This window comes from Sphingomonas sp. (assembly GCF_965200135.1).
Classification (GTDB): domain Bacteria; phylum Pseudomonadota; class Alphaproteobacteria; order Sphingomonadales; family Sphingomonadaceae; genus Sphingomonas.
Genome location: NZ_CBDATK010000001.1, coordinates 1 through 54,489 on the forward strand (window position 1 = coordinate 1; position 54,489 = coordinate 54,489).

General features: G+C 68.7%; 63 protein-coding genes and 1 pseudogene (1 of these 64 only partly in view). 23 read left to right on the plus strand and 41 right to left on the minus strand.

The features are described 5' to 3' along the window. On the plus strand, positions 1-1,827 hold a 1,827-nt coding region (locus ACOFKS_RS00005), incomplete at its 5' end, for a phosphate acyltransferase (RefSeq protein WP_419807196.1). 29 nt (positions 1,828-1,856) lie between these two features. After that, on the plus strand, positions 1,857-2,774 hold the full coding sequence (locus tag ACOFKS_RS00010) for a DUF808 domain-containing protein (protein ID WP_419807197.1): 918 nt from the start codon (positions 1,857-1,859) through the stop codon (positions 2,772-2,774). Positions 2,775-2,793: 19 nt separating this feature from the next. Here ACOFKS_RS00010 and ACOFKS_RS00015 read toward each other — a convergent pair whose 3' ends face one another. After that, positions 2,794-3,582, minus strand: coding sequence for an SDR family oxidoreductase (locus ACOFKS_RS00015; protein WP_419807198.1), 789 nt, complete (start codon positions 3,580-3,582; stop codon positions 2,794-2,796). A gap of 8 nt (positions 3,583-3,590) precedes the next feature. Beyond that, positions 3,591-4,736: an acyl-CoA dehydrogenase family protein gene (locus tag ACOFKS_RS00020; protein WP_419807199.1), complete on the minus strand. Its 1,146-nt coding sequence runs from the start codon at positions 4,734-4,736 to the stop codon at positions 3,591-3,593. Between the two features lie 116 nt (positions 4,737-4,852). Here ACOFKS_RS00020 and ACOFKS_RS00025 point away from each other — a divergent pair, with 116 nt between their 5' ends. From ACOFKS_RS00025 to ACOFKS_RS00035, 3 genes are all read left to right on the plus strand, one after another. Beyond that, positions 4,853-5,680, plus strand: coding sequence for an SDR family NAD(P)-dependent oxidoreductase (locus tag ACOFKS_RS00025; RefSeq protein WP_419807200.1), 828 nt, complete (start codon positions 4,853-4,855; stop codon positions 5,678-5,680). Next, complete coding sequence (locus tag ACOFKS_RS00030; protein WP_419807201.1) at positions 5,677-7,122, plus strand: MFS transporter; 1,446 nt, start codon at positions 5,677-5,679, stop codon at positions 7,120-7,122. The genes ACOFKS_RS00025 and ACOFKS_RS00030 overlap by 4 nt, the downstream gene beginning before the upstream one ends. A 244-nt stretch (positions 7,123-7,366) precedes the next feature. Next, positions 7,367-7,813, plus strand: coding sequence for a CHAP domain-containing protein (locus ACOFKS_RS00035; protein WP_419807202.1), 447 nt, complete (start codon positions 7,367-7,369; stop codon positions 7,811-7,813). Positions 7,814-8,064: 251 nt separating this feature from the next. Here ACOFKS_RS00035 and msrB read toward each other — a convergent pair whose 3' ends face one another. The 4 genes from msrB to ACOFKS_RS00055 all read right to left on the minus strand — a co-directional run bounded on the left by msrB (position 8,065) and on the right by ACOFKS_RS00055 (position 12,070). Further along, positions 8,065-8,556 (minus strand): peptide-methionine (R)-S-oxide reductase MsrB, encoded by a 492-nt coding sequence (msrB, locus tag ACOFKS_RS00040; protein WP_419807203.1) that lies wholly within the window; start codon positions 8,554-8,556, stop codon positions 8,065-8,067. A gap of 77 nt (positions 8,557-8,633) precedes the next feature. Further along, on the minus strand, positions 8,634-9,875 hold the full coding sequence (locus ACOFKS_RS00045) for a cytochrome P450 (protein ID WP_419807204.1): 1,242 nt from the start codon (positions 9,873-9,875) through the stop codon (positions 8,634-8,636). Positions 9,876-9,908: 33 nt separating this feature from the next. Next, positions 9,909-11,168, minus strand: coding sequence for an ABC transporter permease (locus ACOFKS_RS00050; RefSeq protein ID WP_419807205.1), 1,260 nt, complete (start codon positions 11,166-11,168; stop codon positions 9,909-9,911). Beyond that, on the minus strand, positions 11,165-12,070 hold the full coding sequence (locus ACOFKS_RS00055) for an ABC transporter ATP-binding protein (RefSeq protein ID WP_419807206.1): 906 nt from the start codon (positions 12,068-12,070) through the stop codon (positions 11,165-11,167). Before ACOFKS_RS00055 ends, ACOFKS_RS00050 begins: the two co-directional genes overlap by 4 nt. A 46-nt stretch (positions 12,071-12,116) precedes the next feature. Here ACOFKS_RS00055 and queG point away from each other — a divergent pair, with 46 nt between their 5' ends. Beyond that, complete coding sequence (gene queG / locus ACOFKS_RS00060) at positions 12,117-13,268, plus strand: tRNA epoxyqueuosine(34) reductase QueG (protein ID WP_419807207.1); 1,152 nt, start codon at positions 12,117-12,119, stop codon at positions 13,266-13,268. A gap of 12 nt (positions 13,269-13,280) precedes the next feature. Next, positions 13,281-13,427, plus strand: coding sequence for a lmo0937 family membrane protein (locus ACOFKS_RS00065; protein ID WP_419807208.1), 147 nt, complete (start codon positions 13,281-13,283; stop codon positions 13,425-13,427). A 4-nt stretch (positions 13,428-13,431) separates the two neighbouring features. Here the strand turns inward: ACOFKS_RS00065 and ACOFKS_RS00070 are convergent, their stop codons facing one another. After that, positions 13,432-13,800 (minus strand): hypothetical protein, encoded by a 369-nt coding sequence (locus tag ACOFKS_RS00070; RefSeq protein ID WP_419807209.1) that lies wholly within the window; start codon positions 13,798-13,800, stop codon positions 13,432-13,434. Positions 13,801-13,882: 82 nt separating this feature from the next. Between ACOFKS_RS00070 and ACOFKS_RS00075 the strand changes: the two genes are divergently transcribed. Beyond that, positions 13,883-14,872 (plus strand): adenosine kinase, encoded by a 990-nt coding sequence (locus ACOFKS_RS00075; protein ID WP_419807287.1) that lies wholly within the window; start codon positions 13,883-13,885, stop codon positions 14,870-14,872. Between the two features lie 73 nt (positions 14,873-14,945). Next, the gene (locus tag ACOFKS_RS00080; RefSeq protein ID WP_419807210.1) at positions 14,946-15,362 is read left to right on the plus strand and encodes a hypothetical protein; all 417 of its coding nucleotides are present in this window, start codon (positions 14,946-14,948) and stop codon (positions 15,360-15,362) included. Between the two features lie 48 nt (positions 15,363-15,410). On the opposite strand, the gene ACOFKS_RS00085 is transcribed toward ACOFKS_RS00080, so the two are convergent. The 10 genes from ACOFKS_RS00085 to hisB form a co-directional block, all read right to left on the minus strand. After that, positions 15,411-16,961, minus strand: coding sequence for an amino acid permease (locus tag ACOFKS_RS00085; RefSeq protein WP_419807211.1), 1,551 nt, complete (start codon positions 16,959-16,961; stop codon positions 15,411-15,413). An 84-nt stretch (positions 16,962-17,045) separates the two neighbouring features. Further along, entirely contained in the window at positions 17,046-17,423 is a 378-nt protein-coding gene (locus ACOFKS_RS00090; RefSeq protein ID WP_419807212.1) for a histidine triad nucleotide-binding protein, read from the minus strand. Positions 17,424-17,538: 115 nt separating this feature from the next. Next, on the minus strand, positions 17,539-18,333 hold the full coding sequence (locus tag ACOFKS_RS00095) for a hypothetical protein (RefSeq protein WP_419807213.1): 795 nt from the start codon (positions 18,331-18,333) through the stop codon (positions 17,539-17,541). 104 nt (positions 18,334-18,437) lie between these two features. Further along, the gene (locus tag ACOFKS_RS00100; protein WP_419807214.1) at positions 18,438-19,442 is read right to left on the minus strand and encodes an alpha/beta hydrolase; all 1,005 of its coding nucleotides are present in this window, start codon (positions 19,440-19,442) and stop codon (positions 18,438-18,440) included. Next, positions 19,439-19,753, minus strand: a complete 315-nt coding sequence (locus ACOFKS_RS00105) for a phosphoribosyl-ATP diphosphatase (RefSeq protein ID WP_419807215.1) — start codon at positions 19,751-19,753, stop codon at positions 19,439-19,441. The genes ACOFKS_RS00100 and ACOFKS_RS00105 overlap by 4 nt, the downstream gene beginning before the upstream one ends. 31 nt (positions 19,754-19,784) lie before the next feature. After that, positions 19,785-19,949: a hypothetical protein gene (locus ACOFKS_RS00110; protein WP_419807216.1), complete on the minus strand. Its 165-nt coding sequence runs from the start codon at positions 19,947-19,949 to the stop codon at positions 19,785-19,787. Positions 19,950-20,068: 119 nt separating this feature from the next. After that, on the minus strand, positions 20,069-20,836 hold the full coding sequence (gene hisF, locus ACOFKS_RS00115) for an imidazole glycerol phosphate synthase subunit HisF (RefSeq protein WP_419807217.1): 768 nt from the start codon (positions 20,834-20,836) through the stop codon (positions 20,069-20,071). A gap of 154 nt (positions 20,837-20,990) precedes the next feature. Beyond that, positions 20,991-21,722 (minus strand): 1-(5-phosphoribosyl)-5-[(5-phosphoribosylamino)methylideneamino]imidazole-4-carboxamide isomerase, encoded by a 732-nt coding sequence (gene hisA / locus ACOFKS_RS00120; RefSeq protein WP_419807218.1) that lies wholly within the window; start codon positions 21,720-21,722, stop codon positions 20,991-20,993. A 4-nt stretch (positions 21,723-21,726) separates the two neighbouring features. After that, on the minus strand, positions 21,727-22,326 hold the full coding sequence (hisH, locus tag ACOFKS_RS00125; RefSeq protein WP_419807219.1) for an imidazole glycerol phosphate synthase subunit HisH: 600 nt from the start codon (positions 22,324-22,326) through the stop codon (positions 21,727-21,729). Then, positions 22,323-22,910, minus strand: a complete 588-nt coding sequence (hisB, locus tag ACOFKS_RS00130; RefSeq protein ID WP_419807220.1) for an imidazoleglycerol-phosphate dehydratase HisB — start codon at positions 22,908-22,910, stop codon at positions 22,323-22,325. Before hisB ends, hisH begins: the two co-directional genes overlap by 4 nt. A 73-nt stretch (positions 22,911-22,983) precedes the next feature. On the opposite strand from hisB, the gene ACOFKS_RS00135 reads away from it, so the two are divergent. From ACOFKS_RS00135 to gmk, 5 genes are all read left to right on the plus strand, one after another. Then, a complete protein-coding gene (locus ACOFKS_RS00135) occupies positions 22,984-23,469 on the plus strand; it encodes an SspB family protein (RefSeq protein ID WP_419807221.1) in 486 nt (161 codons plus the stop codon). A 173-nt stretch (positions 23,470-23,642) separates the two neighbouring features. Next, the gene (gene fumC / locus ACOFKS_RS00140) at positions 23,643-25,031 is read left to right on the plus strand and encodes a class II fumarate hydratase (protein ID WP_419807288.1); all 1,389 of its coding nucleotides are present in this window, start codon (positions 23,643-23,645) and stop codon (positions 25,029-25,031) included. A 155-nt stretch (positions 25,032-25,186) separates the two neighbouring features. After that, positions 25,187-25,393, plus strand: coding sequence for a hypothetical protein (locus ACOFKS_RS00145; RefSeq protein ID WP_419807222.1), 207 nt, complete (start codon positions 25,187-25,189; stop codon positions 25,391-25,393). Next, complete coding sequence (locus ACOFKS_RS00150; RefSeq protein ID WP_419807223.1) at positions 25,390-25,584, plus strand: hypothetical protein; 195 nt, start codon at positions 25,390-25,392, stop codon at positions 25,582-25,584. Before ACOFKS_RS00145 ends, ACOFKS_RS00150 begins: the two co-directional genes overlap by 4 nt. A 95-nt stretch (positions 25,585-25,679) precedes the next feature. Next, a complete protein-coding gene (gmk, locus tag ACOFKS_RS00155) occupies positions 25,680-26,330 on the plus strand; it encodes a guanylate kinase (RefSeq protein ID WP_419807224.1) in 651 nt (216 codons plus the stop codon). On the opposite strand, the gene ACOFKS_RS00160 is transcribed toward gmk, so the two are convergent. The 7 genes from ACOFKS_RS00160 to ACOFKS_RS00190 form a co-directional block, all read right to left on the minus strand. Further along, positions 26,308-26,928, minus strand: coding sequence for a hypothetical protein (locus ACOFKS_RS00160; RefSeq protein WP_419807225.1), 621 nt, complete (start codon positions 26,926-26,928; stop codon positions 26,308-26,310). The genes gmk and ACOFKS_RS00160 overlap by 23 nt on opposite strands. Positions 26,929-27,019: 91 nt before the next feature. Next, positions 27,020-27,724 (minus strand): ATP12 family chaperone protein, encoded by a 705-nt coding sequence (locus ACOFKS_RS00165; protein ID WP_419807226.1) that lies wholly within the window; start codon positions 27,722-27,724, stop codon positions 27,020-27,022. Further along, positions 27,721-27,942: a hypothetical protein gene (locus ACOFKS_RS00170; RefSeq protein WP_419807227.1), complete on the minus strand. Its 222-nt coding sequence runs from the start codon at positions 27,940-27,942 to the stop codon at positions 27,721-27,723. The genes ACOFKS_RS00165 and ACOFKS_RS00170 overlap by 4 nt, the downstream gene beginning before the upstream one ends. After that, entirely contained in the window at positions 27,939-28,523 is a 585-nt protein-coding gene (locus tag ACOFKS_RS00175; protein ID WP_419807228.1) for an FMN-binding negative transcriptional regulator, read from the minus strand. The genes ACOFKS_RS00170 and ACOFKS_RS00175 overlap by 4 nt, the downstream gene beginning before the upstream one ends. 3 nt (positions 28,524-28,526) lie before the next feature. Then, entirely contained in the window at positions 28,527-29,630 is a 1,104-nt protein-coding gene (locus ACOFKS_RS00180) for an RluA family pseudouridine synthase (RefSeq protein ID WP_419807229.1), read from the minus strand. After that, complete coding sequence (gene crcB / locus ACOFKS_RS00185) at positions 29,627-29,998, minus strand: fluoride efflux transporter CrcB (RefSeq protein ID WP_419807230.1); 372 nt, start codon at positions 29,996-29,998, stop codon at positions 29,627-29,629. The genes ACOFKS_RS00180 and crcB overlap by 4 nt, the downstream gene beginning before the upstream one ends. A 45-nt stretch (positions 29,999-30,043) precedes the next feature. Beyond that, a complete protein-coding gene (locus ACOFKS_RS00190) occupies positions 30,044-30,745 on the minus strand; it encodes a hypothetical protein (RefSeq protein ID WP_419807231.1) in 702 nt (233 codons plus the stop codon). Positions 30,746-30,826: 81 nt separating this feature from the next. Between ACOFKS_RS00190 and ACOFKS_RS00195 the strand changes: the two genes are divergently transcribed. Continuing rightward, on the plus strand, positions 30,827-31,048 hold the full coding sequence (locus ACOFKS_RS00195) for a hypothetical protein (protein WP_419807232.1): 222 nt from the start codon (positions 30,827-30,829) through the stop codon (positions 31,046-31,048). A gap of 57 nt (positions 31,049-31,105) precedes the next feature. On the opposite strand, the gene ACOFKS_RS00200 is transcribed toward ACOFKS_RS00195, so the two are convergent. From ACOFKS_RS00200 to ACOFKS_RS00220, 5 genes and pseudogenes are all read right to left on the minus strand, one after another. Beyond that, the gene (locus tag ACOFKS_RS00200) at positions 31,106-31,417 is read right to left on the minus strand and encodes a glycine zipper 2TM domain-containing protein (protein ID WP_419807233.1); all 312 of its coding nucleotides are present in this window, start codon (positions 31,415-31,417) and stop codon (positions 31,106-31,108) included. Positions 31,418-31,516: 99 nt separating this feature from the next. Further along, positions 31,517-33,556 carry an RNA polymerase sigma factor RpoD gene (gene rpoD, locus ACOFKS_RS00205; RefSeq protein ID WP_419807234.1) on the minus strand — a complete coding sequence of 680 codons (2,040 nt, stop codon included), beginning with the start codon at positions 33,554-33,556 and terminating at the stop codon, positions 31,517-31,519. 147 nt (positions 33,557-33,703) lie between these two features. Then, positions 33,704-35,527, minus strand: coding sequence for a DNA primase (gene dnaG, locus ACOFKS_RS00210; RefSeq protein WP_419807235.1), 1,824 nt, complete (start codon positions 35,525-35,527; stop codon positions 33,704-33,706). 214 nt (positions 35,528-35,741) lie between these two features. Further along, positions 35,742-35,858, minus strand: a pseudogene (locus ACOFKS_RS00215) (PEPxxWA-CTERM sorting domain-containing protein); the annotation flags it as partial. A 459-nt stretch (positions 35,859-36,317) separates the two neighbouring features. Beyond that, positions 36,318-36,785, minus strand: a complete 468-nt coding sequence (locus ACOFKS_RS00220; RefSeq protein WP_419807236.1) for a GatB/YqeY domain-containing protein — start codon at positions 36,783-36,785, stop codon at positions 36,318-36,320. 88 nt (positions 36,786-36,873) lie between these two features. Between ACOFKS_RS00220 and carA the strand changes: the two genes are divergently transcribed. Further along, on the plus strand, positions 36,874-38,163 hold the full coding sequence (gene carA, locus ACOFKS_RS00225) for a glutamine-hydrolyzing carbamoyl-phosphate synthase small subunit (protein WP_419807237.1): 1,290 nt from the start codon (positions 36,874-36,876) through the stop codon (positions 38,161-38,163). After that, positions 38,160-38,738 (plus strand): hypothetical protein, encoded by a 579-nt coding sequence (locus ACOFKS_RS00230; protein WP_419807238.1) that lies wholly within the window; start codon positions 38,160-38,162, stop codon positions 38,736-38,738. Before carA ends, ACOFKS_RS00230 begins: the two co-directional genes overlap by 4 nt. Positions 38,739-38,837: 99 nt before the next feature. On the opposite strand, the gene ACOFKS_RS00235 is transcribed toward ACOFKS_RS00230, so the two are convergent. Both ACOFKS_RS00235 and ACOFKS_RS00240 read right to left on the minus strand, forming a co-directional pair. Then, a complete protein-coding gene (locus tag ACOFKS_RS00235) occupies positions 38,838-39,251 on the minus strand; it encodes a type II toxin-antitoxin system VapC family toxin (RefSeq protein WP_419807239.1) in 414 nt (137 codons plus the stop codon). Further along, positions 39,248-39,493, minus strand: coding sequence for a FitA-like ribbon-helix-helix domain-containing protein (locus tag ACOFKS_RS00240; protein ID WP_419807240.1), 246 nt, complete (start codon positions 39,491-39,493; stop codon positions 39,248-39,250). The genes ACOFKS_RS00235 and ACOFKS_RS00240 overlap by 4 nt, the downstream gene beginning before the upstream one ends. Before the next feature lie 57 nt (positions 39,494-39,550). Between ACOFKS_RS00240 and carB the strand changes: the two genes are divergently transcribed. The 3 genes from carB (at position 39,551) to ACOFKS_RS00255 (ending at position 44,109) form a co-directional block, all read left to right on the plus strand. Beyond that, complete coding sequence (carB, locus tag ACOFKS_RS00245; protein WP_419807241.1) at positions 39,551-42,892, plus strand: carbamoyl-phosphate synthase large subunit; 3,342 nt, start codon at positions 39,551-39,553, stop codon at positions 42,890-42,892. Positions 42,893-42,968: 76 nt separating this feature from the next. Beyond that, entirely contained in the window at positions 42,969-43,445 is a 477-nt protein-coding gene (gene greA / locus ACOFKS_RS00250) for a transcription elongation factor GreA (protein WP_419807242.1), read from the plus strand. A 28-nt stretch (positions 43,446-43,473) separates the two neighbouring features. Beyond that, on the plus strand, positions 43,474-44,109 hold the full coding sequence (locus tag ACOFKS_RS00255; protein ID WP_419807243.1) for a rhomboid family intramembrane serine protease: 636 nt from the start codon (positions 43,474-43,476) through the stop codon (positions 44,107-44,109). Position 44,110: 1 nt separating this feature from the next. Here the strand turns inward: ACOFKS_RS00255 and ACOFKS_RS00260 are convergent, their stop codons facing one another. The 9 genes from ACOFKS_RS00260 to ACOFKS_RS00300 form a co-directional block, all read right to left on the minus strand. Then, complete coding sequence (locus ACOFKS_RS00260; RefSeq protein ID WP_419807244.1) at positions 44,111-44,659, minus strand: (2Fe-2S)-binding protein; 549 nt, start codon at positions 44,657-44,659, stop codon at positions 44,111-44,113. A 158-nt stretch (positions 44,660-44,817) separates the two neighbouring features. After that, positions 44,818-45,579, minus strand: coding sequence for a class II aldolase/adducin family protein (locus ACOFKS_RS00265; protein WP_419807245.1), 762 nt, complete (start codon positions 45,577-45,579; stop codon positions 44,818-44,820). Between the two features lie 46 nt (positions 45,580-45,625). Next, positions 45,626-46,744, minus strand: a complete 1,119-nt coding sequence (locus ACOFKS_RS00270) for a CaiB/BaiF CoA transferase family protein (protein ID WP_419807246.1) — start codon at positions 46,742-46,744, stop codon at positions 45,626-45,628. Positions 46,745-46,747: 3 nt separating this feature from the next. Next, the gene (locus ACOFKS_RS00275) at positions 46,748-47,872 is read right to left on the minus strand and encodes a CaiB/BaiF CoA transferase family protein (protein ID WP_419807247.1); all 1,125 of its coding nucleotides are present in this window, start codon (positions 47,870-47,872) and stop codon (positions 46,748-46,750) included. Continuing rightward, positions 47,869-48,381 carry a GNAT family N-acetyltransferase gene (locus tag ACOFKS_RS00280; protein WP_419807248.1) on the minus strand — a complete coding sequence of 171 codons (513 nt, stop codon included), beginning with the start codon at positions 48,379-48,381 and terminating at the stop codon, positions 47,869-47,871. Before ACOFKS_RS00280 ends, ACOFKS_RS00275 begins: the two co-directional genes overlap by 4 nt. A 1-nt stretch (position 48,382) precedes the next feature. Beyond that, the gene (locus tag ACOFKS_RS00285) at positions 48,383-49,561 is read right to left on the minus strand and encodes an acyl-CoA dehydrogenase (protein WP_419807249.1); all 1,179 of its coding nucleotides are present in this window, start codon (positions 49,559-49,561) and stop codon (positions 48,383-48,385) included. Positions 49,562-49,609: 48 nt separating this feature from the next. Beyond that, complete coding sequence (locus ACOFKS_RS00290) at positions 49,610-51,724, minus strand: TonB-dependent receptor (RefSeq protein ID WP_419807250.1); 2,115 nt, start codon at positions 51,722-51,724, stop codon at positions 49,610-49,612. Between the two features lie 173 nt (positions 51,725-51,897). Then, positions 51,898-52,182, minus strand: coding sequence for a hypothetical protein (locus tag ACOFKS_RS00295; RefSeq protein WP_419807251.1), 285 nt, complete (start codon positions 52,180-52,182; stop codon positions 51,898-51,900). Continuing rightward, complete coding sequence (locus ACOFKS_RS00300; RefSeq protein ID WP_419807252.1) at positions 52,179-52,358, minus strand: hypothetical protein; 180 nt, start codon at positions 52,356-52,358, stop codon at positions 52,179-52,181. The genes ACOFKS_RS00295 and ACOFKS_RS00300 overlap by 4 nt, the downstream gene beginning before the upstream one ends. Before the next feature lie 84 nt (positions 52,359-52,442). Here ACOFKS_RS00300 and ACOFKS_RS00305 point away from each other — a divergent pair, with 84 nt between their 5' ends. Next, on the plus strand, positions 52,443-53,063 hold the full coding sequence (locus ACOFKS_RS00305; protein ID WP_419807253.1) for a S24 family peptidase: 621 nt from the start codon (positions 52,443-52,445) through the stop codon (positions 53,061-53,063). A 49-nt stretch (positions 53,064-53,112) separates the two neighbouring features. On the opposite strand, the gene ACOFKS_RS00310 is transcribed toward ACOFKS_RS00305, so the two are convergent. Further along, positions 53,113-53,277, minus strand: coding sequence for a hypothetical protein (locus ACOFKS_RS00310; RefSeq protein ID WP_419807254.1), 165 nt, complete (start codon positions 53,275-53,277; stop codon positions 53,113-53,115). Between the two features lie 115 nt (positions 53,278-53,392). Between ACOFKS_RS00310 and ACOFKS_RS00315 the strand changes: the two genes are divergently transcribed. Then, positions 53,393-53,608 (plus strand): hypothetical protein, encoded by a 216-nt coding sequence (locus ACOFKS_RS00315; protein WP_419807255.1) that lies wholly within the window; start codon positions 53,393-53,395, stop codon positions 53,606-53,608. Positions 53,609-53,649: 41 nt separating this feature from the next. Next, positions 53,650-54,489, plus strand: partial view of an autotransporter assembly complex protein TamA gene (locus ACOFKS_RS00320; protein ID WP_419807256.1) — the 5' portion only. 1,122 nt of this gene lie beyond the right edge of the window; the window shows 840 of its 1,962 coding nt (coding positions 1-840); the start codon lies at positions 53,650-53,652; the stop codon falls past the right edge of the window.

The window sequence follows — 54,489 nt, forward strand, 5'->3', positions numbered from 1 at the left end:
AAGGCGCCTGAATGCTTCATCATCGAGCAGACCTTGCGCGAGCGGATGAACATCCCCGTCTTCCACGACGACCAGCACGGCACCGCCATCATCACCGCCGCCGGCCTCATCAACGCCTGCCTGCTGACCGGGCGGCGGCTGGACGAGATCAGGGTGGTGGTGAACGGCGCGGGGGCAGCGGCGATCGCCTGCACCGAACTCATCAAGGCGATGGGCGTGCGCGGCGATCACGTCATCCTGTGTGACCGCAAGGGCGTGATCTATCGCGGCCGCGAGGACGTGAACCAGTGGCAGTCGGCGCACGCCGCCGCCACCGACGCGCGCGATCTGACGCAGGCGCTGGTCGGGGCGGACGTGTTCCTGGGCCTGTCGGCGGCGGGCGCGCTGCAGCCCGAAATGGTCAAGGACATGGCCAAGGCGCCGATCATCTTCGCGATGGCGAACCCGGAGCCGGAGATCCGGCCCGAACTCGCCAAGGCGGCGCGGCCCGACGCGATCGTCGCCACCGGCCGGTCGGATTATCCGAACCAGGTCAACAACGTGTTGGGCTTCCCCTTCATCTTTCGCGGCGCGCTGGACGTGCGGGCGACCGGCATCAACGACCAGATGAAAATCGCCGCCGCGACCGCGATCGCCGAGCTGGCGCGCGAGCGGGTGCCGGAGGAAGTGGCGGTCGCCTATGGCGTGCGTCATGTCTTCGGCCCGGAATACATCATCCCCGCGCCGTTCGACCCCCGGCTGATGGAGGTGGTGCCCGCCGCCGTCGCCAAGGCGGCGATGGACTCCGGCGTCGCGACCAAGCCGATCCTCGACCTCGCCGCCTATCGCCAGTCGCTGCGCGCGCGGCTCAACCCGACCACCTCGGTGCTCAGCCTCGCCTATGAGGGCGCGCGCGCGCACCCCAAGCGCGTGCTGTTCGCGGAGGGCGAGGAGGAAGTGGTGCTGCGCGCCGCGATCGCGTTTCAGGAGGGCGGCTACGGCACGCCGGTGCTGGTCGGGCGCGAGGAGGTCTATGACAACCTCCGCGCGCTGGGCGTCGATCCCGCCGACTACGAGCTGCACAACAGCCGCACCTCGGCGCTGGTGCCGCGCATGGTCGACTTCCTGTACGAGCGGCTCCAGCGGCGCGGCTATCTGCGGCGCGACGCCGAGCGGATGATCAATCAGGACCGCAACATCTTCGGCGCCGTGCTGCTCCAGCTGGGCGAAGCGGACGCGATGATTACCGGCGTCACGCGCACCTGGGCGCAGTCGATGCGCGAGATCAAGCGTGTGATCGACGCGGAGCCGGGGCGGACCCCGTTCGGCATCCACATCCTGGTCGGGCAGAGCCATACCGTCTTCATCGCCGACACCACCGTCAACGAGCGACCGACGGCGGAGGAACTCGCCGACATCGCCGAACAGACCGCCGCCGTCGCGCGCCGGATGGGGCATGAACCGCGCGTCGCGTTTCTGAGCTATTCCACCTTCGGCAACCCGGCGGGTAATTGGCTGGAGGGCGTCCGCGCCGCCGTCGGCGTGCTCGACGGGCGGCAGGTCGGCTTCGAATATGAGGGCGAGATGGCGCCCGACGTGGCGCTCAACCCCAAGCAGCTCGCGAATTACCCCTTCGCGCGGCTGTCGGGGCCGGCCAACATCCTGGTGATGCCGGGGCTGCAATCGGCGAATATCTCCGCCAAACTGCTCCGCGAACTGGGCGGCGACGACATGATCGGCCCGATGCTGATCGGCCTGGAGAAGCCGGTGCAGATCGCGCCGATGACCGCCACGGCGAGCGAGCTGGTAACGCTGGCCGTGCTCGCGGCCGGCGGGATCGCGCGATGACCGCGCTCGGGCGCCCAGGGAAAAGCTGAGTGCCGGGTGGTCTGCTCGCCTTGCTGGACGACGTGGCGGCGCTGGCGCGGCTGGCGGCGGCGTCCGTCGACGACGTCGCCGCCGCGGCGGGTCGCGCCGGTGCCAAGACCGCCGGCGTCGTCATCGACGATGCGGCGGTGACGCCGGGCTATGTCGTCGGCTTGCCGCCGGAGCGCGAACTGCCGATCATCTTCCGGATCGCGGTGGGGTCGCTGCGGAACAAGCTGATCTTCATCCTGCCGGTCGCGCTGCTGCTGAGCGCGTTCGCACCGTGGGCGCTGACGCCGCTGCTGATGATCGGTGGCGTCTATCTGAGTTTCGAGGGCGCCGAGAAGATCCTGGCCGCCTTTCACCGTAGTGAGGAGGCCGCGCCGGTCGCGGCGATCGGTTCGCCGCAGGAGCTGGAGGAACGCCAGGTCGGCGGCGCGATCCGCACCGACTTCATCCTGTCCGCCGAGATCATGGTCATCACGCTGAACGAGCTCGGGCGCGAGTCGATCGGCGTGCAGGCGATGGTGCTGGCGCTGGTCGGCTTCCTCGTGACCGTTGCGGTCTACGGCGTCGTCGGCGTGCTCGTGAAGATCGACGACATCGGCCTGAACCTGTCCCTTCGGGGCGGTGGAGCGGCCCGCCTGGGGCGTGGCCTCGTGCGGGCGATGCCGGTGCTCCTGAAAACACTGGCGTTGGTCGGCACCGCGGCGATGCTGTGGGTCGGTGGCGGCATCCTGATCCACGGCGCCGCCGCCTTCGGCTGGACGGCACCCGAGCACCTCGTTCACGGCCTGTCGCACGGGGTCGCGGGCGACAACGGCGCGGTCGTCTGGGCGATCACCGCGATCTGCTCGGCGATCGTGGGTTTGGTCGTCGGCGCGATCGTCGCGGGCCTCCTGCATCTGCGCCCGGCAAAGCCGCATTGAGACCGGGCGCCGTCCCGGCTCACCCCTCGATGCTGGTCCCCACCGCCGCGTTGACCAGACCGCCGTCGACCACGATCGTGTCGCCGACCACATAGTCGCCCGCGCGGCTGGCGAGGAAGATCGCCGCGCCGGCCATGTCCTCGTCGACGCCGATCCGCTTCGCCGGGATGCCCTGTGCGACCGAGTCGCCGTGATCGCGTGCGGCACGGTTCATCTCGCTGGCGAAGGCGCCGGGCGCGATCGAGGTGACGTTGATCGAGTCCTGGATCAGCCGCGCGGCCATCCGCTTGGTGAGATAGATCAGCGCCGATTTGGAGGCGTGATAGCTGTAGGTCTCCCACGGATTGAGGCGCAGGCCGTCGATCGAGGTGATGTTGATGACCTTGCCCGGCCGCTCGTGCGACGCACCGGCCTTCAGCGCCTCGTGAAGTGCCTGGGTGAGGAAGAAGGGCGACTTGACGTTCAGGTCCATGACCTTGTCCCACCCTTTTTCAGGGAATTCCTCGAACGGTACGCCCCACGCCGCGCCGGCGTTGTTGACGAGAATGTCGAGCTTCGATTCATGCTCGGCGAACTGCGCGGCGAGCGCCTTGCAGCCGGCGACGGTCGACACGTCCTGCGGCAGTGCGATGCAGTTCGGGCCGAGTTCGGCCACCGTCTCCTCGCAGGCGGCGGCCTTGCGCGACGAGATGTAGACCTTGGCGCCCTGCGCGATGAAGCCGGCGGCGATCATCTTGCCGATCCCGCGCGACCCGCCGGTGATGAGCGCGACGCGACCGTCGAGGCGGAACAGGTTGGTGGTGTCCATGGTCTCTCCTATCCGCCGCGCTTCAACGTCTCGCGGGCGATGATGATCTGCTGGATCTGGCTGGTGCCTTCGTAGATGCGGAACAGCCGGACGTCGCGATAGAGCCGTTCGATGCCGTAATCGGCGATGTAGCCCGCGCCGCCATAGATCTGCACCGCGCGATCGGCGACGCGGCCGACCATCTCGCTGGCGAAGTATTTCGCGGCGGCGCTTTCCAGCACCACGTCCTCGCCGCGATCCTTTTTGTCGGCGGTTTCCAGCACCAGCGCGCGGGCGGCGAGCGCTTCGGTCTTGGCGTCGGCGAGCATGCCCTGGATCAGCTGATGCTCGGCGATCGGCTTGCCGAATTGCTTGCGGTCGGAAGCATAGGCGACGCAGTCGGCGATCAGCCGCTCGGCGACGCCGACGCACACCGCCGAGATGTGCAGTCGCCCGCGGTCGAGCACGCGCATCGCGATCTTGAAGCCCTCGCCGGGCTGGCCGAGCATATTCGCGGCGGGCACGGGCACATCGTCGAAATTGACGTCCGCGACCTTGGCGCCCTTTTGCCCCATCTTCTTCTCGGGCTCGCCGATCGTGATGCCGGGCAGGTCGCGCGGCACCAGGAAGGCGGAGACGCCGCGCCCGCCCGGCTCTTCGCCGGTGCGCGCCATGACGGTGAACAGGTCCGCCTTGTCGGCGTTGGTGATGTAGCGCTTCGTCCCCGACAGTCGATAAACGTCACCGTCATGCACGGCGCGCGTCTTCACGCTGCCGGAGTCGGAGCCGACGTCGGGCTCGGTCAGCGCGAAGCTGGTCACCACTTCGCCGGATGCGATGCGGGGTAGCCACTGCGTCTTTTGCTCGGGCGTCCCGGCCATCACCAGACCCTGGCTGCCGATCCCGACATTGGTGCCGAAGGTCGAGCGGAAGGCCGGGGTGGTGCGGCCCATCTCGATCGCGACGCGGCATTCCTCCGTCATGGTCAGGCCGAGGCCGCCATGCTCCTCCGCGATCGACAGGCCGAACAGGCCCATCTCCTTCATCTCCGCGACGACGGCGTCGGGGATGGCATCGTTCGCCTCGACATCGGCCTCCAGCGGGCGGAGCCGCTCGGCGACGAAGCGCCGGACGGTGTCGATCAGCTGGGCGAAGGTTTCCGGGTCGAGCGCCATGGCGCGTTGGTAAGCGGCCGTCCCGCCGCCCGCAAGCGAGCAAACCCGTTTTTCCAACCGCGCGCCGGTTGACCGGGTGCGGCACCATACTATGCTTTCGGACAAAGGAGAGAGCGATGCGGTTCGAGGGCAAGCGCGCGGTGGTTACCGGCGCGGCGTCGGGGATCGGCCGCGCGACCGCGCTGCGGCTCGCCGACGAGGGCGCGACCGTGCTGGTCGGCGACATCGACGAGGTGGGCGGGCAGGCGCTGGCCGACATTTCCGGCGGACGGATCGCCTTTCGGCACACCGACGTGACCGACGCGGCGCAGATCGAGGCGCTGATCGCGGCGGCGGGCGAGGGCGGCGGGCTGGACCTGCTCGTCAACAATGCCGGCGCGGGCGGCGCGCGCGCGACGATCGACGAGATCGCGGCCGAGGACTGGGACCGCACGTACGCGTTGCTGCTCCGCTCCGTCGCCATGGGCATGCGGTACGCCGCGCCGCTGATGGCGGCGCGCGGCGGCGGCGCGATCGTCAACATCTCGTCGATCTCGGCGCTGGGCTCCGGCTATGCGCCGATCGCCTATTCGACCGCCAAGGCGGGTGTGATGCACCTGTCGCGCGTCGGGGCGGCGGAACTGGCGCAGCATGGCATCCGCGTCAACGCGGTGCTGCCGGGCTTCATCGTCACCAACATCTTCACCAGCGCGGTCGGCGTCGCCGACGAGCATCGCGAGACGGTCAAGGGCATGATCGCCGGCAACGCCGCGGTCGCGCAGCCGGTCAAGCGTGCCGGCCGGCCGGAGGACATCGCAGCCGCCGTCGCGTTCCTGCTCAGCGAGGATGCGAGCTTCGTTACCGGCACGCACCTGTTGGTCGACGGCGGCATGCTGGTCGGCACCCGCGCGAGCTGGGACCCCACCGCGCCGTCGATGCTGAGCGCGCTGGAGCAATTCCGGTGAGCGTCGCCCTGTCGACCCCGCCGCAGCGGCGGCTGAGCGGCGGCATCATGTCGGCCTATGGCCTCGGCTCGATCGCCTATGGCGTGAAGGATCAGGGGTTCGGCACCTTCCTGCTCCTGTTCTACAATCTCGTGCTCGGCGTGCCGGCCGCGACGGTCGGGTTCGTCGTGATGTGCGCGCTGGTGCTCGACGCCTTTATCGATCCCGCCGTCGGCTTCCTATCCGACCGGACGCGCAGCCGCTGGGGGCGGCGTCACCCATGGATGTACGGGTCGGCGGTGCCGATCGCGGTCGGGTACACCGCCTTGTGGTCGCCGCCCGCGTCGCTCGGCGAGACCGGGCTGCTGGTGTGGCTGTTCGTCTGCGCGGTGATCGTGCGGACGGCGGTCAGTTGCTACGAGGTGCCGTCGGTGGCGCTGACGCCCGAGCTGTCGAGCGATTACGACGAACGGACGCGGATCATGGCGTACCGCTATCTGTTCGGCTGGGCCGGCGGGCTGGGCATGATGCTGGCGGCGTATCTGTCGATCCTCGCGCCCGTGCCGGCGGCGGCGCCGCGCGCGGCGTTCGCGACCTTCGGCATGGTCGGCGCGATCGTGATCGCGGTGGCGATTCTGGTGTCGGCGGCGGGAACGCATCGCGAGATCCCCAACCTGCCCAAGCCGCCCGCGATCACCGGCACGCTGCGCGAGAGCTTCGCCGAGCTGTTCGAGTCGATCCGCAACCGCGCGTTCGCGATCCTGATGATGGCGGGGCTGTGCGCCTATACGATCCAGGGGATCGGCTATGCGCTGTCCAACTATTTCTACGCGTTCGTGTGGATGCTGCACGGCGTCCAGCTGGTCTATCTGATCTTCGCGCTGATGCTCGGCGCGGCGACGGCCTTCGTGATCGCGCCCCGTGTCGCGCGCGGTGGCAGCAAGGCGGGCTGGGCGGTCGCGTTCGGGCTGGGCGCGGCGACGGTGCAGACCGCGCCGTTCTGGCTGCGGCTGGCGGGGCTGTTCCCCGTGCCGGGAACGCCCGCCTTCTTCCCGCTCTATTTCGTGGTGGTCGCGGTCGGCACCGCGTGCAGCGTGGCGGGCTTCATCCTGGGCGCGTCGATGATGGCCGACGTGGTGGAGGATTCGGAGGCCAAGACCGGGCGTCGGTCGGAAGGCGTGTTCTTCGCGGGTTCGTTCTTCGTCCAGAAATGCACGAGTGGGATCGGCATCTTCCTCGCCAGCATCATCCTTGCGATCGCCGACTTTCCGGTCGGGGCGAAGCCGGGAACGGTGGACGTGGCGACGATCGATCGGCTGACGATCGTCTACGCGTCGGTCTATGTCGGGCTCGCGCTGATCGGTGCGTTCTTCTTCAGCCGCTTTCCGTTCGGCCGCGCCGAGCACGAGGCGCGGCTGGGCAAGCTGGCCGGCGCGCCGGTGGTGGACGCCGGCCCGCATTGATCCCATCGATTCGCTGCCATCGATCCGCTCACCGCTGACCCGAAACGGTTCATCGGGGAGTCAGGAAGGGCGTTCGCCGCACCGCACAACTCGTCGGAGTTGGTAAACGGCTCAACGCCAATGTCTTGGTGACGTGACCATGCGCCCGTAGCGAAGGCTCAACAGCAGCCTTTTGAGCCGGGGGGTTCAAGTGCAAGTATCTCGTTTTACAGCGCGTTTCGCGCTGGTGGTGTCGTGCGCCCTGATGACGTCCGCACCGGCGTCGGCCCAGTTCTGGCAGTGCGTCACCTATGCCCGCTCGATCTCGGGCATCCAGATTCGTGGCAACGCGAACACCTGGTGGGGTCAGGCCGCCGGCCGTTATGCGCGCGGACACACGCCCAAGGTCGGCGCGGTGCTGGCGTTCGAGGCGACGCGGAAGATGCGCGTCGGCCATGTCGCGACCGTGTCGGAAGTCGTCAGCGACCGCGAGGTTCTGCTAGACCACGCCAACTGGACCCGCCGCGGCGGCGTCGAGCATGGCGCCCGCGCGATCGACGTGTCGGCCGCGGGCGACTGGAGCGAGGTGCGCGTCCAGTACGGCCGGGCGATGGGCACGTCGAGCTACCCGACCAGGGGCTTCATCTATTCAGACGGTGCGGAAGTGACGCCGACGCTGGTCGCCGCCACCGGCCACGTCCCGCAGGGCTGAGCAATCCTCGCGGGTCTTGATGCTGGCAAATCGCTGGCGTCGCAGTTCCGATACTTCGTAGTGCCAGCCATCCCGTCGCCCCGGCCTTGAGCCGGGGTTCCGCTGCTTATTTTTCCGTCAGAGGACGCGGGATTCCGGCTCAAGGGCGGGATGACGAAGGAGGGTCAGGTCCGGCGTGGGAAAGCTGCGCCGTCGATCCTCGCCGGGGCGAAGTCTCCCGCGCCCTGGCATCCCCGCTCACCGATCGCCGATCACGCGCGCGCCGGCGCGAAGGTCATCGCGATGCCGTTCATGCAATAGCGCTTGCCGGTCGGTTTCGGCCCGTCGTCGAACACATGCCCCAGATGCCCGCCGCAGCGGTGACAATGGACCTCGGTGCGCTCCTGAAACAGGCTGCTGTCGGTCTTGGTCGCGACACCGCCGGACAGCGGCGCCCAGAAACTGGGCCAGCCTGTGCCGCTGTCGAATTTAGTGCGGCTCGCGAAGACCGGCTGCGCGCAGCCCTTGCAGTGGAAGGTGCCGGCGCGATGTTCGTTGTTGAGCGGGCTGGTGAAGGGCGTCTCGGTGCTCTCATGACGCAGCACCGCCCAGGCCTGAGCGCCGAGCTTCTGCTTCCACGCCGCGTCCGACATCGTCACCGCGAACCGCTCGGGCGGCGCCGCGGCCGCCCCGCCGCAACCGCCGAGAACGGCGCCGACCGCGCCAAGCACGCTCCAACCCAGCAACTCACGACGATCGACCATGACCCTACTCCATCACGCTTACGCCAAGGTAGGTACGATCGGCACCCTAATGAAGACGCGATACCGACTAAGTCACGTCAATAGCGGGTGATCTCGACCGGCAGCTTGCGATAGCCATGGACGAAGCAGGCGGCGACGCGGGTGGGCTCGCCGACGACGTTCACCCGCATGCGACGCTTCGCCATCTCTTCCAAAAGGATGCCGATCTGCATCTCCGCCAGCCGGGCGCCGACGCAGCGGTGGATGCCGTGCCCGAAGGCGAGGTGGCGGCGGGCGTTGGGCCGATCGACGCGCAGGATGTCGGCGTCGTCACCGAACACGCTCTCGTCGCGATTGGCGGAGATGTACCACAGCGCCAGCTTGTCGCCCGCCTTGATCTGCTGTCCCATCAGCTCGGCGTCGGCGGTCGCGGTGCGGCGCATGTGCGCGAGCGGCGTCTGCCAGCGGATGATCTCCTGCGTCGTATTGCCGATCAGCGACGGATCGGCCTCCAGCTTGGCGCGCTCCTCCGGAAACAGGTCCAGGCCATAGGCGAGCGCCGACATCGAATTGCGCGTCGTGTCGTTGCCGCCGACGATCAGCAGGATCAGATTGCCGATGAACTCGAAGTGATCCATCTCTGCCATCGCGTCCGAATGGATCATCATCGAGATCAGGTCCGGCGTCTGCGGCTTGCCGACCTTCGCGTTCCACAGGTTTTGGAAATAGGCGCCGCATTCATACATGTACTGGAGCCGCTGTTTGCGCGACTCCTCGTCCTTGACGATCTCGATATCGCCGGCCCAATCGGACCAGAAGGTCAGCTTGCGCCGGTCCTCCCACGGGAAGTCGAACAGGATCGCGAGCATCTGCGTCGTCAGCTCGACCGATACCGTGTCGACCCAGTCGAACTCCTTGTTCCATTCGAGGCTGTCGAGGATTTCGCCGGTCCGTTGGCGGATGTCGGTGGCCATCCGCTGCATTTCGGATGGCGCGAAGGCGGGGGCGACGGTGCGGCGCTGGCCGGTATGGACCGGGCGGTCGCGCGCGATGAACATCGGCATCCGCACGTCGTTGTCAGGCATGAAGTCGGCGATCGTGATGCCGCCCGCTTCGGACGAATACAGGTCGGGGAGCGACTCGACCTCGACGATCGGCTTGTAGGTCGAGACCGACCAATAGGGGCCGAAGCTGCTCTTCTCGCAATAATGGACGGGCGCTTCGGCGCGCAGGCGCTTGAACGGCGCGGGCCAGGTATCGTCGCGATACAACTCGGCCCGGCTGACGTCGAGCGGATCGACCGGGGCGGTCGGGGCGGTATCGGGCGCGAGGGTGGCCATGGCGGGGACTCTCCTTTTGGCTAGGAGAATGCCCTAACTTACACCAGTGTCAATAGCCCGTCGGCGCCGCCGCGCCATCCGCCATCGGGGCTTGGCGCTGCCCGATTGCAGCACGCCGCGCCGGAACAGGCGAGCGCCGACCGCGATGAAGATGACGACCCACAACGCCTGCCACGCCAGCGCGGCGGCGTGCGGCCACAAGGTCGGGCTGTTCGCGGCACGGCCGGCCATCGCGAAGGGGGAGGAGAGCGGAAACATCTCCGCGAACTGCGCCAGCCCGCTGCCCGGACGCGACGCCGCGGCGGTGGAGAGCGCGAACATGCCGACCTGCAGCACCGTGATCGGCAAGGACAGCATCTGGATTTCGCGCATCGTCGTCGCCTGCGCGCCGACGCCCAGGAACACGGAGCCGAGCAGCAGATACGCCATCGCGAAATAGGCGCAGAACAGCAGCGCGAAGGTCGGCCCGCCGACCGCCGGGGCGATCTCCGACAGACCGGCGGCAAATCCCGCCGGCATCAATGCGCCGATCTGGCCCACGACGGCCGCCCAGAACCCGACGAACAGCACCGCGACGCCGAACATCCCGACCAGCTTGCCCCCGAACACCGCCTCCAGCGGCACCGCGGCGGCGAGCACTTCGATCACCTTGTTGTTGCGCTCCTCCGCCATCGTGCCGACGACCTGGCCGGCGAGGAACAGCGTCAGGAAGAAGATGCCGAACACCGCCAGGAAAGCGGACTGGTTGCGGCCGCCGGTAGACGCGCGCGCGCGGGCGGTCTCGACCTTGATCGCGTCGACGCGGGGCATCGTGCCGCCGAGCTGCTGCGCCGCCAGCGTGGTCTGCGCGAGCAGCTCGAGATAGCGCGCGGCACGATCGGCGCGAGGCCCATAGAGGATGTGCGGGCGATCCAGCGGGCCGAACAGCACGGCGGCGGCGTCATAGTCGTGCGCCGCGAACGCCGCGCGCGCCTGCGCCGCCGGGTCGGCACCGGCGCGCAGCGTCATCAGCTCCGCCGGCGCTTCCTCGCGCTCGCGGAACGCGCCGCGAAGGCGGGTGTCGGCCTCCGCCATCGGTCGCGCGAGCGGGTCGGGGACGATGGCGACGACGCGGCTGCGTTCGATCGACCCGGAGGCGGCGGACTGTGCGCCCAGCCCGCCGATCGCGCCGAACGAGCCCATGATGACCGGGGCGAAGAGGAAGAGGAGGAAGATCGGGGTGAACACCGTCGCCACGAAATCGCGGCGGGCGATCGTCAGCATCTGGCGCAGGAAGCGGCGGGACTTGCTCATGCGCCGGCTTCCCCGACGATGCGGACGAAGGCGTCGTGGAGGCCCGGCCGTTCGATCTGCAACCCGGCGATGCCGTGATCGGCCGCGATCAGCCGGGCGAGCAGCGTTTCGATCCCCTCCGCCGGCATCTGGAACCGCCAGCCGTCGCCGTCGCGGACCGCATCGGCGGGCAGCAGCGGCGCCGCGGCGTCGGCACGGTCGCGCGGCGTGTAGCGGACGCGCTCGGGCAGGGTGGCGCGCGCCTCGGCGACGGTGCCCTCGAACCGCCGCTTGCCACCGGCGATGATCGCCAGCCGGTCGCACAACCGCTCGGCATGGGCCATGACGTGGGTGGAGAAGAGCACGGTCGCGCCACGATCGCGCTCGCCGACGATCAGCCGCTCCAGCCGCTCCTGGTTGACCGGGTCGAGGCCGGAAAATGGTTCGTCGAGGACCAGCAGGTCGGGCTGATGCACGACCGAGCCGAGCAGCTGGACGAGTTGCGCCATGCCCTTCGACAGCTTGCGGATCTTGGTGTCGACCGCGTGGCCCAGCCCCGCCGCCTCCAGCAGCGTCACCGCCCGTGCGCGGCCGGTGCGCCACGGCAGGCCCCGCAAAGCCCCCATAAAGGCGATCGCCTCGCGCGCCTTCATCGCGGGATACAGGCCGCGCTCTTCGGGCAGGTAGCCGACGCGGTCGCCCGCGTCGCGCGGGTGCGCGGTGTCGAACAGGCGGCGGGTGCCCCCGTCGGGTTCGATGATGCCGAGCAGGATACGCAGCGTCGTCGTCTTGCCCGCGCCGTTGGGGCCGAGCACGCCATAGATGCTGCCGCGTGGCACGGCCAGATCGACGCCGCGCACCACCTCCCGGTCACCATAGCGTTTGACGATGTGGTCGGCGCAGACGGCCAAGTCGTTGTTCACGCGCGCACTCTACCCTGATCGAAGGCCGGCGTGGTAGCGGGTGGGCGTGGCGGCTGACAACCTTCAACATCGCATCAAGGCGCAGGCGGCGACGTTGGGCTTCGCGGCATGCGGGATAGCCCCGGCCGACGCGGCGCCGCGTTCGGGCGAGCGGCTACGGCAGTGGTTGGCCGAAGGGTGTCACGGTGACATGATCTGGATGGAGGGCCGCGCCGATCAGCGCGCCTCGCCGGCGGGGCTGTGGCCGGAGGTGCGGAGCGTCATCGCGTTGGGGATGAGCTATGCGCCCGCTGCCGATCCGCTGCGGCTGGCGGGCGAAGGAGGCGTGGGCCGCATCTCCGTCTATGCGCAGGGCGGCGATTATCACGATGTGGTCAAGCGCCAGTTGAAGGCGCTGGGCCGCTGGCTGGCGACCGAGGCGGGCTGCGACCTCAAGGTCTTCGTCGATACCGCGCCGGTGATGGAGAAGCCGCTGGCGGAGGCGGCGGGGCTGGGGTGGCAGGGCAAGCACACCAATCTGGTCAGCCGCACCGAGGGAAGCTGGCTGTTCCTCGGCGCGATCTATACGACGCTGGCGCTCACCCCCGACGCGCCGGGGCCGGCGGCGTGCGGGTCGTGCGATGCCTGTCAGCGGGCGTGTCCGACGGACGCCTTTCCGGCGCCGTATCGGCTCGATGCGCGGCGGTGCATCTCCTACCTGACGATCGAACATGCCGGGCCGATACCCTCCGAGTTCCGGCGAGCGATCGGCAATCGCATCTATGGCTGCGACGATTGCCTGGCGGTGTGTCCGTGGAATAAGTTTGCCGCCGCCGCGCAGGCGCAGATCGCGTTCCAGCCGCGCGCGGAGCTGACCGCGCCGGCGCTGGCCGATCTGCTCCGGCTGGACGATGCGGGGTTTCGGCAGGTATTCTCGGGATCGCCGATCAAGCGGATCGGGCGCGATCGCTTCGTTCGCAATTGCCTGATCGCGGCGGGGAACGGCGGCGATGTCGCGCTGGTCGCGCCGGTGCGGGGGTTGCTGGACGATCCGGCGGCGGTGGTGCGCGGGGCGGCCATCTGGGCGCTCGGTCGGCTTGATCCGGCGGGCCTCGACGCGGCGCGATGGCGGGCGGCGGGCGAGATCGACGCCGGGGTGCTGGCGGAATGGAACGGTAGCGACACGATCGGCGTTACCCCTGCACCTCAACCCGCTTGAAAGGCCGCTGCCATGCTGTGGACCGTCGTCGTCATCCTACTCGTGCTCTGGCTGCTCGGGTTCGCGGTCCACATTGGTGGTTCGCTGATCCACCTGCTGCTCGTCGTGGCGCTGGTGGTCGGTCTGATCCAGCTGTTTACCGGCCGGCGCGCGGTCTAGCGGGTCAGCGGGCGGCGTCGCGGCGGCTCAGTGCCGCGACGCAGCTGGCGCGGTCGATGGGGCTGCCGTCGGGCTGGCGCGCATCGAGATAGGTGACGCGGGCGGACTCGGTTCCTTTGGGATAGAGATAGGCGTCGAGGACGCAGATCGGCCCCTGGAACTGGAGCTTGCGCGCGGTGCCTTCGCGGACCTCCGCATCGGGTTGCCCGAACAGGCGGACGAGCGCGGTGGCGTCCTGGCCGATGACGCGCTCCAGCCCGATCGCCGTATAGTTCACCACCGGCGCGATGGCGACCGACGCAGGGTGGGGCATGCCGGTGGCGCACGCGGTCAGCGCCAGGGCCGTGGCGGCCGTCAGCAGGGTCGGTTTCATGGGCTTGCGACTATCGCGCCCGCGCCGACGCGGCTAGAGGCCCGGCTTTCGCCATCCGGAGTTCAGCTTGACCCAGCCCCCTCTGAACGCACCGCGCTACGACGTGGTCGCGATCGGCAATGCCATCGTTGACATTCTCGCCCCCGCCGACGACGGCTTCATCGCCGCCAACGGCATGACCAAGGGCCAGATGGCGCTGGTCTTCTCGCCAGAGGAAGCGGACGCGCTCTATGCCAAGATGGGGCCGGGGCAGACAGTGTCTGGCGGCTCGGCGGCGAATACGGTCGCTGGCATGGCGATGCTGGGGTCCGACTGCGCCTTTATCGGCCAGGTCGCCGACGACGATCTGGGGGCGACGTTCGCGAGCGACATCCGGACCGGTGGCATCCGCTTCGATGTCGAGGCGCGAGCGGGGCAGCCGACCACGGGGCGATGCATGATCTTCGTCACGCCCGATGGGCAGCGAACGATGAACACGTTTCTGGGGGCGTCGCATTACCTACCGGCGGCCGCGCTGGACCGGGCGCTGATCGCGGACGCGGCCTATCTGTATATCGAGGGCTATCTTTGGGACCCGGAGGAGCCGCGCGCGGCGATGCGCGCGGCGATCGCGGTGGCGAAGGAAGCGGGGCGCAAGGTGGCGTTCACCACCTCCGCCGAGTTCGTCATCGACCGCCACCGGGCGGATTTCCTCCAGCTGATCGCGGACGGACAGATCGACCTGCTGTTCGCCAACGAGTCCGAGTTGATGGCGCTGACCGAGACGGCCGACGTCGAGGCGGCGGTCGCGGCGGTGGCGGACCAGGTCGAGACGCTGGTGGTTACGCTTGCCGAGCGGGGTGCGATGGCGCTGCGCGGTGGCGAGCGGGTGACGGTCGCCGCCGAGCCGGTCGATCAGGTGGTCGACACCACGGGCGCGGGTGACCTGTTCGCGGCGGGCTTTCTGCACGGCCAGACGCATGGTCACGATCTGGCCGCGAGCCTGAAGCTGGGCGCGATCTGTGCCGCCGAGGTGATCGGTCATGTCGGCGCGCGGCCGATGGCCGACCTGAAGCTGCTGACCGGCGGCTGAACGATCGCGCCGGCGGCGGTTCGGATCGGCGGGTCCGGGCGTTGGAAGGTTTCCAACAGAGGAGCCTTCGCCGATGAAGTCCGCAATCGTCATAGCCGTTCTTGGCACCGTGCTCGCCGGACCCGCGGCCGCCCAGTATCGCGGGCCGCTGACCATGGTCTGCCACCCGCTGCTGCGCGGCGTAACGATGGACGCGCCGACCAAATACGAGGTGCTGGGTCGCAGCCTGTATTCGCAGTCGGAGGTCGGGCGGACGCTGTTGTCGAGCGAGGGGGTACAGGTGCCGCTCGGTCGCTTCGTCCAGCGCGGGGTGACGACGCGGACCTTCGCCAGCCACACCCGCAACAGCTCGCTCATCACGCGGCGGGTCTATTGGCAGACCGGCACCGGGCCGCGGCGGCTTCGCTTTTCGGAGCGCTATGATTTCCAGCGTCAGCGGATCACCTCGACCGGCACGACCGGCGACAACTGCAACGCCCGCGCCCGCTGAGCTAGACGGCCCCTCCCGCCCGGTGATCGGGCGGGAGGGGCCGTGTCGTCAATGCGCGACGGGGGGCGCCTCGCCGTCGACATCGATGCCCCGCCCCAGATAGCTCGCCTTCTTCCCATAGACGAAATAGGTCACGAGCCCGATCAGCGCCCAGCCGATGAAGACGATGATCGCCTGATACGGCAGGTTCACGAACAGGAAGATGCAGCCGACGATGGTCAAAGGCCCGACTATCGCGAGCAGCGGCGTGCGGAACGAGCGTGGGGCGTTCGGATTGGTGCGGCGCAGGATCATCACGCAGATCGCCACCATCATGAAGGCGTAGAGCGTGCCCGCGTTCGCCCAGTCGGCGAGCTGGCCGACCGGGAAGAAGGCCGCGCCGATCGCGACCACGACGCCCGTCATCATCGTCACGATGTGCGGCGTCTTCCAGCGCGGATGCACCGTCGACAGCCGTTCCGGCAACAGGCCGTCGCGCGCCATCACGAAGAAGATGCGGGTCTGGCCATACATCAGGATCAGGATCACCGAGGGCAGCGCGAAGCCGGCGGCATAGCCCAGCATGTTGCCGACCTTGGACCAGCCGATCTGACGCAGCACGTGCGCCAGCGCCTCGTTCGAGCAGACCAGCGGCAGCTGATCGGCGGCATAGGTGGCGCACTGGCGCGCCAGCTCTTCGGAGCCGGTCGGGAAGGGGACGCCGTTCGGCCCCATGATCGGCTGCCCGCCGACGGTGCCGATCGCACCGGCGGCGACGAGGATATAGAAGATGGTGCAGAACAGCAGCGATCCGATCAGCCCGATCGGCACGTTGCGCTGCGGGTTCTTGGTCTCCTCCGCCGCGGTCGAGACCGCGTCGAAGCCGACATAGGCGAAGAAGATCGTCGCCGCCGCCCCGACCGCGCCGACGCCGGTGCCGATGCCGCCGAACACGCCGGCCGGCAGGAAGGGATTGAACTTCGCGGCGCTGAACTGATCGGACGGCAGCGTCAGGAAGATGAAGACGGTGAGCGCGGTCACCTTGATCGCGACCAGCACCGCGTTGACGCGCGCGCTCTCGGTGGTGCCGATCATCAGCAGCCAGGTGATCGCACCGGCGATCAGCACGGCCGGCAGGTTGATGAACCCGCCCGGCGCGCCACCCAGCGCCAGCGGCGCGCTGGCGAGCCACGGCGGCAGCTGGATGCCGAGCGTATGATCGAGGAAGGTGCCGGTGATGTAGCCCGACCAGCCGACGCAGACCGCCGACGCGGCGACGGCGTATTCCAGCACCAGCGCCCAGCCGACCGTCCAGGCGAGCAGCTCGCCCATTGACGCATAGGTGTAGGTATAGGCAGACCCCGCGACCGGGATCATCGCCGCGATTTCCGCATAGCAGAGCGCCGCGACGATGCAGATCGCGCCCGCGATCGCGAACGCCAGCATCAGGCCGGGTCCGGCCTTTTGCGCGCCGGCGGCGGTCAGCACGAAGATGCCGGTGCCGATCACGCAGCCGATGCCGAACAGCGTCAGCTGGAACGCGCCGAGCGTCCGATGGAGCGACTTGCGCTCGGCGGTCGCCAGGATCGATTCCAGCGATTTCACCCGTCCGAAGATCATGCACGCTCCCTTTTGTAGAAAATGCGGGCGTGTTCCGCCCGTCGAACGGGGAAGCCTAGCGACAGAACGTCTCCGCGCAATAGACTATCGCGCCAGCATCGGCCCGAGCGGCGCCCCGCCGAACAGGTGGACGTGGAGGTGCGGCACTTCCTGCCCGCTATCCGGCCCGGTATTGGCGAGCAGGCGGTAGCCGGGCTCGACCAGCCCGTGCGTGCGCGCGACGGTGCCGATCGCGCGGACGAAGCCGGCGATCTCCTCGGCGGAAGCGCGCGTGCTGAAATCGTCCCACGAGACATAGGCGCCGCGCGGGATGACCAGGATGTGGGTCGGCGCCTGCGGGGCGATGTCGTGGAACGCGATCGCCCACTCGTCCTCGTAGACGCGGCGCGAGGGGATCTCGTCGCGGAGCACGCGGGCGAAGATGTTGCTCGGATCGTAAGGCTGGGTGGCGTCGATGGGCATAGGCGACGTGTAGCGTGGTGCGCGGCGCGCGCCAGTGGCGGCGCTGCCGTTGAGGATGGCGCGCGTACGGGACGGGGTTCGCAGGACAGCGGTTCTGTCGCGCCCGGTCAGCCTGTCACGGGTGGACGGATGGTCCGAGGACGATCGCGAACGTCGCCAGCACGAGCAAGCCGCCGACAATGACGAGCGGGTTTCGCGCGACGACGAACGGCCGGGGCGCATCCGGCCCGCCCGCCGCGAAGCCGATCGAGATGAACCCGGCGAGACCGCCGAACGAGGACGCCGCCGCCGACATGATCGTGATGAACAGCCCGACCGGGTTGAGCAGCCCGACCAGGAACGCGCCCGCGCCGCAGGCGATGTAGTAGGTGTGGGCGATGCGTTTGCGCGCGGGCTCGGTCGCGCGTCCCGAGCCGAGCATCGCGGTCAGGCCGCGGATCGCCGCTCGCACCAGCAGGATGTACGCGACGATGCCCAGCGCCAGCTCGCCGCCGCGCCACGCGATCGGCATCGGCAGCCACGGCAGCGCCCCGTGTGCGCCGGTGCCGAGGTCGCCGGCGCCGGTCACGCCGGAAAAGCAGAAATAGCCGGCCGCGACGAACGCCTCGCTGACCCAGATCAGCCACCATAGCAGCCGCGCTCCGTCGCTCCCGCTGCGCCGCCACGCCGCATAGGCGATCAGCGACAACGCGATGTTCACGATGACCCCGGCGCAGGCGACGACGGCGTCCGGCCACCGCGACAACCCGGTACAATCGACGTAAAAGGCGCCGATCGTCGCGACGCGGCCGCCCTGCACCGCGCACGCCGCCGCGTGGCCGCCGATCTCGTGCCACATGGTCAAAAGCGGCATCAGCAGCGCACCCCATCCGGCCATCGTCGGCCAGTCGATCTGCTGTCGCGATGCCATCCTGCGCTCCGAGTGCTTGCCGGGTCAGCTTAGGCGCCGGGGGGTCGGAAGCAAGGCGGCGTGCGTGGGAGCACGGGACAGTTTCGGCATCGGCGGGACCACCTTCAGAGCATGCCGATCTGTGCGAGCCATGCGTCGGCGAGCATCGTCCAGGTGCCGACGTTCCCGGCCGCGCGACGGTGGCCGAAGGCATGACCGCCCTTTGCGAACAGGTGGACCTCGGCAGGGACGCCGGCGAGATCGAGCGCGCGCGCGTAAAGAAGGCTGTTGCAGATCGGATCGACCGGATCGTCCCACGCCTGCGCGATGAACGTCGGCGGCGCTTGATCGGTGACGCGGAGTCCGGGATCGAACGCGCCGCCGGCGCGACAGATATGGCCCGGATAGAGTGCCATGGCGAAGTCCGGACGGCTGCTGACGCCGTCCGTCGCGTCGACCGGCGTGTAGGCCGGCGCGAGGATGTTGCTGGTCTGCGCGACGAGATAGCCGCCGGCGGAGAAGCCGAGCACGCCGATCTTGCGCGGATCGATGTGAAGGGCCGCCGCTCGCGCGCGAACCAGTCGGATCGCGCGTTGCGCGTCCTGCAGCGCGGTCAGATGCGCGGGCGTCCGGTGGCAGTTGCAGGCCGCGTCGTAGAAATGGTTGCTGCCGGGGACGCGGTATTTGACCAGCACGCAGGTCACGCCCTTGGCGGTCAGCCAGTCGCAGGCCTCGCTGCCTTCCAGATCGATCGCGAGCTGTTGGAACCCGCCGCCGGGGAAGACGACCACCGCGCTGCCGGTGGGCCGAGTCTTGGCGGGGAAGACGGTCATCGTCGGGATCGAAACGTCGTAGACGCCGGTGACGGGCCGGCCGGCGAAGCGGCGCGGGTTGGTGGCGGTGCTGGTGGTTTCGAGCAGCCGCGTAGTGACTGCGTCGGGTGGGGTGCCTGGCCAGAGCGGAACCTGCGTCAGGCCGGCCGGCGGTTGCCACGCGCCGCCAAGCGTCGGCTGGGTGGGTGTCGGCGCTGCCGCTGGAACGGTGAGCGCCCGATCTCTGGCCGGCGCGTTCCCGCATGCGGCAAGGAAGGCGCAGGTGGCGACGAGCAGAAATCGCCGTGTCGGCCTCACCCGCGCGATGCCTTTTCTTCCAGCCCCGACACCCCCTCGCGCCGACTCAGCTCCGCGCGGACGTCGGCCAGCGACAGGTCGGCGTCGGCGAGCAGGACAAGGAGGTGGTAGAGGAGGTCGGCGGCTTCGGGGACGATCTTTGCCGGGTCGTCGCCCATCGCGGCGATTACCGTTTCCACCGCTTCCTCGCCGAGCTTCTGCGCGATGCGGGGGCGGCCGCGAGCAAATAGCTGGGCGGTGTAGGACGCGTCGGCGGGCGCGGCGCGGCGGGCCTGGATGGTGGCTTCGAGGCGGTCCAGCGGGTCGGTCATGGTGCCGGGGTGGCGCAGGCGGGGAGGGGGGTCAATCCTTGGCGTCTGTTCCCTTCGCGAACCGGCGGCGCAGCGCTCGGCGGACCAGCCACACGGCGACGACCGCGAGCGCGAACAGCGCGAGGTCGGAGAGTTCCGGCGCGGTGCGGACCTTCGGCGTGCCGGAATGGGGGGAGGTGGCCATTAGGAGGAGCATCCGAACAGTCCTATCGTCATCCCGGCCTTGAGCCGGGAGCCCGCTTCTTCTGGGTCGCAACGGCAGCGGGACCCCGGCTCAAGGCCGGGGTGACGGCGCATAATGCTGTTCGGTTGAAGCTAGGTTAGCGGCACCCTGACCGGCACGCCCGCCGCCGCCAGCGCGCGGTGGGCGTCGGCGATGCTCGCCTGACCGAAGTGGAAAATCGACGCGGCGAGGACGGCGCTGGCATGGCCCTCGACGATGCCGGCGACGAGGTCGGGGAGGCCGCCGACGCCGCCGCTCGCGACGACGGGGACGGTGACGCGATCGGCAATGGCGCGGGTCAGCGCCAGGTCGTAGCCGCCGCGCGTGCCGTCGCGGTCCATGCTGGTGACGAGCAGCTCGCCCGCGCCCAGTTCCGCGAGACGCGCGGCGTGGGCGACCGCGTCGATGCCGGTGGCTCGCCTGCCGCCATGGGTGAAGACCTCCCAGCCATCGCCTGCGCGCCGCGCGTCGATGCTGGCGACGCAGCACTGGCTGCCGAAGCGCGCGGCGATGTCGGCGACGATCTCCGGCCGGGCGACGGCGGCGGAGTTGACCGCGACCTTGTCCGCGCCGGCGAGCAGCAGCGCGCGGGCGTCGTCGGCGGTGCGGACGCCGCCGCCGACGGTCAGCGGCATGAAGCAGACCGCGGCGGTGCGGCGGACGATGTCGAGCAGCGTGCCGCGCCCTTCGTGACTGGCGGTGATGTCGAGGAAACAAAGCTCGTCCGCGCCGGCGGCGTCATAGGCGCGCGCCTGTTCGACCGGATCGCCGGCGTCGATCAGGTCGACGAAGTTGACGCCCTTGACGACGCGGCCGTTTGCGACGTCGAGGCAGGGGATAACGCGGGCGCGCAGGGTCATGGCGCAATTCCTCCCCGCTTGCGGGAAGGGGGACCGCCGGCGAAAGCGGTGGGGGAGGGGCCGAGCCGCGAGCGTTGACACTGGCGGAGAGCCCTCTCCGTCGGTCGCTTCACGCCTGCCAACTCCCCGCGGGCGGGGAGGATTGCGCTCGTCATCACGCCGCCGCCACCGCCAGCGCCGCCGCCAGGTCGAGCCGGCCGTCGTAGAGCGCGCGGCCGGTGATGACGCCCTCGATGCCATCCTTCGCGTGCAGCGCGAGGAGGTGGATGTCGGCGATGCCCTTCACCCCCCCGCTCGCGATCACCGGGATCGACACGGCGCGGGCGAGGTCGACGGTCGCGTCGACGTTGCAGCCCTTCATCATCCCGTCGCGGCCGACGTCGGTGAACAGCAGCGACGCGACGCCGGCGTCCTCGAAGCGGCGGGCGAGGTCGATCACCGGCACGTCCGACACGTCCGCCCAGCCGTGCGTCGCGACCATCCCGTCGCGCGCATCGACCGCGACGACGATGCCGCCGGGCCACTCGGCCGCCGCTGCTCGCACGAAATCGGGATCGGTCAGCGCGGCGGTGCCGAGCACGAGGCGCGACACGCCGAGCGCGAACCAGCGCTCGACATCGGCGCGGGTGCGGATGCCGCCGCCGAGCTGGACGTGACCGGGAAAGCGCTGAAGGATGTCGGCGACCGCGCCGCCGTTGACGCTCTCGCCCGCGAAGGCGCCGTCCAGGTCGACGACGTGGAGGTGGCCCGCGCCGGCGGCGGCGAAGGCGGCGGCCTGTTCGGCCGGGTCGTCGGCGTAGATCGTGGCGCGCGCCATGTCGCCCTCGGCGAGGCGCACGACCTTGCCGCCCTTGAGGTCGATGGCGGGGAAGACGATCAACGACATAGCATCACGGCCGCCATGCGAGGAACCTCCGGAGCAGGTCGATGCCGTAGCGCTGGCTCTTTTCGGGGTGAAACTGGACGCCGAGCAGCGTGTCGCGGCCGATCGCGGCGGTGACTGGGCCGGCGTGGTCGGTGGTGGCGAGGATATGCTCGCCCGCGAAGGCGTAGCTGTGGAGGAAATACGCCTCGCCCGGCGCGAGCAGCGGGTGATCGACGGTGGGGGCGACGTCGTTCCAGCCCATGTGCGGCACCTTCGCCTCGCCCGGCGCGAGGCGGCGGACGGTGCCGGACAGCCAGCCGAGCCCGCGATGCTCGCCATGCTCCTCGCCGGTGTCGGCCATCAGCTGCATGCCGACGCAGATGCCCAGGAACGGCCGGGCGCGGGCGAGCGCCGCATCGCTGAGCGCTGCTTCCAGACCGTCGACCGCACGCAGGTTGGCCGCACACGCACCGAACGCGCCGACGCCGGGGAGGACGATACGGTCGGCGCGGCGGATCGAGTCGGGGTCGGCGGTGACCTCCAGGTCGTCGCAGCCGGCGGCGCGCAGCGCGTTCTCGACGGAGTGGAGGTTGCCCGACTGGATGTCGATCAGTGCGAGCGTCAAAGCACCCCCTTGGTCGAGGGAATCGCGTCCGCCTTGCGCGCGTCGATCTCGATCGCCTGACGCAGCGCGCGGGCGAGGCCCTTGAAGGCGCTTTCGGCGATGTGGTGATTGTTGTCGCCGTGCAGCGTTTCGACGTGGAGCGTGATGCCGGCGGCTTGCGCGAACGAGTGGAACCAGTGCTGGAACAGCTCGGTATCCATCTCGCCCAGCCGCTTCTGGCTGAACGGCACGGTCCAGACCAGCCACGGCCGGCCCGAGATGTCGAGCGCGACGCGGGTCAGACACTCGTCCATCGGGCTGAGCGCGTCGCCGTAGCGGCGGATGCCGCGCTTGTCGCCGAGCGCCTGCGCCACCGCCTCGCCGATCGCGATGCCGGTGTCCTCGACCGTGTGGTGCTGATCGATGTGGAGGTCGCCCTGCGTCCGCACGTGGAGGTCGATCAGCGAGTGGCGGCTCAGCTGTTCGAGCATGTGATCGAAAAAGCCGACCCCCGTCGCGACGTCGTAGACGCCGGTGCCGTCGAGGTTCACCGTCACCGCGATGCGGGTCTCGGCGGTGTTGCGGGAGATCGTCGCGGTGCGCATCGCCGCCGCTCATAGCGCGCAACCCGACCCATGCAATCTTGACCGGGCATCAAAGCGCGCTACCCAATAGGGAATGACCGACGGACTGCCCGACAGCCTGATCCCCTATGACGAGATCGTCCAGGAGGCGTTGCGCGCCGTCGTCGGCCGCGTGCTGGGCACGGTGGCGGAGAGCGGCGGGCTGCCGGGCGAGCATCATTTCTACATCACCTTCAAGACGCAGGGCCCCGGCGTCGACATCCCCCGACGACTGATCGAGCGGTTTCCCGACGAGATGACGATCGTGATGCAGAACCGCTATTGGGACCTGCTGGTCGACGACGAGCGGTTCTCGATCGGGCTGAGCTTCAACCAGATCCCGTCGAAGCTGGTCATCCCCTATGCGGCGATCACCGGGTTCCACGACCCGGCGGTCAATTTCGAACTGCGCTTTCAGGCGCAGGAAGGGCCGGACGACGGCGCCACGACGCATGATCCGGCGGAGAACGACGGGCCGATGGCGGTGCCGGTCGAGGACGGGTCGAACGTCGTCGCGGTGGATTTCAAGCGGAAGAAGTAGCGCGCCCGCGCGCACGCGGGTGGCGAAGCATCTCGCGAGACGCGCCAGCGCGGCCGGGCTTGGCTTCAGCCGAGCTTCGCCGTCACGGATTTACTCCGTGACGGCGTGGCGTGACGGCACCGTCGAGCGTGGATGCTGAAACAAGTTCAGCATGACGGAGGTTGAGCCCCATGATGACCGATACCCGCACCGAGACCGACTCGATCGGCGCGATCGAGGTGCCTGCCGCCGCTTACTGGGGCGCGCAGACGCAGCGGTCGATCGAGAACTTTCCCTTTCCTCCCGCCGAGCGGATGCCGATCGGCATCGTCCATGCGCTCGCGATCGTGAAACAGGCGTCGGCGCGGGTGCAGCGCGCAGCGCTGGGTGTCGAAAAGGCCGACGCGATCGAGGCGGCCGCGCGGGAAGTGATCGCGGGCACGTTGGACGACCAGTTCCCGCTGGTGATCTGGCAGACCGGGTCGGGCACGCAGTCGAACATGAACGTCAACGAGGTGATCGCCGGCCGCGCCAACGAGATGCTGACGGGGACACGCGGCGGCAAGACGCCGGTGCATCCGAACGACGACGTCAACCGGGGGCAGTCGTCGAACGACAGCTTCCCGACCGCGCTGCACATCGCCGCCGTCCGTGCCGCGCACGACCGGCTGCTGCCCGCGCTGGAGCGGTTGCGCGCCGCGCTGGAGATCAAGGCGCGGGATTGGGACCGCATCGTCAAGATCGGGCGCACGCACCTGCAGGACGCGACCCCGCTGACGCTGGGGCAGGAGTTTTCCGGTTATGCGGCGCAGCTGCACCTCGCGCGCGTTCGCATCGTGCCGTTCGTGGAGAACGCACTGACGCGGCTGGCGCAGGGCGGGACGGCGGTCGGCACCGGGCTGAACGCGCCCGCCGGCTTCGACCGGGACATGGCGGCGGCGATCGGCGATATCACCGGCCTGACGTTCGAGCCTGCGCCCAACAAGTTCGAGGCGCTGGCGTCGAACGACACGCTGGTCGATTTCCACGGCCGGCTCAACAGCCTGGCGGTGGCGCTGACCAAGATCGCCAACGACATCCGGCTGCTCGGCTCCGGCCCGCGCTCCGGACTGGGCGAGCTGGAGCTGCCCGCCAACGAACCGGGCAGCTCGATCATGCCGGGCAAGGTCAATCCGACCCAATGCGAGATGCTGACCATGGTCGCCGCTCAGGTGATGGGCAACCAGGTCGCGGTCACGGTCGGCGGCCTGCAGGGGCATCTCGAGCTCAACGTCTTCAAGCCGCTGATCGGCGCCAACGTGCTGCGCTCGATCGAGCTGCTGAGCGTCGGCATGGAAAGCTTCGCCGAGCGCACGGTCGATGGACTGATCGCGCGAGAGGACAACATCCGCGCCGGGCTGCAGCGATCGCTGATGCTGGTCACCGCGCTGGCGCCGGAGATCGGCTATGACAACGCCGCCAAGATCGCCAAGGAGGCGCATGCTTCGGGCGAGACGCTGAAGGAGGCGGGACTACGGCTGGGGTTGGTCGATGCGGCGACGTTCGATCGGGTGGTCCGGCCGAAGGATATGCTGGGACGCTAGCGCGCACCCGGCGAGCGTCGCTCGATGCGAGACGCGCAAGCCCTGCCGGCAGCCGCGTGACTGCGCCACATGTGCCGTTCGACGACGCTGCTTTGCCGCAGCGCCATCGGAACTTCCGCCGCCGTCCGGCGCTTCGCCTCGAAAGGGAGTATCATATGTCGGCAACTACCATCGGCGGCCTGATCGGGGCCGCGATCGACGGCATGTCGGGCGACGACGACAGCAGCGTCGACGGCGCGATCAAGGGCGCGGTGATCGCCAACGTGCTCAAGGTCGTCCTGCCCGTCGCGGTCACCTATGCGATCGGCTGGGCGGTGCTGCGCGGGATCGGCGAACTCAAGGACAAGGTGGTAGGCGAATGATCGGGCGGATCGTGGGTGCGCTGGTCGGGCGCGAGCTGGACCGCCGTGACGGCTCCAGCGGGTTCAAGGGCGCGGCGCTGGGCGCGGTGGCGGCTGGCGCGATGCGGCGGCTGGGGCCGCTCGGACTGGTGCTGGGCGGCGCCTATGTGGCGCGGCAGGCGATGAAGCGTCGGCGGGATACGCGCGGGTAACGTCCCGCCTGACGGGTGGGCCTCGACGGCTCGCTGCGACGAACGGCCCGAAAGGACGGGTTGACCTGTCGACCTGCGTCACGCCAAGGACGCCGATGCCCGCCCGCACCCCCGACGACCCGCATGGCTTTCGCCGGCGGGGCGTGTTGTTCGTCCTTTCCTCCCCCTCCGGCGCGGGGAAGTCGACGATCGCGCGCAAGCTGCTCGATGCCGAGACCGAGTTGGCGATGTCGGTCAGTGCCACGACGCGCTCGATGCGGCCCGGCGAGGTCGACGGGCGCGACTACAGCTTCGTCGATCTGGAGCGGTTCCGCGCGATGGTCGCGGACAACGCCTTTCTGGAATGGGCGCATGTCTTCGGCGAGCGCTACGGCACCCCGCGTGCGCCGGTCGACGCGATGCTGGCGGCGGGCAAGGACGTGCTGTTCGACATCGACTGGCAAGGCGCGCAGCAGTTGTATCAGATCGCCGGTGGCGACGTCGTCCGCGTCTTCATCCTGCCGCCGTCGATGGAGGAACTTCACCGCCGCCTGACCAGCCGCCGCACCGATACCGACGAGGTGATCGAGCGGCGGATGGCGCGTGCGGCCAACGAGGTCAGCCACTGGGACGGCTATGATTACGTGCTCGTCAACGACGACGTCGAGCGCTGCTTCGAGGGGGTGAAGACGATCCTCGCGGCGGAGCGGCTGAAACGCTCGCGTCAGACCGGGCTGATCGGGTTCATCCGCGGCCTGACGCGATAGTCGCGGCGGGCGTGGCCGGCACGCCGTCGGTCCACTGCACCATCTTCGTCGCCATGATCTCGGTTCGGCCCTCGTCGGGTGAGAGCGGCTGCTGCACGGTCATGGCGTGGGTGGCGCGCATTTCCAGGCCCGCGCGGATCACCGCGACCTCGCCCACCGCCAGCGTGACGGGCGCGGCGCTGTGGGACGACTTCATGCCGTTACGCGCCATCGCGGTCTCCAGCGTGTAGGTGCCGGGCGGCAGCTCCGCCATGACGAACTGGTTCATGCGGATCTGGCCGGCCTTCTCGCCGGCGATCGTCACCTTCATCCCCGCCATGCCGCCCATGAAGCCGCGACGTACGACGTACAGCCGCGCCATCCCCGGACCGGGCATGAAGCCCCGCGCATCGGCGATCATCGGCGGCGTCGCGGCCCGGCCGACCTTGTTGCCCGCCAGGATGTAGACGAGGTAGCCACCCACCGCGACCAGCAGCAGCACGCTGATCGCCAGCCCCACCCCGCCGGGCAGCGCGGACAGCATCATCGGCCCGAAGATCGCGCCGACGACCGCCGCGACGACGGTGAGCACGATCCATTTGGTGTTGTTGGGCGGCATGGTGACTCCGGGAAATGGCGGGTGCCGCCCGATGTCACCTGCGTCGCGGCTAGGTCAAGAGGACAGGCACGGCCGGCCGGGCCTTTCGGTTTCACCCTTGCGTGGGCACCGCGCCTCGCGACAGCGTCAAGAAGCGGATCGCCCCGTCGAACTCGGCGCGGCGATGCGCTCGGGCCTGCGTCGCCAGCGCGTCCTCGCCCCACATCTCGATCTGCCAGTCCTCGTCCACATGCGCGGCGGCCCACACCGCGTCGGGCATCGACGCCCCCTCGATCAGCGCCAGCGTCAGCAGCAGCGAGCCGGTGATCGTGACGATCGGCGAGGCGGCGGCGAGCGCGAACGGGTCGAGCGCGGTGATCGCCTGGCCCAACCGCGCCACCGTCGAGGCCGGTTGCGCCTGGTGGATGATGCAGGTCGTGACCGCGATGTGAATGTCGTAGCGGCGCTCGGCCCAGGCGATGACCGGGTCCCAGGCGGCGGTCTGGCGTTCCGTGAGCGGCGCCGGCTCGGCGGCACGATAGCAGAGCAGGTCGCTCTCGCCATATCGCGCGAGGCCGGCGGCGAAGGCGGCCGGGTCGGGCGCGACCCGGTCGACCGCAGCGTTGGCGAGACCGGTCAGCGGCATCGCGCGCGGGTCGATCGTGGCGCCGACTGCGTTCCATTCCGCCGCGACCGCGTCGGCGAGCGCCATGGTCGGCAGGATCAGGGCGGTACGACCGGGCGTGCGGACCGGGCGCCCATCGAGCGCCACGCCGCCCTCGGGCGTCACCGCCGCCGCCTGCCAGAACCGCTTCACTCGCGGGTATCCGGGGGCGTCCGCCAGCGATGCGCCAGCGCGCGCGGGACGATCGCGATCATCAGCAGCGCCGACAGGACGATGCCGATGCCGAGCAGCTGCGGCGGCTGCGTCGTCGCGCGGCCGGCCAGCACCAGCCCGAACACCGCGCCCGCCGTCCCGGCGATGCGGGTCAGCGTGATCGCCAGCCAGCGACGGCGGGCGAGGTCGTCGCTCACAGCGCCGCCATCGCCTGCGCCAGGGCGAGATTGCCGCCCTGCGACAGGCCGTCGATCACCCCGGCGCGATCGGCCGCGGACTTGTGCTGCGCGAGCTTGGTCGTGCCCCGGATCGCGGTAACGGTCAGCGCGAAGCCCCCGATCGCGCGAAGCAGCGCGGCGATAACCGCCGGGTCGGTCTTTGCGCGAGTCCAGGGATCGGGCCGGGGTTCGTGGACGTCGGCGAGCCGGTCGAGCTGCTCCAGCAACGCGGCCTCCGGGATCGCCCGCGCGATGCCCTCGATCTCGATCGTCTCATAGTTCCAGGTCGGCACCTGATTGCCTGGACGCGCATACCAGTTCGGGCTGACATAGCCGTCCGGGCCGGCGACGCTGGCGAGCACCGTCGCGCCGTCGAGATGCGGATGGAGGCAGTTGGCACGGGCGAGGTGGAAGCGGAACTCGTCCCCATGCAGCGTCATCGGCGCGTGCGCGACCATCGGCCCGGCGGGCGTGGCGACGAACAGATGTGCGAAGCCGATGGCGGCGGCGCGCGCGACCAGCGTGGCCTGGTCGGGGCGGAAGATGGGGTTGGGGTGCATCGCTCAGCGCGTGCCCCGACCCCGCCGCTCTCCCTTGCGCGCCTTGCGGACGGTCTTGGCGTGCGCCTTCGCGGCCTGCTTCTTGTCGGCGCGGGTGGGCGGGGCGTGCTCGTCGAGCGGCAGCTGATCGCCCAGCATCTGTTCGAAGCCGAGGCTGGCCAGACTCTCGGCGAAATGATGCGGCAGGTCGGCCGAGACGTCGATCTGCCCGCCGTCGGGATGGTCGACGCGCAGGCGGCGGGCGTGGAGGTGCATCTTACGGCTGATCCCGCCGGTCAGGAACGCCGCCGCACCGCCATATTTGCCGTCGCCGACGATCGGATGGCCGATCGCGGCCATGTGGACGCGCAGCTGATGGGTGCGGCCGGTAAAGGGTTGCAGCTCGACCCAGGCGGTGCGGTTGCCGGCGCGCTCGATAACGCGATAGCGGGTGCGCGCGGTCTGGCCGTTCTCTTCGTCGACGTGCATCTTCTCGCCACCGGTGCCGGGCTGTTTCGCCAGCGGCAGCTCGATCATGCCGTCGTCGATCGAGGGCACGTCGACGACCAGCGCCCAATAGACTTTCTTGGCGGTGCGGCCGGAAAAGGTCTTGGCGAAGAACGCCGCCGCGCGGCTGGTGCGCGCGATCAGCAGCGCGCCGCTGGTGTCCTTGTCGAGGCGGTGGACCAGCTTGGGGCGGCTTTCCCCTTCGGCAAAGGCGTCGAGCAGGCCGTCGACATGCTCGATCGTCTTGGTCCCGCCTTGGGTGGCGAGGCCGGGCGGCTTGTTGAGCACCAGCGCCTGCGCGTCGCGGTGGATCACCATGTCCTGCGCGAAGGCGAGCTGATCGGGGGTCAGCGGCACGCGTTCGGGCGCGCGGCGCTCGGTTGCGCGGATCGGCTCGTCGGGAGGGACGCGGAGCTGCTGGCCCATCTCGATCCGGTCGCCGGGCGTCGCGCGCGCGCCGTCGACGCGGAGCTGGCCGGTGCGCGCCCATTTCGCGACGGTGGTGAAGCTGGTGTCGGGCAGGTGCCGCTTGAACCAGCGATCCAGCCGAATGCCGTCGTCGTCGGGCGCGACGGTGAACTGGCGGACGTCCTTGACGGGGGTCGGCTTCGGCTCGGTCATGCGACCACCCGCGTCGCCGCCAGCCCGAGCATCAGCGCAGCGACCGAGCCGACCACCGACGCCGCGACATAGCCTGCGGCGTCGATCAACGCGCCGCGCTGCGCCAGCGTCACCGCCTCCAGCGAGAACGAAGAAAAGGTCGTGAACCCGCCGAGCACGCCGACGCCGAGGAACAGCCGCCAGCCTTCGCCCAGGTGATGACGCAGCAGCACGCCGGCGAGCAGCCCCATCAGCAGCCCGCCCGCGATGTTGATCGACAGCGTCCACCAGGGGAAGCCGGGGCCGAGCGCGGCGAGCATCGCGCGACCGACCAGATGCCGCGCGCCCGCGCCGAGCGCGCCGCCGGCCATGACGAGGATCAGGGGCATGGCAGCGCCGTAGCCGCTCCGGCTCGCCGCGTCACCTCCGGCCGATCACGACCCGGCGTTCGTCACCAGATCGACGTCGGCACCGCCGCCCGCGCGCGGCGTGACGTAGACGACATAGGCGTCGTCGCCGCGCGTGCCGCCCAGCACCTCCATGCCGCCGCCCACGCGGTGCTCGGCGGAATAGCGACCGGCGATGGCATGGGTGTAATACCAGTCGATCAGCTTGCCCGCCGCCGCGCCGCTGCGGAAGGTGACGACGCGCAACCGGCAGGGGCCGGCGTCGTTGCCCGCCGCCTCGACGACGCGGGCGTCGGGATAGAGCGGCAGGTCGGCGGGTAGTCTGGTCGCCCAGGCGGCGGAATAGTTCACGACAGCGCAGCCGTGCGGCTGAGCGGCGGCGAGCGCGCCGAGCGTGTAGCTCGACGCCTTGGCGGCACATTGCGGGCAGCCGGGTGTCGCGGCCGGAGCGTGGCGGAGCGAGCGCGGGTCGATCGGATCAGCGCGCGGCACGTCGGCGGGCACCGCACCCGAGTCGGGGCGGGGTGGTGGCCGGACGGCGTTGGCGTTCGAGGATTGCTGGAGCGTCGGATCGACCATGATCTGACCCGCCACCGCCTCGGCGATAGCCGGATCGCGCGTGTCGTTCGTCAGTTCGCGGTCGAGCCGGTCGATATCGTTGCCCGTCTCGGCTGTGCGACCGCAGGCCGCCGCGAAAAGGAGCAGGGCGGGAGCGAGGCGGCGCGGCACGAGGGTTTGCCTAGCGGGTGGCGGTAAAGCTTTGGTGAGTATGGCTTGCCGGGCATCGGGCGCGCAACCATCTTGAGCGCCATGTTGAACATCCTCTCGATCCTGGTCGGACTGGTGACGCTCGTGCTGGGGCTGGTGGCGTTCGTGCCGCTGCTCGGCTGGCTCAACTGGTTGGTCTTGCCGATCGGCATCGTCGGGCTGGCGCTCGGCGCGCTGTCGTCGCGCCGTGGCGGGCGCAACCTCAACGCGGTGCTGATCGTGGTGTTCGGGCTGCGCCTGATGCTCGGCGGCGGCATCGTGTAAAAGAGAACGGGCGCCGCGACCTGTGCCGCGACGCCCGTCATCATTCAGGCCGTAGCTTCAGCGGCAGTGACGCCGCGAGCCGGTGTTCCGCTCCACCGCGCGGCCGGCCAGCGCACCCAGCGCGGCACCGCCCAGCGTACCGACCGTCCGATCGCCGCGCGTGTCGATCGAGCGACCGACCAGCGCGCCCGCGACGCCACCGACGACCAGGCCCGTCGTCCCGTTCGACTTGCGGCAATAAACGCGACCGTCGCGCCCGCGCCACTCGCGATACTGGCTGCGACGCGCCTCTGCGCTAGACGCAGGGAATACCGCCACGGTCGGCAGGGCGACGGCAAGGGCGCTGAGGCCCAGGATGAAATTACGCATTACATAGCTCCTTCAGGTAATGATCTGAGAGCGTAACGTTCTGTCGCGCAGCGGGGTTGCATGAACGTCGAACAACGACGTCCCGTCGGTTCGATCCGGCTATTGATCCAGGAACGACCGCATCTTCCGCGACCGGCTCGGGTGCTTCAGTTTGCGCAGCGCCTTGGCCTCGATCTGCCGGATGCGTTCGCGCGTGACGCTGAACTGCTGACCGACTTCCTCCAGCGTGTGGTCGGTGTTCATGCCGATCCCGAACCGCATCCGCAGCACGCGTTCCTCACGCGGGGTCAGCGACGCGAGCACGCGCGTAACCGTCTCCTTGAGGTTCGCCTGTATCGCTGCATCGACCGGGATCACCGCGTTCTTGTCCTCGATGAAGTCACCCAGGTGAGAATCCTCCTCGTCGCCGATCGGCGTTTCGAGGGAGATCGGCTCCTTGGCGATCTTCATCACCTTGCGGACCTTCTCCAGCGGCATGGAGAGGCGCTCGGCCATCTCTTCCGGCGTCGGCTCGCGGCCCTGCTCGTGGAGGAACTGGCGGCTGGTGCGGACCAGCTTGTTGATCGTTTCGATCATGTGGACCGGGATGCGGATCGTCCGCGCCTGATCGGCGATCGAGCGGGTGATCGCCTGCCGGATCCACCACGTCGCATAGGTCGAGAATTTGTAGCCGCGACGATACTCGAACTTATCGACCGCCTTCATCAGGCCGATATTGCCCTCCTGGATCAGGTCCAGAAACTGCAGGCCGCGGTTGGTGTACTTCTTGGCGATCGAGATCACGAGGCGGAGGTTCGCCTCGACCATCTCCTTCTTGGCGATACGCGCCTCGCGCTCCGCTTTTTGCACCTGATTGACGATGCGGCGGAACTCGGCGAGCGACATGCCCGTCTGCTGTGCGATCTCGCTGATCTCGACGCGCACGCGGTCGACCGCATCGCTCTCGTTGGTGACGAAAGCGGTCCACTTCTTGTCGATCTTGCCGACCGTGCTCAGCCAGCTGTCGTCCATCTCATGGCCGACATAGCGGTCGAGGAAGTCCTTGCGCGGCACCTTGTGGCGCTCGGCCAGACGCAGCATCTGCCCACCCAGCGCGGTCAGCCGCCGGTTAAAGGCATAGAGCTGGTCGACGAGATACTCGATCTTCGCCTGGTGGAACTGGACGCTCTCAACCTCGGCGGTCAGCTCCTCGCGCAGCTTCTGGTACTTGCGCTCGTCGGCCGCCGACAGCTCGCCGCCCGCGCCCATCGCGTCCAGACGGTTCTGCTGGAGCTTGCCGAACTTCTTGTAGATCGCGGTGATGTTGGCGAAGCTCTCCAGTGCCTGCGGCTTGAGCTGCTCCTCCATCTGCGCGAGCGAGAGGGTGTTGTCCTCCTCCTCGTCGTCCGACGGGCGCGGCGCGCGGCGTTCGGTGAGGTCGTCCTCCTCCTCGTCGGCGGCGGGCGCTTCCTCGGGTTCGGCCTCTTCCTTGAAGGTGGTGCCGGCGGTCTTCTCGCTGATCTCGCCCGTATCGTCGTCCTCGGCGCCCGCGACCTGTTCGGCCGACGGCCCCTTGGACAGCATCGCGTCGAGGTCGAGGATCTCGCGCAGCTGCATCGAGCCCTCGTTGAGCTGGGTCGACCAGTCGATGATGGCGTTGAAGGTGATCGGGCTCTCGCACAGCCCCAGGATCATCGTGTCGCGCCCGGCCTCGATCCGCTTGGCGATCGCGATCTCGCCTTCGCGCGACAGCAGCTCGACCGCCCCCATTTCGCGCAGGTACATGCGGACGGGATCGTCCGTGCGGTCGATCGTCTCCTTCTTCTTCTCGGGCAGCGCCGCGCCGGTATCGGCCTCGGCGTCGGTCGCCTCGACCTCGTCCTCCGCCTGTTCCTCCTGCTCGCCTTCCTCGCCGGCCTCTTCGGCCTCGACGATGTTGATGCCCATTTCGGACAGCGCCGCGCTGACGTCCTCGATCTGGTCGGACGACATCTCGCCCTGGGGCAGCGCCTCGTTGAGCTGGTCGTAGGTGATGTAGCCGCGCTTCTTGGCGCGGGCGATCACCTTCTTGATCGACGCATCGTTGAGGTCGATCAGCGGCGCGTCGCCCGTGTCGGGAGCCTCGGCCGTATCGGTCGCCATGTTAGCCTTCGCTGCCATCATTTACCTTCGGGTGCCGCCGCGCGGGCGTCTTCGTTCGCCTGACATAGGTTTGCAAGCCGCATTTCCAACGCCGTCCGACTGCACCACTCGGAAATTGACTTTGATGCCACTTCGAGAATGAATATGGGGTGGCGGGCAATCGCATCAAGCTCGGCGGGCGGCGTCGTCGGCATCATGCACAGCCTCAAGCCATTGAGACAGCCGTTGTTGAAACTGCGCTGCGTCATCACGAGAGCGCTGCTGTTCTGCAAATGCTTGTTCGGTCATCGTCGCCTTAAAAACCTCATGCGCAAGGTTAGCTGCAATCCGACTCTCATGCTCTTCGTTAAGAAGTTCAATAATCCTTACCAAGTCTCGTATCGCATCCGAGGAAGAACTCGAGCGCCGGTAGAACGAGAACGCTAGATGCTTTTGGTAACAGCGCCTTTCTATAGGCGCAATATCGGACTCACTGAGAATGCTATCGACTAAGTCTTCACTCAAGTCATTGAAATCAAAAATTATGTCTACAAGCCTAGTGCGCCAAACCGTTTGATAGCGATCTACGATTGGCAAAAGACGAATGTCTTCATAATGAGACAGAATGACAGACGGATGTCTCATCAATCCAAACAAGATTGACTTATAAAGATTGTACTCAGGTTCCCTTCGAGACTTTAGCTCAGAGGCTTGGACTGCCCGCCGCAACGACCGCAGTCCATTCCGGTCTGGGTAAAAAGTGTCTGAAAAGTATTTCCTAAATGTCTCTCTATATTCAGTTCTAACGCCCTTGTTTGCAATAGACTCGGCCTTCGCAAGCAGTCGCTCGCGAAGTGCTGAACGTTCATCTGGACCAGGGGTTGGGCCAACGCCACCCAGCTCTGCTCGCCAGATGTAATCTGGTAGACTTACTGGATCTTCAAGCAGTTTAGAGAATTTTGCAGACCCCGAGTTAACAATTAAGTCATCGGGGTCCTGCCCCGACGGCAAGGTCGCGAACGCCAGGCTGCGGCCCGGTTGCAGCATCGGCAGCGCGCGGTGCGCGGCGCGGAGCGACGCCTTCTGTCCGGCCGCGTCGCCGTCGAAGCACAGGATGGGCACGTCGACCATCCGCCACAATCGCTCCAGCTGCGCCTCGGTCAGCGCGGTGCCGAGCGGGGCGACCGCCTCGTCGATGCCGGCGCGGGCGAGCGCGATCGCGTCCATATAGCCCTCGACCACGATCACCCGCGCGGCCTTGCGCGACGCGGGCGCGGCGCGATCGAGGTTGTAGAGTGTGCGGCCCTTGTCGAAGAGCGGCGTGTCGGGCGAATTGAGATATTTAGGCTCGCCGTCGCCGATCACGCGGCCGCCGAACGCGATCACCCGGCCGCGCGCGTCGCGGATCGGGATCATCAGGCGGCCACGGAAGCGGTCGTAGGGTTCCTTCCCCTCGACCTGGATCAGCAGCCCGGCCTCGACCAGCATGGCGTCGCCGAACTCCTTGAGCGCGGTGCGGAGCTTGCCGCGACTGTCCGGGGCATAGCCGATGCCGAACGCGCGGCGGAACCGGTCGTCGATGCCGCGCCGGACCAGCAGCTCGCGCGCCGCCGCGCCTTCGAGTCCGCCCAGCTGTTGCTCGAACCACTCGGCGGCGGCCTGCATGACGTCGTGGAGCGACTTCGCGCGCTCCTGCCGTTCCGCCTGGCGCGGGTCGGGGGCAGGCACGTCCATCCCGGCGGCGGCGGCGAGTTCCTTGACCGCGTCCATGAACGGCAGGCCACGCTGATCGGTCATCCACCGGATCGCGTCACCGTGCGCGGAGCAGCCGAAGCAGTGGTAGAAGCCCTTGTCGTCGTTGACGTAGAAGCTGGGCGTCTTCTCGTTGTGGAACGGGCAGCAGCCACGCATCTCGCGGCCGGCCTTTTGCAGCTTGGTGGTGCGACCGATCAGCGCCGACAGCGAGGTTCTTGCGCGGAGCTCGTCGAGGAAGGCGGGGGTAAGGGTCATCGAGTCGCCGCCCGCGAAAGGTCGCGAAGGTCACCGAAAACGGCGCGACATCCGGCCGCGCGGCGGGCCGGATTCGATAAAGGGAGAGCGATGGCCGAACGCTCGCGCATCGCGGGCGCTTAGCGGAAACGGGGCGTGGAGGACAGCGGCATCGACGGCCGGCGCGCAAGGCCGTTCCGGCCTGCCGCGAACGCTGGACGCCGACGCGGCGGCGTCAGGCGAGCCGCCAGCCGGCCCTGCGGCTGCGGACGCGCATAGTGCCGCCGACCAGGCCGAAGCCGGCGATCAGCAGCCCCCAGCTGGCAGGCTCGGGCACGGCGGAGATGCTCACCAGGAAATCGCCCGGCGTCGACAGCCCCGTCAGCGCAAAGCTGCCCTGACGGAACGTCGGGGCGCTCTCCGGTCCGGTGTAGAGTTGCACGCCGTTGGCGTCGAACAGATAGTCGAAACCGCCGCTGTCGCTGATGAGCAGCCCGCCGGTAACGCCGGCGTTGAAGAACGACAGGTCGGCGAGGCCCGCGCTTGTGCCGGGCAGGCCGGGAACGCCGACCACGGCAAAGAGGTAGTCGTCCTGCACGAAGTCCGGAACGGGGCTGGAGTCGAGCCGGAACGTTGCGTTGTAATTGCCCGAGATCGTGAACTTCAGCGGCTTGGCCGCGACGGGCGTCGCCAACGCGAAGGCGATGCCCCCGAGGAGCATTCCGGTCAGCTTCATCATCTTTTCCGATTCCCGTTTCCGCGACCGGGATAGCGGGGCTCGATGACGGTATTGCGACGGCCGGCGCTGCTGCTAGGCGAGCGCCGCCTTCACCAGCCCGCTCGCCTTCGACATATCCAGCTCGCTCGCATGGCGTGCCTTCAGCGTCGCCATGACGCGTCCCATGTCCTTCATCCCGGCAGCACCCAGTTCGGCCTTGATCGCCTCGATCGCCGCGCTGGTGTCGGCCTCGCTCATCTGCTGCGGCAGGAAGCGTTCGATCACCGCGACCTCGGTCTCCTCGGCGACGGCGAGTTCCTCGCGCGCACCCTTGCGATACATGTCGATCGATTCGCGGCGCTGCTTGACCATCTTTTGCAGCACCTCGACGACCAGCGCGTCGTCGTCGTCGGGCGCCTTGCCGTCCCGCGATTGCGGGGCGCGCGCCTCGATGTCGCGGTTCTTGATCGCGGCCTGGATCAGGCTCACGGCGTTGCGGGTGTCCTTGTCGCCGGCCTTCATGGCGGCGATCTGGGCGGCTTTGATGTCGTCTCGAATCATGTGCCCCTTATTGACCGGGGGCGGTGCGGGGTCTAGCTGCCGGGGCTTAGTGACATCGTGACCTCTGACCGGAGTGCCCGCCTCTATCATGGCCGACACCGCCTCTCTTCGCGCGCCTGCCAGAGCGCCTGACGGCGCCACCGGTTGCCTCGTGCTGGCATCGGGCGAGGTCGTGTGGGGGCGTGGCTTCGGCGCGGAGGGGCAGGCGGTCGGCGAGGTGTGCTTCCACACCGCGATGACCGGCTATCAGGAGATCATGACCGATCCGAGCTTCGCCGGACAGATCATCACCTTCACCTTTCCGCACATCGGCAACGTCGGCGCCAACCCCGACGACGTCGAGGCGGACCGGCCGCACGCGCTGGGCATGATCGTGCGCGAGAACGTGACGGAGGCGTCGAACTTCCGCGCGGTCGAGCAGCTTGACGGGTGGATGAAGCGGCACGCGCGGATCGGGCTGGCGGGCGTCGACACCCGCGCGCTGACGCGGCGCATCCGGGCCGGGGGCGCGCCCAACGGCGTGGTGGCACATGCGGCGGACGGCGTGTTCGACGTGGCCGCGCTGCTGGAGATGGCGCGCGGCTGGCCGGGGCTGGAGGGCATGGACCTGGCGAAGGAGGTGTCCACCGCGACGCACTTCGGCTGGGAAGGCGGCGTGTGGCGGCTGGGGTTCGGCTATGGCGAGGGCGGCGCGGGTGGTTCGACTTCGCTCACCACGAACGGGGTCGGGGGCACGACCACCGGGACGGGGGGAAGCGCCGCTCAGACCCCGTTCGCCCTGAGCGAAGTCGAAGGGCAGGGCCGCAAACCCCATGTCGTCGCCGTCGATTACGGCTCCAAGCACAACATTTTCCGCAACCTGGCACTAACAGGGGCGCGGGTATCGGTCGTGCCGGCGACCGCCTCGTTCGACGAGATCATGGCGCTGCAACCCGACGGGTTCTTCCTGTCGAACGGCCCCGGCGATCCATCGGCGACGGCGGAGTACGCGGTGCCGGTGATCCGGGCGATGCTGGACACGCAGCTGCCGCTGTTCGGCATCTGCCTGGGGCATCAGCTGCTGGGGCTGGCGGTCGGCGCGACCACGACCAAGATGTTCCAGGGCCATCGCGGCGCGAACCACCCGGTCAAGCGGGTGAGCGACGGCCCCGATTGCGGGCGGGTCGAGATCACCAGCATGAATCACGGCTTCGCGATCGAGCGCGACAGCTTGCCGGCGGGGGTGACCGAGACGCACGTATCGCTGTTCGACGGCAGCAATGCGGGGCTGGAGCTGGCCGGCGGCCGCGCGTTCAGCGTGCAGTATCATCCGGAGGCGAGCCCGGGGCCGCAGGACAGTATGTACCTGTTCGATCGGTTCGTGGGGATGATGCGGTGATCGACCTACCGCCGCCAACCGATCAACAGACCATCGAAGCCATCGTGAAGTGCGACATTCCTCGCGCGGACGTTCGCATACGATACGAAGATGAGCTACAATCGGATGAGATTACGATCAGTGAATTAGGGCCGCTGAACGACGGTAAGTTGCTGTGCCTTAAGGCAGCGGTGCATCCGTTCTACATTCTCACGATCACCGATCGCGCTCAGCAATCCGCATTTTATGACTATTCTCGCCGGGAAGACCGGCCTGCGGAACAGCGAGCGGCTCAAGAGTGGGTTCGGTCGAAGCGCCTGACCGACAAAGTACCGAGCTTCGATAGGAGCAACGGGGTGGAAACCTTTGCTGAAGGTCTCGAACTTGCCTGTGGTTTGAAGCCCGGCAGCACCGTGGAGGTCGTTGGAGCGTCCATGCTGACGATCCGGCGAGATGTCATCGTGGGAAGCGATTTTGGTCGGTTGGGTCGAACATTAGAGTGCGTGATGAATGTGTTCACCGCGTCCGACGCTACTGAGAACGGGATCAGCTTCGGTTTTATCGGGAACGAAGCAGTGGCTGTAAAAAAAAACTGATGCCCAAACGCACCGACATCTTATCCATCCTCGTCATCGGCGCCGGCCCGATCGTGATCGGCCAGGCGTGCGAATTTGATAATTCGGGCACGCAGGCGATCACGCCTGCCACGGGTCGATCAGCTTCAGTCCAAGACCAGCGAAATGCTTGGTGTTGCGGGTCGCCAAAGCTAGGTCTCGCGTCAACGCCGTCGCGGCGATCTGTGCGTCCGCCGTGCCGGGATCGCGCCCGGCGCGTTCCAACTGAGCCAATACCGTGGCGTAGCGCCGGGAAGCCGGGAGATCGAACGGCGCGATCCGGTCCGCATATTCGGCCAGGATCGCGTCATACTGCGCGCGTAACGTCGATTTGCGTCGGCCTTCCGGCATCAGCTCCACGCCCGACAGAAACTCGCCCGTCACGACGGTGGACAGCCATAGCTGATCGGCGTGATCGAGTTCCCATGCTCTTACCTGAGGGTCCGGGACAGCCTTCACCAGCTCGCTCCAGACGTTCGTGTCGACGAGGATCATTCGGCGTCGAATACCGGGATGCGTGCGCGGCTGCGCGGCGGGATCGGCAGATCGACGCCGGGGCGGCTTGCCTCGTAGAGCATCTGCCCGATCGACTTGCGCTCCTTCGGCGGTTCCGGCCGGACCAGTGCGACAAGGGCACGCCGCGCTTCGTCTTCCAGCGAGCGGCCGTTGCGCGCCGCCCGTTCGCGAAGATCCTGCTTCACGTCGTCGGGCAGATTGCGGATCGTCACACTCGCCACGTCAACCCTTCCGTGATTGCAATGCAATCATCGTATGCATTGATCGCGTAGAAAACAATGCCCAAACGCACCGACATCTGTTCCATCCTCGTCATCGGCGCTGGCCCGATCGTGATCGGCCAGGCGTGCGAGTTCGATTATTCGGGCACGCAGGCAATCAAGGCTTTGAAGGAGGAGGGCTATCGCGTCGTCCTGGTCAACTCCAACCCCGCGACGATCATGACCGATCCGGAGCTGGCGGACGCCACCTATGTGGAGCCGATCACGCCCGCTGTCGTCGCCGCGATCATCGAAAAGGAGCGCCCCGATGCGGTGCTGCCGACGATGGGGGGGCAGACGGCGCTGAACACGGCGCTGGCGCTGGAGCGCGACGGCACGCTGGCGCGGTTCGGCGTGACGATGATCGGCGCCGACGCGGAAGCGATCGACAAGGCGGAGGACCGGCTGAAGTTCAAGGACGCGATGACGCGGATCGGGCTGCACTCGGCGCGCTCGGCGATCGCGCATTCGGTCGAGGAGGCGCTCAGCGGTCTGGAGATCACCGGGCTGCCTGCGGTCATCCGGCCCTCCTTCACGCTGGGCGGGACCGGCGGCGGCATCGTCTATAACCGTGCCGAGTTCGTCGAGCTGGTCCGCAAGGGGCTGGACGCCTCGCCGACCACCGAGGTGCTGATCGAGGAGTCGCTGCTCGGCTGGAAGGAATATGAGATGGAGGTGGTCCGCGATCGCGCGGACAATTGCATCATCATCTGCTCGATCGAAAACGTCGATCCGATGGGTGTCCATACCGGCGATTCGATCACCGTCGCGCCGGCGCTGACGCTGACCGACAAGGAATATCAGATCATGCGGAACGCCAGCATCGCGGTGCTGCGCGAGATCGGCGTCGAGACGGGCGGGTCCAACGTCCAGTTCGCGGTCAACCCCGCCGACGGCCGGCTGGTGGTGATCGAGATGAACCCGCGCGTGTCGCGCTCGTCGGCGCTGGCGTCGAAGGCGACGGGCTTTCCGATCGCGAAGGTCGCGGCGAAGCTGGCGGTCGGGTACACGCTCGACGAAATCGAGAACGACATCACCGGCGCGACCCCGGCGGCGTTCGAACCGACCATCGACTATGTCGTGACCAAGATCCCGCGCTTCGCGTTCGAGAAGTTCAAGGGCGCCGAAGAGGTGCTGGGCACCGCGATGAAGTCGGTCGGCGAAGTGATGGCGATCGGCCGCAACATCCACGAATCGATGCAAAAGGCGTTGCGCGGGCTGGAGACGGGGCTGTCCGGCTTCAACCAGGTCGATCGGCTGGTCGGGCGGCCGCGCGCGGAGATCGAGGCGGCGCTGGCCGTGGCGACGCCGGACCGGCTGCTGGTCGCGGCGCAGGCGCTGCGCGAGGGCATGACGGTCGCGGAGGTGCATGCGATCGCCAAATACGATCCCTGGTTCCTCCAGCGGATCGCGGAGATCATCGCCGCCGAGGCCGAGGTGATGGAGAACGGTCTGCCGATCGACGCGGCGGGGATGCGGCGGCTGAAGTCGATGGGCTTCAGCGACAAGCGGCTCGCCTGGCTGGCGCTGGAAAGCGCGCACCTGCGCGGGATGCGGCGCGGCATCGCGCGGGGGTCCGGGCTGATCCACGAGGTCGTCAAGGCGATGACCGGCGGCGTCACCGAGGACGAGGTGCGCGCGCATCGCCACAAGCTGGGCGTGCGGCCGGTGTTCAAGCGGATCGACACCTGCGCGGCCGAGTTCGACGCGAAGACGCCGTATATGTACTCGACCTACGAGGCGCCGTCGTTCGGCGAGCCGGAGAACGAGGCGCAGCCCAGCGACCGGCGCAAGGTCGTGATCCTGGGCGGTGGGCCGAACCGGATCGGGCAGGGGATCGAGTTCGATTACTGCTGCTGCCACGCCTGTTTCGCGCTCGAAGAGGTCGGCTTCGAGACGATCATGGTCAACTGCAATCCGGAGACGGTGTCGACCGATTACGACACGTCCGACCGGCTGTATTTCGAGCCGCTGACGGCGGAGGACGTGCTGGAGATCCTGCACGTCGAGCAGCAGGCGGGGACGCTGGTCGGCGTGATCGTCCAGTTCGGCGGGCAGACGCCGCTGAACCTCGCGCGCGCGCTGGAAAAGGCGGGCGTTCCGATCCTGGGCACCTCGCCCGACGCGATCGACCTGGCGGAGGATCGCGAGCGGTTCGCGGCATTGGTCGCCAAACTCGGTTTGAAGCAGCCGATGAACGGGCTGGCACGCAGCCGGGACGAGGCCGTCGCGGCGGCCAATCGCATCGGCTACCCGGTGCTGATGCGGCCCTCCTACGTGCTCGGCGGGCGGGCGATGGAGGTGGTCGACAGCGAGCGGCAACTCGACAACTATATCGCCACCGCCGTCCAAGTGTCGGGCGACGCGCCGGTGCTGATCGACCAGTATCTGCGCGACGCGATCGAGGTCGACGTCGACGCGATCGCCGACGGCGACGACGTGGTGGTCGCGGGCATCATGCAGCATATCGAGGAGGCGGGCGTCCATTCGGGCGACAGCGCGTGCTCGCTGCCGCCCTATTCGCTGAGCCCGGCAATCATCGCCGAAATCGAGCGCCAGACCGAAGCGCTGGCCCGTGCGCTAAGCGTCGTGGGATTGATGAACGTGCAGTTCGCGGTCAAGGATGACGCTATCTACCTGATCGAGGTCAATCCGCGCGCCAGCCGTACCGTGCCCTTCGTCGCCAAGGCGACCGGCACGCCGGTGGCGAAGATCGCCGCGCGGGTGATGGCGGGGGAGAAGTTGCGCGATCTGCCGCCGATCGATCGGCACATCGACTATTATGCGGTCAAGGAGGCGGTGTTCCCGTTCAACCGCTTCCCCGGCGTCGACCCGGTGCTGAGCCCCGAGATGAAGTCGACCGGCGAGGTGATGGGCATCGCGCGCGACTTCACCACTGCGTTCGGCAAGGCACAGCTGGGCGCGGGCACGGTGCTGCCGACGGAGGGCACGGTGTTCGTCAGCGTCAAGGAAGGCGACAAGGAGATGATCGTGCCCGCCGTCCGAGCGCTGATCGATGCGGGCTTCGGCATCGTCGCGACGGTCGGGACGGCCGACCACCTGCGCCGCGCCGGGCTGCCGGTCGAGCAGGTCAACAAGGTCGCGCAGGGGCGGCCGCACATCGTCGACCGGATCACCGACGGCGACATCGCGCTGATCTTCAACACCACAGAGGGGTGGCAGAGCCTGAAGGACTCGGCCCCGATCCGGTCGAGTGCGCTGGCGAACCGCGTGCCCTATTTCACGACCGCGTCGGCGGCGCTGGAAGCGGCGAAGGTGATCGCCCAGGCGCAGGGGAGTTCGGGCGGTGACCTTGAAGTGCGGCCGCTGCAATCCTATCATTCCCGTTCGCACGACTGACCCCCGACCAGCGAGAATGTGAGTGCGAGCGGTTCCGAAGGAACCGCGCGGGGCAGATCAATTGGGGAAGACCGAGATGGCGACCGTCGAGAAGATGCCGATGCTGCAGGAGGGCTATGAGAAGCTCACCTCTGAGCTGAAGCGCCTGAAAGTGGAACGGCCGCTGATCGTCGACGCGATCGAAGAGGCGCGCGCGCACGGCGACCTGTCCGAAAACGCCGAATATCATGCCGCCAAGGAGCAGCAGGGCCAGAACGAGGCGACGATCAGCGACATCGAGGACAAGCTGTCCCGCGCGCAGATCATCGATCCCAAGGACCTGTCGGGCGACAAGGTGGTGTTCGGCGCGACGGTGACGCTGCTCGACGACGACGACAAGCCGGTGCGATATCAGATCGTCGGCCAGACCGAGGCGGACGCGAAGACCGGGCGGATCAGCTATAATTCGCCGCTCGGCCGCGCGCTGATCGGGCGCAAGGTCGACGAGGACATCGAGGTGACGGTGCCGTCGGGCGACCGCTATTATGTGGTCAACAAGATCGAGTTCATTTGACGCCGAGGGGGGTCGGAGGAGGGGGACCATGACGATGCGCTGGTCCGACGCCCCCGCCACCTATGGCATCGCGGCGCTGACCATCCTGGTGTCGGCGGTGCTGCTGGTCACCGGCTGGCTGCCGGCGGCGGCGCTGTCGGCGGGGTTCATCCCCGGCCGGGTCGATGCGGGCGCGGTCAGCGCGCCGGTGACGCTGCTGCCGGTGGTGGTGACGCCGCTGACCGCGACGCTGATCCATGGCGGCATCCTGCACCTGCTCTTCAACACGGTGATGCTGGTCTATTGCGGCAAGCAGGCCGAGCGTGCGCTGGGCGCGCGGGGACTGATCGGGCTGTACGTCGTTGGTGCCTATGCCGCGGCGGTCGGGCAGTGGGTGGCCGGACCCGGTTCGGTGGTGCCGATGGTCGGGGCGAGCGGCGCGATCTCCGCGATCGTGGCGGCCTATGCGCTGCTCTATGGCGAGCGGCGGCCCAAGGCGATCGGGCCGATACCGGCGGGCGTAGTCAACGTGATCTGGCTGGCGGCGGCGTGGGTCGGCGTGCAGCTGCTGGTCGGGGCGGGGCAGGGCAACCAGCCGGTGGCGATCGCGGCGCATATCGGCGGGTTCCTGGCCGGACTGGCGCTGGCCAGGCCGTTGCTGTTGTGGCGGTGGCGCGGGGCGTAGCCTAGCGGTTGCCCGATCCTCGCGTCAGCGCGGGCACCTGACGGGCTGCATCGGCGGGGTCGATGCCGGGCCGGAAGCCCGCCGGGATCACCTCTTCGCCCCTCAGCGCCCGGCCGGCGCGCTGGATCGCCTCCACGACGCGGGGATAGACACCGCAGCGGCAAATCACGGTGATGCTCTCCCGGACCTGCGCCTCGGTGGGATTGCTGTTCTTTCGCAGCAGCACGCTCGCCTGCATGATCATGCCGCCGATGCAGAAGCCGCATTGCGGCACCCCCTCCGCCAGGAAGGCGAGCTGGAGCGGGTGGTTGCGTTCGCGCGACAGGCCCTCGATCGTGGTGACGTAGCTGCCCTCGATCGTCCCGACCGGCACCTGGCAGGCCGCGCGCGCGGTGCCGTCGACATCGACAATGCACGCGCCGCAATGCCCCGTGCCGCACCCGTATTTCGCGCCGGTCAGATTGGACGCGTCGCGCAGCGCCCACAGCAGCGGGGTGGCGGGGTCGAGGCGGTATTCGACCGGCTGGTTGTTGACGGTGAAGCGGATCATGCGCGAGATTGGTTAGCCCGATTTCACCCCTGTCGTCATCCCCGCGAAAGCGGGGACCCATCGCCGACGCCGCCCACGCCATATCGTCTCGACGTTCAGAGCGGGGGAGATGGGTCCCCGCTTTCGCGGGGATAACGGATTGGGTGCGGCCGCCGTCGCTATTCGCGCCAGCTCGTATCTTTCCGGTCGACCAGCCGCACCATCGCGTCGAAGTCCGCCTTGCCGGGCTGGACGCCGGGCACCTGGCTCTGGTGCAGGTCGCGCTGGTGGACGGCGACGACCTCGGCGGGCACCTCCAGCGGCGTGCCCATCGACGCGGTGGCGACCTGGATCTCGCAGGCGCGTTGCAGCGCCCAGTGCTTGACGAACACCTCCGGGATCGAGCGGCCCATCACCAGGATACCGTGGTTGCGGAGCAGCATGACGCGCTTGTTGCCGAGATGTTCGAGCAGCCGCTCGCCCTCCTCGTCGCGCACCGTCACGCCCTCAAACTCGTGATAGGCGATCTGGTTGGCGAAGTTGCAGGCGTAGAAATTGACGTTGCGCAAGCCGCCCTCGACCGAGCTGACCGCCATCCCCGCCGTCGTGTGGGTATGCGCGATCGCGTGCGCGTCGGGCAGGTGGCGGTGGAACAGCGCGTGCTGGACGAAACCCGCGCGGTTGACCGGATAGGGGCTGTCGTCGAGCTTGTTGCCGTCGATGTCGATCTTGACGAGATTCGACGCGCACACCTCGCTGAAATGCAGGCCGAACGGGTTGATGAGGAACGCGCCCTCCTCGCCCGGAATCTTCTGCGTGATGTGATTGTAGATCATCTCCGACCAACCCATCATGTCGAACACGCGATAGCAGGCGGCGAGCTCCTGCCGCGCTTCCCACTCGGCGGCGGTCATCTGCGGCTTGCGAAGGGCGGTTGCCATGACGGAGTCTCCTGATCTGTTTGAGCGGTCTATCGCACGTTTGGCGTCAGTGGCCTAGCGCCGCGGCCTCATCGGCGCTGAACCCGAGGTGGCGCAGCACGCCGGCATCGTCGCGCTCGGTCGCCATTACCGGTGCGACCGTCGCGCTCGCCGAATAGCGCGGGGCGGGGGCTGGCTGGGTGACGCCGCCGGCCTCGACGAAGGTGCCGCGCGCGCGGTTGTGCGGGTCGGCGATTGCGTCGTCGAAGCCGAGCACGGGGGCGAAGCACACCTCGTGTCCCGCGAACGCCGCGACCCATGCGTCGCGCGGGCGCTCATGGAAGCGGCGCTCCAGCTCCGCCTTGAGCGGGCGCCAATTGCGCGGGTCCATCTGCGCGTCCCATTCGGCGCCGTCGAGGCCCATCACTCGGCGCAGCTCGGCGTAGAATTGCGGCTCGATCGCGCCGAGGCTGACCCACTTGCCGTCCGCGCATTCGAACGTGTCGTAGAAATGGGCGCCGGTATCGAGCAGGTTCTCGCCGCGCCGGTCGGACCAGCGACCCATCGCGCGAAAGCCCCAGATCATGCTCATCAACAGCGCCGATCCGTCGGTCATCGCGGCGTCGACGACCTGGCCCTCGCCGGTGCGCTGCGCGTGAAGGAGGGCGGCGAGCATCCCGAACGCCAGCATCATGCCGCCGCCGCCGAAGTCCGCGACCATGTTGATCGGCGGCATCGGCTTCTCGCCCGCGCGGCCGAAGGCGTGCAGCGCGCCCGAGATGGCGAGATAGTTGATGTCGTGGCCGGGCTCGTGCGCCATCGGCCCGGTCTGGCCCCAGCCGGTCATGCGGCCATAGACGAGCCGCGGATTGTCGGCGAGCAGCACGTCCGGTCCGAGTCCGAGCCGCTCGGTGACGCCGGGGCGGAAGCCCTCGATCAGGCCGTCGCTCTGCGCGGCGATGCGGCGGACGGCGGCGACGGCAACGGGTTGTTTGAGGTCGAGCGCGATCGAGCGGCGGGAGCGCAGCAGCGGGTCGCGCGCATCGACGGTGATGCCCGGTCTCGCGCCACGATCGATGCGGATCACCTCGGCGCCGTGATCGGCGAGCATCATGCCGGCGAACGGGCCGGGACCGATGCCGGCAAGCTCGACGATGCGGATGCCCTTCAGCGGCGCGTCGGCCATGGTCTACTCCTTCGGCAGATCGGGCGCGGCCGTCCCGGACGCCAACTCGGCGTCGGAGAAACGGATCGGGGTGCGCAGGCCCGGCAGCGTGGTGCCGTCGTCGCGTGCGACCTCGATCCGCATGCCGCGCGCGATCACCTGCGGATCGTCGAACGCTTCGGCGACGGTGTTAATGGGACCGGCGGGGACGCCCGCCGCCTCGCAGGCATGCAGCAGGTCCTGTTTCGATCGCAGCCGGGTCAGCGTCTCGATCGCGGCGAAAAGTGCTGGCTTGTGCGCGAGGCGGCCGGCGTTGGTGGCCCATTCCGCGCGTTCTTCGAGGCCCATCACGGCGCAGAAGCGGCGGAACTGCGCGTCGTTGCCGACCGCGAGGATGAACCAGCCGTCGCTCGCCGGGAAGACCGCGTAGGGCGACACGTTCATGTGCGCGTTGCCGACGCGCGCCGGGGTGTCGCCGCTGATGAAGTAATTCATCGCCTGATTGGCGAGCACGCCGGTCATGGTGTCGAGCAGCGCCAAGTCCAGCTGTTGCCCCCGCCCGGTCCGCTCGCGCTGCGCCAGCGCCGCCTGGATGCCGATTACCGCATAGAGGCCGGTCATGATGTCGGCAAACGCGACGCCGATCTTCTGCGGCTGACCGTCGGGCTCGCCGGTCAGGTCCATGATCCCGCTCATGCCCTGAACGATATAGTCGTAGCCGGCGCGGGTAGCGTAGGGGCCGTCCTGACCGAAACCGGTGATCGAGCAGTAGATCAGGCGCGAGTTGAGCGCGGCGAGCGAGGCGTAGTCGAGACCGTACTTTGCCAGCCCGCCGACCTTGAAGTTCTCGATCAGCACGTCGGCATCGGCGACCAGATCGCGGACGAGTTGCTGGCCCTCAGGCGTGGTAAAGTCGGCAACGACGGAGCGCTTGCCGCGATTGCAGGCGTGGTAATAGCCGGCGGTTCGCGTGCCGTCGGGGTTGGCGACGAAGGGCGGTCCCCAGCTGCGGGTGTCGTCCCCCTGCGGCGACTCTACCTTGACCACCTCCGCACCCAGGTCGGCGAGGACCTGACCCGCCCATGGGCCGGCGAGGATGCGCGCGAGTTCGACGACCTTGAGGCCGGCGAGGGGGTGAGGCCGGGTCATCGAGCGATCGCGTAGACGAGGTGACGGACGATGCCTGTCGCCATCGATCGATCCTCGGTTTCATCGGTGGGCGTCGCCCCGATCTTCTCCAGTGCCCGGCGCGAGCGGACGTTGTCCTCACCCACCCAGAAGACCACCCTCGGCACGTCGGCGAACGCATGATCGATCATCAACCGCTTGACCTCGCCGTTGACCGCCCCGCCCCAATGAGCGCGGGCGAGGAAGGTCCACCCGATTTCGATCCGATCGCGGTCGGCGTCGTACTCGCCGTAGCGCGAGGAGCCGATGACCACCCCGGTCGCGCGATCGACGATCGTCAGCGCGCCGCTACTCGCCAGCGCATCGTCGAAGAAGCGGCGGAACACCGGCTCCTGCCAGCGGTCGTGCGCCGGATGGACCGCCCAGATCGCCGGATCGGCGGCGATCGCGAACAGGGCGTCCCAATCGTCGCCACGCAGCGGCCGAAGCGCGACCCGCTCGCCGGTGAGGGTGGGCTGGCGGTCGATCACGTCAGAACGCCGCGATCCCCGTGATCGCGCGGCCCAGGATCAGCGCGTGGACGTCGTGCGCGCCCTCATAGGTGTTGACCGTCTCCAGGTTCATCATGTGGCGCATGACCTGATACTCGCCCGAGATGCCGTTGCCGCCGTGCATGTCGCGCGACATGCGGGCGATGTCGAGCGCCTTGCCGACGTTGTTGCGCTTGACGATCGAGACCATCTCCGGCGCGAAGCGGCCCTCGTCCATCAGGCGGCCGACGCGCAAGCTGGCCTGGAGCCCGAGCGCGATCTCCGTCTCCATGTCGGCGAGCTTCTTCTGGAACAGCTGGCGGCCGGCCAGCGGCGTGCCGAACTGGTTGCGGTCGAGGCCGTATTGGCGCGCGGCGTGGAAGCAGAACTCCGCCGCGCCGAGCGCCCCCCAGCTGATCCCGTAACGCGCGCGGTTGAGGCAGCCGAACGGCCCCTTCAACCCGACCACGTCGGGCAGGATCGCGTCGTCGCCGACCGCGACCTCGTCCATCATCACCATGCCGGTGATCGAGGCGCGAAGCGACAGCTTGCCCTCGATCTTGGGCGCGGACAGGCCGGCCATGCCCTTTTCGAGCACGAAGCCGCGGATCGCGCCGTCCTCGGTCTTCGCCCAGATCACGAACACGTCGGCGATCGGCGAATTGCTAATCCAGGTCTTCGAGCCCGAGATGACGTAGCCGTCGGCGGTCTTCTTCGCGACCGTCCGCATCCCGCCGGGGTCGGAGCCGGCATCGGGCTCGGTCAGGCCGAAACAGCCGATCCACTCGCCCGCCGCGAGCTTTGGCAGGTACTTCCGCTTCTGCTCTTCCGAACCATAGGCGTTGATCGGGTACATCACGAGCGAGGACTGCACGCTCATCATCGAGCGATAGCCCGAATCGACCCGCTCGACCTCGCGCGCGACCAGGCCATAGGCGACGTAGGACGCGCCGACGCCGCCATATTCCTCCGGGATGGTGGGGCCGAGCAGCCCCAGCTCGCCCATCTCGCGGAAGATCGCGGGGTCGGTATGCTCGTGCTGGAATGCCTCGACGATGCGCGGCGCCAGCTTGTCCTCGGCATAGGCCCGCGCGGTGTCGCGGACCATGCGTTCGTCGTCGCTCAGCTGCTCGTCGAGCAGGAACGGGTCGGCCCAGTCGAAGCGTCCCATGCCGGCCATTCTGTCTCTCCTCTTCCCGCCCCGGCTAGGCGGGGCGGGCGGGCGCGTCTAGACCCCAACCCGCAGCGTCACGCGCAGATCGCGGCCAGCCAGCGGCGCGAAGTCCTTGAGAAAGCTGGCGTGGCGGCGCGCGTCGACGTCGAGCAGGTTGTTGGCGGAGAGCACCAGGCTGGTGCGCGGGCTGGCGGCGAACGGCTTCAGGCTCGCCGACAGATTGACCATCGTGTAGCCGTCGGTGGGCGTCTCGAACGCGGCGATGCGGTTCTGGTCGAAGACGTGCTCGACCTCGCCGCGCGCGGTGAAGCGGTCGTTCTGCGCCTCGATGCCGCCGAGCAGCCGGACCGGCGGGATGCGCGGTACCGGGCCGACGCCGATCTGCGTCGCGCGGACGTAGTCGCCGAGGACATCGGCGACGATCTTGGTCTCGCCGAACGTGAACAGCCGCCCGGTCAGGTCGGCCTCGACCCCAGCATAGCGCGCGTCGCCCTGCTGATACTGGAAGCAGGGCAGGTCGACCGTCCGTCCCGACGGAGCCGCCGCCGTCGCGCAGATGCCCTGCGCGACTTGGTTCTCCGAAATGTAGTCGGAGAAGCGGTTGTAATAGGCGGACGCATCGAAATCGAAGCGGTCGTTATGCGCGTGCAGCGTCGCCTCCAGCCCCCAGCTCTTTTCCAGCCGGAAATCGGGGCTGCCCAGCTCATAGGCCTGCGTGCCGGCATGGCCGCCGTTCGCGAACAGCTCCTCGGCGGACGGCGCGCGTTCGGTGCGCGAGCCGTTCAGGCCGATGCGGATGCCGTCGCTGAGGCCGTAGGACGCGCCGAGCGACCCCGAGAACGCCTGGAAGCTGCGCCCGCCGCTGAAGAACCGCGCGTCGCCGGTCGGAGTTTTGGCGGCGACGTCGGTGAACTCGTAGCGTAGCCCGCCCTCCGCCTTGAACGCGCCGAAGTCGAACTGCTGAAGCGTGAACAGCCCGGTCTGGTCGGTGCCGTTGCGAGGCAGGAACGCCTCGTCGCCGACGACATCGAACGCGCGGTTGAAATACTGGACGCCGGACGCCCCCTGCCACACGCCGTGCTTCGCCTGGACCAGCTCCAGCCGGCCCTCGGTGCCGTTGTTGTAGAAGGCGGTGCCGACGCTGCCGTCCTGCTCCAGCTCGAAGTGACGATAGGTGGCGTGGCCGGCGCGCAGGCGGATACGGTCGAGGAAGCCGCCGCCGGTCTGCACCTCGGCGCGCAGGTCGAAGCGGTTCTGGACGACGTCGAGGCGGGGCGCCTCCTGTTCCTGGCCGACCTGCGTCGCATAGCGGATCGGCACGCCATAGAGGCTGTCATAATGGCTGTAGGCGACCCCGAGCGTGCCGGTGTCGGTGACGATCGCCGCACCGACGCCCGCGGTCCAGGTCTCCGCCGCGGTGTTGGGCAGGCGGCCGCGGACGGCGGCGTTGGCGGCGAAGTCGATCGGCTCGTCACCCGTCTGAGGCAAGCCGACCTGGCTCAGCGCCGCCGCGCGCTGCGCCGGGGTCAGCGCATAGCCGCCGATGCGGAGATCGTCCGTCTTCAGGTACGAGCCGTCGGCATGGAGGACGAGGTGCTTGCCCACCGCGAGATCGCCCGCCGCGCTGGTCGAGCGCTCGTCGGCGGCGGAGCCGTAGGTGGCGGTGGCGTCGAGGCGATAGCCGTCCGCCGGCACCACGCGCGGAATGCGCCGGTCGATGACGTTGACGACGCCGCCGACCGCCGACGACCCGAACAGCAGCGCGGAGGGGCCGCGCAGCACCTCCACCCGCTCGGCGAGGAGCGGGTCGATGATGACGGCGTGGTCGACGCTGGTATTCGACACGTCGATCGAGCCGATGCCGTCGGTCAGCACGCGAATGCGCTCGCCCTGGAAGCCGCGCAGGATGGGGCGTGAGGCGGACGGGCCGAACGAGGTGGCGGAGACGCCGGGCAGCCGTTCCAGCGTCTCGCCGATGGTCGGCTTGAGGTCGCGTTGCAGCTGGACGCCGGACAGGATTGAAGTGCCCTGCAACACGTCGCGCTCGCTGGTGTTGACCGGCGCGGTGACGATGACGTCGCGCGGCGTAGGCGGAGCGGGCGCCGTCTGGGCGGCGGCGGGCGCGACCGGCAGCAGCGAGGCGGCGGCGAGCAGGAGGGTCTTGGGCATGGGAGCGGGGACTCGGCAGTGGAGGAGCGTCGCTGCGCCTAGCCCTTAGGTTACGTTATATCAAACAAGCGGGGATCGGTTCGTCGTTCGCGCGAGGCGGCTGGGCCGCTCCTTGTCGAACGGGGCGACGCAACCGCGCCAAAGGTGAGCAAAGGTTACACCAAAACGCTCGGTCATTCCTCCAGCACCAGCACCGTGAGCAGCGCGCCGGTGGCGGTCCGCTCGACCGCGCAACTGGCGACGAAACAGCCGTTCATCGGCAGGTCGGCCTCTGGCAGCGCGACCAGCCAGCCGTCGATCGCGTCGCCCATGACCGCCACGCGGTGCTGGCCGCCGACGAAGGTGGCGCTCGACCACCGTGTTTCCGCTTCGTGCGACAGCGCAACGACGCAGTTCGCCGCGGCTGCCGAGCGGCGAAGCGTGCGGAGCAGCAGGCGGGCGGGATCGGCGACGATCATTGGCCGAGTTCCTCGATGAAGGAGCGGACACGGGCGATCATCGCGTCGCGCGCCTCACGTCCGCGCCGAAGGTCGTGCACCAGGCGCGGGTCCTTGACGGACATGCGACCGAACTTGGTCGCCGGCATGCCCGTCCGGCGCAGGAACGGTTCGATTTCTTTCAGCAACGGCGACATGGGCCCCTCCGACTCAACTGTTCCTCTTATGTTCTATGCTCAAATCCTACTTGTCTATGCAAAAGCATACGTTATCGTCGGCGTGTGAAAATTGTCGATCCGCGCATTCGTCTGGAGGAGCTGGCGACCGGCGCGTCGGTGAGCCTGGCGGGATTGTCGGCGATGCTCGGTCGCGGCCCGGCCTATCTCCAGCAGTGGGTCCGCTACGGGCGGCCTCGCCACTTGGCCGAACGCGATCGGCGGCGGCTGGCGGACTTCTTCGGCGTGGCGGAGGGCGAGCTGGGCGGCGAGGCCGGTGCGCCGTCGGCGTGGCGGGTGCCGCGATTGGATGTCGCGGCGTCGGCGGGGCCGGGGGCGCTGGTCGAGGGCGAGGCGATGCTGGGGCTGGACACGGTGCCGGCCGATACCGCGCGCTCGCTGGGATTGAAGCAGGGCGAGACGGCGATCATCCGCGTCGCGGGCGACTCGATGGCGCCGGGGTTGCTGGACGGCGACCGGCTGCTGATCGACCAGACCGCCCGGACGCCGGATGCGCGGGGCGGGGTCTATGTCGTGCGGATCGACGGCGTGCTGCTGGTCAAGCGGGTGCGACGCGAGCGCGGGCGGCTGGTGGTCGGCAGCGACAATCCCGACGCGGCGGCGGTGCCGGGGGGAAGCGTCGAGGTGATCGGCCGCGCGGTGTGGCAGATGCGGCGACCGGTGTAACTGCCTTCCCGCTCCTCCTCAGGGCCCGCTCCTCCTCAGGGGAGGAGAATCACTTACCCCGCCACCAGATCAGCAGCGCGACGGCGATGCCCAGCGACAGGCCGATGAAGAACCAGATCGTCGGCTGATGCACCACGAAGCCGATCGCGGCCCCGCCGATGGCGCCGAGCGCGATGGGCAGGCCGCCGGCGGAGGCTGGTCGATGAGCGGGCATGTGCCGCCCCTGCCACGCCACCGGCCTGCGCGCCAGCTACCTGCAAACAGGGCTGCACGCGCGTTTACCTCTTTCGTTGGCGAAAGGCTGAGCGGTGGCGGCGTAGGCGGCGCGGGTGACCACACCGCCAGCGTATCTCGCCCACACCCGCCCGCATCTCGACGCGGCGGAGTTGCTGACCCTGTTCGGCACGCACGCCGCCGGCGAGGCCGCCGCGCGCGCGGCGCGCAGCCGGGTGCTGGGCAACCACCTTCATTTCTGCCGCTGGCGTCAGGTCGAGCGGTTGCTTGCGGTGCTCGACACCGAGCATGCGACGGGCACCGTCCACTAGCCCTTGTTGCGCCGCCGCAGTCGCGGCTAAGCCCTTGGCGCATGGTGTTCCGCTCGGGGCGGTCCGCATTGGCGGCCGCTGCGTCCCTGCTCGTCGTCGTCGCCGCCCCCGCGCTGGGCCAGGTCGCGTCGACGCCGGCGGCACCGCTCGATCCGGCGGCACCGCTCGATCCGGCGGCACCGCTGGCCGAGCTGCCCGGTATCGGCGTCGCCTGGCCCGATCTTTCGGCGGAGCCCGCCACCCCCGCCGACGGGCGGACCGACGCGGCGGCGGAGCGGCGGTACGGATGGCGGCTGGACGGGCTCGACGGGATCGGCAGCGCGGTGCTGCGGCAACGCTTCGACCAGCTGTCGGCGTTGAACGCCAATGACGGCAGCGCCGCCAACGCCGCGCAGCTCGACCGGCGGGCGCGCGAGGATGCGGAGCTGCTGACCACGCTGCTGCGCGGCGAGGGCTATTACGACGCGCGCGTGCTGACGCGGGTGGAGGTGCCCGGATCGGGCGGCGGGCGGCCGCTGGTGGTGCTGGAGGCGACGCCGGGCGCGCTGTACCGGTTCGCGGGCGTGACGCTGGACGGGCTCGACCTGACCGGAGCGAAGCAGGCGGGGCTGCGCGAGCGGTTCGGCGTCGCCTCGGGCAGCGCGGTCAACGCCGACGCGATCGCCGCCGGCGAGGACAATCTTCGCACCGCGATCGGGCGGGAGGGCTTCCCCTTCGCCACCGTCGGCGCGCCCGAGATCGTGGTCGACCACGCGACGCAGACCGCGACGCTGGCGTTGACGGTGCAACCGGGCGGCGAGCGGCGGTTCGGGCGGATCACCGCGAACCCGGACAACGGCGTGTTCGACGCCGGCCATATCGCCGAGATCGCGCGCTTCCGG

Coding starts and splice junctions, on each gene's coding strand:
- ACOFKS_RS00015 (WP_419807198.1), bottom strand. CDS start 3,582: ATGGACACCACCAACCTGTTCCGCCTCGACGGTCGCGTCGCGCTCATC.
- ACOFKS_RS00020 (WP_419807199.1), bottom strand. CDS start 4,736: ATGGCGCTCGACCCGGAAACCTTCGCCCAGCTGATCGACACCGTCCGG.
- ACOFKS_RS00025 (WP_419807200.1), top strand. CDS start 4,853: ATGCGGTTCGAGGGCAAGCGCGCGGTGGTTACCGGCGCGGCGTCGGGG.
- ACOFKS_RS00035 (WP_419807202.1), top strand. CDS start 7,367: ATGACGTCCGCACCGGCGTCGGCCCAGTTCTGGCAGTGCGTCACCTAT.
- msrB (WP_419807203.1), bottom strand. CDS start 8,556: ATGGTCGATCGTCGTGAGTTGCTGGGTTGGAGCGTGCTTGGCGCGGTC.
- ACOFKS_RS00045 (WP_419807204.1), bottom strand. CDS start 9,875: ATGGCCACCCTCGCGCCCGATACCGCCCCGACCGCCCCGGTCGATCCG.
- ACOFKS_RS00050 (WP_419807205.1), bottom strand. CDS start 11,168: ATGAGCAAGTCCCGCCGCTTCCTGCGCCAGATGCTGACGATCGCCCGC.
- ACOFKS_RS00065 (WP_419807208.1), top strand. CDS start 13,281: ATGCTGTGGACCGTCGTCGTCATCCTACTCGTGCTCTGGCTGCTCGGG.
- ACOFKS_RS00070 (WP_419807209.1), bottom strand. CDS start 13,800: ATGAAACCGACCCTGCTGACGGCCGCCACGGCCCTGGCGCTGACCGCG.
- ACOFKS_RS00080 (WP_419807210.1), top strand. CDS start 14,946: ATGAAGTCCGCAATCGTCATAGCCGTTCTTGGCACCGTGCTCGCCGGA.
- ACOFKS_RS00085 (WP_419807211.1), bottom strand. CDS start 16,961: ATGATCTTCGGACGGGTGAAATCGCTGGAATCGATCCTGGCGACCGCC.
- ACOFKS_RS00090 (WP_419807212.1), bottom strand. CDS start 17,423: ATGCCCATCGACGCCACCCAGCCTTACGATCCGAGCAACATCTTCGCC.
- ACOFKS_RS00095 (WP_419807213.1), bottom strand. CDS start 18,333: ATGGCATCGCGACAGCAGATCGACTGGCCGACGATGGCCGGATGGGGT.
- ACOFKS_RS00105 (WP_419807215.1), bottom strand. CDS start 19,753: ATGACCGACCCGCTGGACCGCCTCGAAGCCACCATCCAGGCCCGCCGC.
- ACOFKS_RS00110 (WP_419807216.1), bottom strand. CDS start 19,949: ATGCTCCTCCTAATGGCCACCTCCCCCCATTCCGGCACGCCGAAGGTC.
- hisF (WP_419807217.1), bottom strand. CDS start 20,836: ATGACCCTGCGCGCCCGCGTTATCCCCTGCCTCGACGTCGCAAACGGC.
- hisA (WP_419807218.1), bottom strand. CDS start 21,722: ATGTCGTTGATCGTCTTCCCCGCCATCGACCTCAAGGGCGGCAAGGTC.
- hisB (WP_419807220.1), bottom strand. CDS start 22,910: ATGCGCACCGCGACGATCTCCCGCAACACCGCCGAGACCCGCATCGCG.
- ACOFKS_RS00135 (WP_419807221.1), top strand. CDS start 22,984: ATGACCGACGGACTGCCCGACAGCCTGATCCCCTATGACGAGATCGTC.
- fumC (WP_419807288.1), top strand. CDS start 23,643: ATGACCGATACCCGCACCGAGACCGACTCGATCGGCGCGATCGAGGTG.
- ACOFKS_RS00145 (WP_419807222.1), top strand. CDS start 25,187: ATGTCGGCAACTACCATCGGCGGCCTGATCGGGGCCGCGATCGACGGC.
- ACOFKS_RS00150 (WP_419807223.1), top strand. CDS start 25,390: ATGATCGGGCGGATCGTGGGTGCGCTGGTCGGGCGCGAGCTGGACCGC.
- gmk (WP_419807224.1), top strand. CDS start 25,680: ATGCCCGCCCGCACCCCCGACGACCCGCATGGCTTTCGCCGGCGGGGC.
- ACOFKS_RS00160 (WP_419807225.1), bottom strand. CDS start 26,928: ATGCCGCCCAACAACACCAAATGGATCGTGCTCACCGTCGTCGCGGCG.
- ACOFKS_RS00175 (WP_419807228.1), bottom strand. CDS start 28,523: ATGCACCCCAACCCCATCTTCCGCCCCGACCAGGCCACGCTGGTCGCG.
- ACOFKS_RS00180 (WP_419807229.1), bottom strand. CDS start 29,630: ATGACCGAGCCGAAGCCGACCCCCGTCAAGGACGTCCGCCAGTTCACC.
- crcB (WP_419807230.1), bottom strand. CDS start 29,998: ATGCCCCTGATCCTCGTCATGGCCGGCGGCGCGCTCGGCGCGGGCGCG.
- ACOFKS_RS00195 (WP_419807232.1), top strand. CDS start 30,827: ATGTTGAACATCCTCTCGATCCTGGTCGGACTGGTGACGCTCGTGCTG.
- ACOFKS_RS00200 (WP_419807233.1), bottom strand. CDS start 31,417: ATGCGTAATTTCATCCTGGGCCTCAGCGCCCTTGCCGTCGCCCTGCCG.
- rpoD (WP_419807234.1), bottom strand. CDS start 33,556: ATGGCAGCGAAGGCTAACATGGCGACCGATACGGCCGAGGCTCCCGAC.
- dnaG (WP_419807235.1), bottom strand. CDS start 35,527: ATGACCCTTACCCCCGCCTTCCTCGACGAGCTCCGCGCAAGAACCTCG.
- ACOFKS_RS00220 (WP_419807236.1), bottom strand. CDS start 36,785: ATGATTCGAGACGACATCAAAGCCGCCCAGATCGCCGCCATGAAGGCC.
- carA (WP_419807237.1), top strand. CDS start 36,874: ATGGCCGACACCGCCTCTCTTCGCGCGCCTGCCAGAGCGCCTGACGGC.
- ACOFKS_RS00235 (WP_419807239.1), bottom strand. CDS start 39,251: ATGATCCTCGTCGACACGAACGTCTGGAGCGAGCTGGTGAAGGCTGTC.
- carB (WP_419807241.1), top strand. CDS start 39,551: ATGCCCAAACGCACCGACATCTGTTCCATCCTCGTCATCGGCGCTGGC.
- greA (WP_419807242.1), top strand. CDS start 42,969: ATGGCGACCGTCGAGAAGATGCCGATGCTGCAGGAGGGCTATGAGAAG.
- ACOFKS_RS00255 (WP_419807243.1), top strand. CDS start 43,474: ATGACGATGCGCTGGTCCGACGCCCCCGCCACCTATGGCATCGCGGCG.
- ACOFKS_RS00260 (WP_419807244.1), bottom strand. CDS start 44,659: ATGATCCGCTTCACCGTCAACAACCAGCCGGTCGAATACCGCCTCGAC.
- ACOFKS_RS00265 (WP_419807245.1), bottom strand. CDS start 45,579: ATGGCAACCGCCCTTCGCAAGCCGCAGATGACCGCCGCCGAGTGGGAA.
- ACOFKS_RS00270 (WP_419807246.1), bottom strand. CDS start 46,744: ATGGCCGACGCGCCGCTGAAGGGCATCCGCATCGTCGAGCTTGCCGGC.
- ACOFKS_RS00275 (WP_419807247.1), bottom strand. CDS start 47,872: ATGACCCGGCCTCACCCCCTCGCCGGCCTCAAGGTCGTCGAACTCGCG.
- ACOFKS_RS00285 (WP_419807249.1), bottom strand. CDS start 49,561: ATGGCCGGCATGGGACGCTTCGACTGGGCCGACCCGTTCCTGCTCGAC.
- ACOFKS_RS00290 (WP_419807250.1), bottom strand. CDS start 51,724: ATGCCCAAGACCCTCCTGCTCGCCGCCGCCTCGCTGCTGCCGGTCGCG.
- ACOFKS_RS00295 (WP_419807251.1), bottom strand. CDS start 52,182: ATGATCGTCGCCGATCCCGCCCGCCTGCTGCTCCGCACGCTTCGCCGC.
- ACOFKS_RS00300 (WP_419807252.1), bottom strand. CDS start 52,358: ATGTCGCCGTTGCTGAAAGAAATCGAACCGTTCCTGCGCCGGACGGGC.
- ACOFKS_RS00310 (WP_419807254.1), bottom strand. CDS start 53,277: ATGCCCGCTCATCGACCAGCCTCCGCCGGCGGCCTGCCCATCGCGCTC.